This is a genomic window from Enterobacter sp. MGH85 (assembly GCF_001037655.1).
GTDB lineage: Bacteria > Pseudomonadota > Gammaproteobacteria > Enterobacterales > Enterobacteriaceae > Enterobacter > Enterobacter intestinihominis.
In genome coordinates this window covers 1-55255 of record NZ_KQ089926.1, presented here as the reverse complement: position 1 = coordinate 55255, position 55255 = coordinate 1, and the positions used below count along the sequence as shown (strand labels likewise).

61 protein-coding genes and 6 pseudogenes are annotated in these 55255 nt (G+C 54.4%); 39 read left to right on the top strand and 28 right to left on the bottom strand.

Annotated elements, in window-relative coordinates:
• The first annotated feature begins 606 nt into the window (after nucleotides 1-606).
• Together sopA and SK51_RS22895 are read left to right on the top strand one after the other, a co-directional pair.
• Nucleotides 607-1773 (top strand): plasmid-partitioning protein SopA, encoded by a 1167-nt coding sequence (sopA, locus tag SK51_RS22900; RefSeq protein WP_023327689.1) that lies wholly within the window; start codon nucleotides 607-609, stop codon nucleotides 1771-1773.
• Nucleotides 1773-2738 (top strand): ParB/RepB/Spo0J family plasmid partition protein, encoded by a 966-nt coding sequence (locus SK51_RS22895; RefSeq protein WP_013087134.1) that lies wholly within the window; start codon nucleotides 1773-1775, stop codon nucleotides 2736-2738. The genes sopA and SK51_RS22895 overlap by 1 nt, the downstream gene beginning before the upstream one ends.
• A 649-nt stretch (nucleotides 2739-3387) precedes the next feature.
• Here the strand turns inward: SK51_RS22895 and SK51_RS22890 are convergent.
• Both SK51_RS22890 and umuD read right to left on the bottom strand, forming a co-directional pair.
• Nucleotides 3388-4659, bottom strand: coding sequence for a Y-family DNA polymerase (locus SK51_RS22890; RefSeq protein ID WP_015572056.1), 1272 nt, complete (start codon nucleotides 4657-4659; stop codon nucleotides 3388-3390).
• Nucleotides 4659-5090, bottom strand: a complete 432-nt coding sequence (gene umuD, locus SK51_RS22885; RefSeq protein ID WP_013087136.1) for a translesion error-prone DNA polymerase V autoproteolytic subunit — start codon at nucleotides 5088-5090, stop codon at nucleotides 4659-4661. The genes SK51_RS22890 and umuD overlap by 1 nt, the downstream gene beginning before the upstream one ends.
• A 231-nt stretch (nucleotides 5091-5321) precedes the next feature.
• On the opposite strand from umuD, the gene parM reads away from it, so the two are divergent.
• The 13 genes from parM to SK51_RS25095 all read left to right on the top strand — a co-directional run bounded on the left by parM (nucleotide 5322) and on the right by SK51_RS25095 (nucleotide 14992).
• Nucleotides 5322-6293 (top strand): plasmid segregation protein ParM domain-containing protein, encoded by a 972-nt coding sequence (gene parM / locus SK51_RS22880; protein ID WP_082193735.1) that lies wholly within the window; start codon nucleotides 5322-5324, stop codon nucleotides 6291-6293.
• A 2-nt stretch (nucleotides 6294-6295) separates the two neighbouring features.
• Nucleotides 6296-6958, top strand: a complete 663-nt coding sequence (locus SK51_RS22875) for a plasmid partitioning/stability family protein (RefSeq protein ID WP_032664819.1) — start codon at nucleotides 6296-6298, stop codon at nucleotides 6956-6958.
• Between the two features lie 3 nt (nucleotides 6959-6961).
• The gene (locus tag SK51_RS22870; protein WP_015572058.1) at nucleotides 6962-7225 is read left to right on the top strand and encodes a hypothetical protein; all 264 of its coding nucleotides are present in this window, start codon (nucleotides 6962-6964) and stop codon (nucleotides 7223-7225) included.
• Nucleotides 7226-7253: 28 nt separating this feature from the next.
• Nucleotides 7254-7457, top strand: coding sequence for a hypothetical protein (locus tag SK51_RS22865; RefSeq protein WP_015572059.1), 204 nt, complete (start codon nucleotides 7254-7256; stop codon nucleotides 7455-7457).
• 374 nt (nucleotides 7458-7831) lie between these two features.
• Entirely contained in the window at nucleotides 7832-8299 is a 468-nt protein-coding gene (locus SK51_RS24740) for a hypothetical protein (protein ID WP_048207278.1), read from the top strand.
• A 686-nt stretch (nucleotides 8300-8985) separates the two neighbouring features.
• Nucleotides 8986-9258: a hypothetical protein gene (locus SK51_RS22845; RefSeq protein ID WP_023337954.1), complete on the top strand. Its 273-nt coding sequence runs from the start codon at nucleotides 8986-8988 to the stop codon at nucleotides 9256-9258.
• Nucleotides 9259-9301: 43 nt separating this feature from the next.
• Entirely contained in the window at nucleotides 9302-9667 is a 366-nt protein-coding gene (locus tag SK51_RS22840; protein ID WP_015572064.1) for a hypothetical protein, read from the top strand.
• A 67-nt stretch (nucleotides 9668-9734) separates the two neighbouring features.
• Nucleotides 9735-11753: a ParB/RepB/Spo0J family partition protein gene (locus tag SK51_RS22835; protein ID WP_015572065.1), complete on the top strand. Its 2019-nt coding sequence runs from the start codon at nucleotides 9735-9737 to the stop codon at nucleotides 11751-11753.
• A gap of 37 nt (nucleotides 11754-11790) precedes the next feature.
• A complete protein-coding gene (psiB, locus tag SK51_RS22830; RefSeq protein WP_015572066.1) occupies nucleotides 11791-12225 on the top strand; it encodes a conjugation system SOS inhibitor PsiB in 435 nt (144 codons plus the stop codon).
• A complete protein-coding gene (locus SK51_RS22825) occupies nucleotides 12222-12953 on the top strand; it encodes a plasmid SOS inhibition protein A (RefSeq protein ID WP_015572067.1) in 732 nt (243 codons plus the stop codon). Before psiB ends, SK51_RS22825 begins: the two co-directional genes overlap by 4 nt.
• Entirely contained in the window at nucleotides 12950-13180 is a 231-nt protein-coding gene (locus tag SK51_RS22820) for a hypothetical protein (RefSeq protein WP_015572068.1), read from the top strand. The genes SK51_RS22825 and SK51_RS22820 overlap by 4 nt, the downstream gene beginning before the upstream one ends.
• The gene (locus SK51_RS22815; RefSeq protein ID WP_004146150.1) at nucleotides 13177-13401 is read left to right on the top strand and encodes a hypothetical protein; all 225 of its coding nucleotides are present in this window, start codon (nucleotides 13177-13179) and stop codon (nucleotides 13399-13401) included. The genes SK51_RS22820 and SK51_RS22815 overlap by 4 nt, the downstream gene beginning before the upstream one ends.
• A 221-nt stretch (nucleotides 13402-13622) precedes the next feature.
• Nucleotides 13623-14992, top strand: a protein-coding gene (locus SK51_RS25095; protein ID WP_100247355.1) for an IS3 family transposase whose coding sequence is annotated in 2 segments (ribosomal slippage) — nucleotides 13623-14106 and nucleotides 14106-14992 — 1371 coding nt in all. Because the reading frame shifts where the segments join, the coding sequence is not laid out codon by codon here.
• Between the two features lie 572 nt (nucleotides 14993-15564).
• On the opposite strand, the gene SK51_RS22795 is transcribed toward SK51_RS25095, so the two are convergent.
• Complete coding sequence (locus SK51_RS22795; protein WP_032664851.1) at nucleotides 15565-16080, bottom strand: hypothetical protein; 516 nt, start codon at nucleotides 16078-16080, stop codon at nucleotides 15565-15567.
• A 157-nt stretch (nucleotides 16081-16237) separates the two neighbouring features.
• A complete protein-coding gene (gene arsH, locus SK51_RS22790) occupies nucleotides 16238-16936 on the bottom strand; it encodes an arsenical resistance protein ArsH (RefSeq protein ID WP_015572073.1) in 699 nt (232 codons plus the stop codon).
• 85 nt (nucleotides 16937-17021) lie between these two features.
• Here arsH and SK51_RS22785 point away from each other — a divergent pair, with 85 nt between their 5' ends.
• From SK51_RS22785 to SK51_RS25400, 5 genes are all read left to right on the top strand, one after another.
• Complete coding sequence (locus SK51_RS22785) at nucleotides 17022-17342, top strand: transcriptional regulator (RefSeq protein ID WP_032664848.1); 321 nt, start codon at nucleotides 17022-17024, stop codon at nucleotides 17340-17342.
• A gap of 44 nt (nucleotides 17343-17386) precedes the next feature.
• Complete coding sequence (locus SK51_RS22780) at nucleotides 17387-18676, top strand: arsenic transporter (protein ID WP_032664847.1); 1290 nt, start codon at nucleotides 17387-17389, stop codon at nucleotides 18674-18676.
• A gap of 12 nt (nucleotides 18677-18688) precedes the next feature.
• Nucleotides 18689-19114, top strand: a complete 426-nt coding sequence (gene arsC, locus SK51_RS22775; protein ID WP_015572074.1) for a glutaredoxin-dependent arsenate reductase — start codon at nucleotides 18689-18691, stop codon at nucleotides 19112-19114.
• A gap of 286 nt (nucleotides 19115-19400) precedes the next feature.
• Complete coding sequence (locus tag SK51_RS22770) at nucleotides 19401-20741, top strand: ISNCY family transposase (RefSeq protein WP_015572075.1); 1341 nt, start codon at nucleotides 19401-19403, stop codon at nucleotides 20739-20741.
• Between the two features lie 219 nt (nucleotides 20742-20960).
• Entirely contained in the window at nucleotides 20961-21137 is a 177-nt protein-coding gene (locus tag SK51_RS25400) for a hypothetical protein (RefSeq protein ID WP_154597702.1), read from the top strand.
• 270 nt (nucleotides 21138-21407) lie between these two features.
• Here the strand turns inward: SK51_RS25400 and SK51_RS22765 are convergent, their stop codons facing one another.
• The gene (locus tag SK51_RS22765) at nucleotides 21408-21941 is read right to left on the bottom strand and encodes a carboxymuconolactone decarboxylase family protein (RefSeq protein ID WP_004118098.1); all 534 of its coding nucleotides are present in this window, start codon (nucleotides 21939-21941) and stop codon (nucleotides 21408-21410) included.
• A 120-nt stretch (nucleotides 21942-22061) separates the two neighbouring features.
• Between SK51_RS22765 and SK51_RS22760 the strand changes: the two genes are divergently transcribed.
• Nucleotides 22062-22970 (top strand): AraC family transcriptional regulator, encoded by a 909-nt coding sequence (locus SK51_RS22760; RefSeq protein ID WP_004118099.1) that lies wholly within the window; start codon nucleotides 22062-22064, stop codon nucleotides 22968-22970.
• Nucleotides 22971-22988: 18 nt separating this feature from the next.
• Here the strand turns inward: SK51_RS22760 and SK51_RS22755 are convergent, their stop codons facing one another.
• From SK51_RS22755 to SK51_RS22740, 4 genes are read right to left on the bottom strand one after another with little or no spacing between them, the layout of a single operon-like run.
• Entirely contained in the window at nucleotides 22989-23924 is a 936-nt protein-coding gene (locus SK51_RS22755) for a GlxA family transcriptional regulator (protein ID WP_004118100.1), read from the bottom strand.
• Nucleotides 23925-23934: 10 nt separating this feature from the next.
• A complete protein-coding gene (locus SK51_RS22750; protein WP_048207274.1) occupies nucleotides 23935-25113 on the bottom strand; it encodes an MFS transporter in 1179 nt (392 codons plus the stop codon).
• A gap of 42 nt (nucleotides 25114-25155) precedes the next feature.
• A complete protein-coding gene (locus tag SK51_RS22745) occupies nucleotides 25156-25917 on the bottom strand; it encodes an SDR family oxidoreductase (protein WP_004118132.1) in 762 nt (253 codons plus the stop codon).
• Between the two features lie 29 nt (nucleotides 25918-25946).
• A complete protein-coding gene (locus tag SK51_RS22740) occupies nucleotides 25947-26762 on the bottom strand; it encodes an SDR family NAD(P)-dependent oxidoreductase (RefSeq protein ID WP_032670836.1) in 816 nt (271 codons plus the stop codon).
• Nucleotides 26763-27225: 463 nt separating this feature from the next.
• Between SK51_RS22740 and SK51_RS22735 the strand changes: the two genes are divergently transcribed.
• Nucleotides 27226-27546, top strand: coding sequence for a hypothetical protein (locus tag SK51_RS22735; protein WP_004197483.1), 321 nt, complete (start codon nucleotides 27226-27228; stop codon nucleotides 27544-27546).
• Between the two features lie 203 nt (nucleotides 27547-27749).
• Here SK51_RS22735 and SK51_RS25715 read toward each other — a convergent pair.
• Nucleotides 27750-27870: pseudogene (locus tag SK51_RS25715) on the bottom strand (hypothetical protein); the annotation flags it as partial.
• Between the two features lie 24 nt (nucleotides 27871-27894).
• On the opposite strand from SK51_RS25715, the gene relB reads away from it, so the two are divergent.
• The 6 genes and pseudogenes from relB to repA all read left to right on the top strand — a co-directional run.
• Complete coding sequence (gene relB, locus SK51_RS22730) at nucleotides 27895-28134, top strand: type II toxin-antitoxin system antitoxin RelB (protein WP_000534858.1); 240 nt, start codon at nucleotides 27895-27897, stop codon at nucleotides 28132-28134.
• Complete coding sequence (locus SK51_RS22725; RefSeq protein WP_015572079.1) at nucleotides 28134-28421, top strand: type II toxin-antitoxin system RelE family toxin; 288 nt, start codon at nucleotides 28134-28136, stop codon at nucleotides 28419-28421. Before relB ends, SK51_RS22725 begins: the two co-directional genes overlap by 1 nt.
• A gap of 71 nt (nucleotides 28422-28492) precedes the next feature.
• Nucleotides 28493-28651 carry a type I toxin-antitoxin system Hok/Gef family toxin gene (locus SK51_RS22720; protein WP_013087178.1) on the top strand — a complete coding sequence of 53 codons (159 nt, stop codon included), beginning with the start codon at nucleotides 28493-28495 and terminating at the stop codon, nucleotides 28649-28651.
• 815 nt (nucleotides 28652-29466) lie between these two features.
• Nucleotides 29467-31065, top strand: a pseudogene (locus SK51_RS22715) (conjugative transfer relaxase/helicase TraI domain-containing protein); the annotation flags it as partial.
• 28 nt (nucleotides 31066-31093) lie between these two features.
• A complete protein-coding gene (locus tag SK51_RS22710) occupies nucleotides 31094-31882 on the top strand; it encodes a DsbA family protein (protein WP_015572118.1) in 789 nt (262 codons plus the stop codon).
• A 580-nt stretch (nucleotides 31883-32462) separates the two neighbouring features.
• Nucleotides 32463-33083, top strand: a pseudogene (gene repA / locus SK51_RS22705) (plasmid replication initiator RepA); the annotation flags it as partial.
• A 276-nt stretch (nucleotides 33084-33359) separates the two neighbouring features.
• Here the strand turns inward: repA and SK51_RS22695 are convergent.
• Both SK51_RS22695 and SK51_RS24700 read right to left on the bottom strand, forming a co-directional pair.
• Nucleotides 33360-34364, bottom strand: coding sequence for an IS110-like element IS4321 family transposase (locus SK51_RS22695; protein WP_000427623.1), 1005 nt, complete (start codon nucleotides 34362-34364; stop codon nucleotides 33360-33362).
• Between the two features lie 78 nt (nucleotides 34365-34442).
• A pseudogene (locus tag SK51_RS24700) lies at nucleotides 34443-34807 on the bottom strand (Tn3 family transposase); the annotation flags it as partial.
• Nucleotides 34808-34899: 92 nt separating this feature from the next.
• Between SK51_RS24700 and SK51_RS25755 the strand changes: the two are divergent.
• Nucleotides 34900-35175, top strand: a complete 276-nt coding sequence (locus SK51_RS25755; protein ID WP_000179213.1) for an IS1-like element transposase — start codon at nucleotides 34900-34902, stop codon at nucleotides 35173-35175.
• Nucleotides 35094-35595, top strand: a pseudogene (locus SK51_RS25750) (IS1 family transposase). Before SK51_RS25755 ends, SK51_RS25750 begins: the two are co-directional and overlap by 82 nt.
• Nucleotides 35596-35609: 14 nt before the next feature.
• Here SK51_RS25750 and SK51_RS22685 read toward each other — a convergent pair.
• The 3 genes and pseudogenes from SK51_RS22685 to SK51_RS22675 form a co-directional block, all read right to left on the bottom strand.
• Nucleotides 35610-35750 (bottom strand): annotated as a pseudogene (locus tag SK51_RS22685) (maltose acetyltransferase domain-containing protein); the annotation flags it as partial.
• Nucleotides 35751-35999: 249 nt separating this feature from the next.
• The gene (gene nhaA, locus SK51_RS22680; RefSeq protein ID WP_004194048.1) at nucleotides 36000-37181 is read right to left on the bottom strand and encodes a Na+/H+ antiporter NhaA; all 1182 of its coding nucleotides are present in this window, start codon (nucleotides 37179-37181) and stop codon (nucleotides 36000-36002) included.
• A 659-nt stretch (nucleotides 37182-37840) separates the two neighbouring features.
• Entirely contained in the window at nucleotides 37841-38446 is a 606-nt protein-coding gene (locus tag SK51_RS22675) for a recombinase family protein (protein WP_000509966.1), read from the bottom strand.
• Nucleotides 38447-38540: 94 nt separating this feature from the next.
• Between SK51_RS22675 and SK51_RS22670 the strand changes: the two genes are divergently transcribed.
• On the top strand, nucleotides 38541-41438 hold the full coding sequence (locus SK51_RS22670; protein ID WP_001553819.1) for a Tn3-like element Tn5403 family transposase: 2898 nt from the start codon (nucleotides 38541-38543) through the stop codon (nucleotides 41436-41438).
• A gap of 4 nt (nucleotides 41439-41442) precedes the next feature.
• On the opposite strand, the gene SK51_RS22665 is transcribed toward SK51_RS22670, so the two are convergent.
• Nucleotides 41443-41826, bottom strand: a complete 384-nt coding sequence (locus SK51_RS22665) for a molybdopterin-dependent oxidoreductase (protein WP_224750805.1) — start codon at nucleotides 41824-41826, stop codon at nucleotides 41443-41445.
• Between the two features lie 605 nt (nucleotides 41827-42431).
• Here SK51_RS22665 and SK51_RS22660 point away from each other — a divergent pair.
• The 6 genes from SK51_RS22660 to SK51_RS22635 all read left to right on the top strand — a co-directional run bounded on the left by SK51_RS22660 (nucleotide 42432) and on the right by SK51_RS22635 (nucleotide 46697).
• Nucleotides 42432-43442, top strand: a complete 1011-nt coding sequence (locus tag SK51_RS22660; RefSeq protein ID WP_011191343.1) for a zinc-binding alcohol dehydrogenase family protein — start codon at nucleotides 42432-42434, stop codon at nucleotides 43440-43442.
• Between the two features lie 73 nt (nucleotides 43443-43515).
• Nucleotides 43516-43947 (top strand): GlcG/HbpS family heme-binding protein, encoded by a 432-nt coding sequence (locus SK51_RS22655; RefSeq protein WP_004357630.1) that lies wholly within the window; start codon nucleotides 43516-43518, stop codon nucleotides 43945-43947.
• 47 nt (nucleotides 43948-43994) lie between these two features.
• The gene (locus tag SK51_RS22650) at nucleotides 43995-44300 is read left to right on the top strand and encodes a DUF1330 domain-containing protein (RefSeq protein ID WP_004357632.1); all 306 of its coding nucleotides are present in this window, start codon (nucleotides 43995-43997) and stop codon (nucleotides 44298-44300) included.
• A gap of 151 nt (nucleotides 44301-44451) precedes the next feature.
• A complete protein-coding gene (locus SK51_RS22645) occupies nucleotides 44452-44922 on the top strand; it encodes a TlpA family protein disulfide reductase (RefSeq protein WP_011191345.1) in 471 nt (156 codons plus the stop codon).
• A gap of 3 nt (nucleotides 44923-44925) precedes the next feature.
• Nucleotides 44926-45438: a DM13 domain-containing protein gene (locus SK51_RS22640; RefSeq protein WP_004357637.1), complete on the top strand. Its 513-nt coding sequence runs from the start codon at nucleotides 44926-44928 to the stop codon at nucleotides 45436-45438.
• Nucleotides 45426-46697, top strand: coding sequence for an MFS transporter (locus tag SK51_RS22635; RefSeq protein WP_004357638.1), 1272 nt, complete (start codon nucleotides 45426-45428; stop codon nucleotides 46695-46697). The genes SK51_RS22640 and SK51_RS22635 overlap by 13 nt, the downstream gene beginning before the upstream one ends.
• Before the next feature lie 30 nt (nucleotides 46698-46727).
• Here SK51_RS22635 and SK51_RS22630 read toward each other — a convergent pair whose 3' ends face one another.
• The 12 genes from SK51_RS22630 to intI1 form a co-directional block, all read right to left on the bottom strand.
• Nucleotides 46728-47129 carry a RidA family protein gene (locus SK51_RS22630; RefSeq protein WP_004099044.1) on the bottom strand — a complete coding sequence of 134 codons (402 nt, stop codon included), beginning with the start codon at nucleotides 47127-47129 and terminating at the stop codon, nucleotides 46728-46730.
• Nucleotides 47130-47235: 106 nt separating this feature from the next.
• Complete coding sequence (locus tag SK51_RS22625; protein WP_004099042.1) at nucleotides 47236-47685, bottom strand: hypothetical protein; 450 nt, start codon at nucleotides 47683-47685, stop codon at nucleotides 47236-47238.
• Between the two features lie 87 nt (nucleotides 47686-47772).
• A complete protein-coding gene (locus SK51_RS22620) occupies nucleotides 47773-48345 on the bottom strand; it encodes a hypothetical protein (RefSeq protein ID WP_004099040.1) in 573 nt (190 codons plus the stop codon).
• Between the two features lie 91 nt (nucleotides 48346-48436).
• A complete protein-coding gene (locus tag SK51_RS22615) occupies nucleotides 48437-49405 on the bottom strand; it encodes a magnesium and cobalt transport protein CorA (RefSeq protein WP_032640602.1) in 969 nt (322 codons plus the stop codon).
• 36 nt (nucleotides 49406-49441) lie between these two features.
• The gene (locus tag SK51_RS22610) at nucleotides 49442-49999 is read right to left on the bottom strand and encodes a recombinase family protein (protein WP_003100847.1); all 558 of its coding nucleotides are present in this window, start codon (nucleotides 49997-49999) and stop codon (nucleotides 49442-49444) included.
• On the bottom strand, nucleotides 49993-50364 hold the full coding sequence (locus SK51_RS22605; RefSeq protein WP_003100853.1) for a hypothetical protein: 372 nt from the start codon (nucleotides 50362-50364) through the stop codon (nucleotides 49993-49995). Before SK51_RS22605 ends, SK51_RS22610 begins: the two co-directional genes overlap by 7 nt.
• Nucleotides 50361-50861: a hypothetical protein gene (locus SK51_RS22600; RefSeq protein WP_003100856.1), complete on the bottom strand. Its 501-nt coding sequence runs from the start codon at nucleotides 50859-50861 to the stop codon at nucleotides 50361-50363. Before SK51_RS22600 ends, SK51_RS22605 begins: the two co-directional genes overlap by 4 nt.
• Nucleotides 50858-51184 carry a hypothetical protein gene (locus SK51_RS22595; RefSeq protein ID WP_003100858.1) on the bottom strand — a complete coding sequence of 109 codons (327 nt, stop codon included), beginning with the start codon at nucleotides 51182-51184 and terminating at the stop codon, nucleotides 50858-50860. Before SK51_RS22595 ends, SK51_RS22600 begins: the two co-directional genes overlap by 4 nt.
• Nucleotides 51185-51438: 254 nt before the next feature.
• Entirely contained in the window at nucleotides 51439-51795 is a 357-nt protein-coding gene (locus SK51_RS22590) for a cupin domain-containing protein (RefSeq protein WP_000215515.1), read from the bottom strand.
• Nucleotides 51785-52186: a HepT-like ribonuclease domain-containing protein gene (locus SK51_RS22585; RefSeq protein WP_001293886.1), complete on the bottom strand. Its 402-nt coding sequence runs from the start codon at nucleotides 52184-52186 to the stop codon at nucleotides 51785-51787. The genes SK51_RS22590 and SK51_RS22585 overlap by 11 nt, the downstream gene beginning before the upstream one ends.
• Entirely contained in the window at nucleotides 52183-52473 is a 291-nt protein-coding gene (locus SK51_RS22580; protein ID WP_001247892.1) for a nucleotidyltransferase family protein, read from the bottom strand. Before SK51_RS22580 ends, SK51_RS22585 begins: the two co-directional genes overlap by 4 nt.
• Nucleotides 52474-52779: 306 nt before the next feature.
• Nucleotides 52780-53793: a class 1 integron integrase IntI1 gene (gene intI1, locus SK51_RS22575; RefSeq protein ID WP_000845048.1), complete on the bottom strand. Its 1014-nt coding sequence runs from the start codon at nucleotides 53791-53793 to the stop codon at nucleotides 52780-52782.
• Nucleotides 53794-53938: 145 nt separating this feature from the next.
• On the opposite strand from intI1, the gene SK51_RS22570 reads away from it, so the two are divergent.
• Together SK51_RS22570 and SK51_RS22565 are read left to right on the top strand one after the other, a co-directional pair.
• Complete coding sequence (locus tag SK51_RS22570) at nucleotides 53939-54730, top strand: ANT(3'')-Ia family aminoglycoside nucleotidyltransferase AadA2 (protein ID WP_001261740.1); 792 nt, start codon at nucleotides 53939-53941, stop codon at nucleotides 54728-54730.
• Between the two features lie 163 nt (nucleotides 54731-54893).
• Nucleotides 54894-55241 carry a quaternary ammonium compound efflux SMR transporter QacE delta 1 gene (locus tag SK51_RS22565; RefSeq protein ID WP_000679427.1) on the top strand — a complete coding sequence of 116 codons (348 nt, stop codon included), beginning with the start codon at nucleotides 54894-54896 and terminating at the stop codon, nucleotides 55239-55241.
• Nucleotides 55242-55255: the final 14 nt, after the last annotated feature.

The window sequence follows — 55255 nt, the reverse complement described above, 5'->3', positions numbered from 1 at the left end:
CAGTTAATGAAGATAGTCTCCAGGCTCAGGCGTAGCGGGGCGCTAAACGATCCGGGGATCTCTTTTTGATCTCAACATGATCTCCTTAAGGATCAATTACTGGATCGAAATATGGAATAACAGCCAGCATCCAATACATATGGACCACTGACATGACACAATGTGAATCTTGGTACAACAACCCAGTAATACAACACCAGGAAAGGCAATAGTCTTGACTGTGATATGCAGAAAAATGCATGTCATTACTCTTCCCTATTCCTATTCAGCTTCATACCGCAGTCAATAATCTGCATACTATAGTCAATTCCTTACCATTCAGTTCCTTCCAGTGGAGCTTCGTTAGCTTCAGAGCGTCAGCCACACCTTGTTAGTACGGAGTAATTCCGCTTCCTCGACGCATGCGCCTACGCGCGCATACTTTCTGCGGCGAGCGGATGATATTGACTGAAGCATGCGGCAGCCTTTCAGGCGGATGCTGAACTGAACAAGACTATATTTTGATCGGCTTTGCAATATTTAAGACGGTTTGCAACTTTAATGTTGCTTTGCGCCTTTTACCAAGATTTAATAGATTAATGCAAAGATAATAATAAGGAACAAAGAATGGGACTGATGGAAACGCTTGACCAGTGCATTACGGCCGGTCATGAAATGACGAAAGCTATCGCGATTGCACAGTTTAACGATGATAGCCCGGAAGCCAGGAAAATTACCCGTCGCTGGCGTGTGGGTGAGGCCGCCGATCTGATTGGCGTTTCTTCTCAGGCAATCCGTGATGCAGAAAAAGCAGGACGCCTTCCCCATCCTGATATGGAAATGCGTGGACGTGTAGAGCAGCGGGTGGGCTACACCATTGAACAAATCAACCATATGCGGGATGTATTTGGCACCCGTCTGCGCCGTCCTGATGACAGCGTTCCGCCCGTCATCGCGGTGGCAGCACATAAAGGGGGTGTCTATAAGACATCTGTATCTGTACATTTGGCACAGGACCTGGCGCTGAAAGGGCTGCGAGTACTGCTTGTCGAAGGGAACGATCCTCAAGGCACAGCCTCCATGTACCACGGCTGGGTCCCTGATTTGCATATCCATGCCGAAGACACACTGCTGCCTTTTTATCTTGGTGAGCGCGATGATGCAGCCTATGCCGTCAAAGCCACCTGCTGGCCGGGTCTCGACATCATACCTTCATGCCTGGCTCTGCACCGCATTGAGACAGAACTAATGGGAAGGTTTGACAACGGGAAACTGCCGACAGAACCTCATATGATGCTTCGCCTGGCCATCGAAACAGTGGCCCATGATTATGATGTCATTGTTATCGACAGTGCACCGAACCTCGGTATTGGTACCATCAATGTCGTCTGTGCTGCAGATGTACTCATCGTGCCAACGCCAGCAGAGTTATTTGATTACACCTCTGCCCTTCAGTTTTTTGACATGCTGCGCGACCTGTTAAAAAACGTGGACCTGCAGGGTTTTGAACCTGACGTTAGAATTCTTCTGACCAAGTACAGCAATAACAATGGCTCACAGTCACCCTGGATGGAAGAACAGATCCGCGATGCCTGGGGAAGCATGGTACTGAAAAACGTTGTTCGCGAGACCGACGAAGTCGGTAAAGGTCAGATCCGTATGAGAACGGTGTTTGAGCAGGCTATCGATCAGCGCTCATCTACAGGAGCCTGGCGAAATGCGCTGTCTATCTGGGAGCCTGTCTGTAATGAAATTTTTGATCGCCTGATTAAACCTCGCTGGGAGATCAGATAATGAAACGTGCACCAGTTATTCCAAAACATACCGTAAAAGATATCCGCCCCGAAACTGAACCTTCAGCGGCACCCGCTGCACCGATGGTTGATTCATTAATTGCACGGGTTGGAGCCATGGCCCGCGGGAATACCATTCTGCTTCCGGTTTGTGGCCGGGAAGTGAAATTTATTCTGGAAGCGATCCCGGGCGAGAGTGTTGAGACGGCATCAAGAGTCTGGTCAGGTAATGAACGTGACCAGGAACTACTGACCGAAGACGCGCTTGATGATCTGATTCCATCTTTTATGCTGAGTGGTCAACAGACGCCTGCGTTCGGACGAAGGGTAGAAGGTGTCATTGAAATTGCTGATGGTAGTCGCCGTCGTAAAGCCGCCATACTGACATCATCAGATTATCGTGTTCTCGTCGGGGATCTCGATGACGAACAGATGATGGCTTTATCACGGCTGGGTAATGATTATCGTCCTGTCAGCGCTTATGAACGGGGCAACCGTTATGCACAGCGGTTGGAAAATGATTTTAACGGCAATATCTCTGCTCTGGCTGAAGCTGAGAATATTTCCCGTAAAATCATCACGCGTTGCATCAACACGGCCCATTTGCCAAAATCAGTGGTTGCCCTGTTTACTCATCCTGGTGAACTTTCCGCCCGCTCTGGGGAGACGCTGTACAAAGCATTTTCGGGAAAAGAAGCTTTATTGTTGCAACGGACACAACAGCTTCATGAGCAAAAGAAAGCGGGAGTTATCTTTGAATCCGAGGAAGTTATTGGTTTACTGACGGATGTTCTGAAAGAGCCATCAGGTAAAAAAGTAAACCTTAATACCCGTCATCAATTTGTACCTGGTGCGACAGCCCTATACAAAGGCGATAAGGTGATTTTTAATCTCGATAAATCTCGTTTGCCTGCCGAGTGTATCGAGAAGATAGAAAGCATACTGCGCGACTTACAAAAAGTTTAGCCTGTTTAATGATACACGCGAGAGTCTTCATTAATTTCCAATATCCTTAATGCGTTACATGCTGCTTCGGAATATATACATCCGAAGCAGTTATTTTCTGCACTATAGCCCAGTGTTGTTAAAAAGATCTGTTTACTTCTCCCAACCTGATTGTTACCACAATCTAAAGATCCAGTTTTTTCTAGTTTTCCTTAACTAGTTCCGCAGTTCACCCCTCAACCTGCATATCAGAACTCAGACGGTAACCCATCCCGGAATACTGATTTCATACACCAGATTAACTGGGACCACGGTCCCACTTCCTACTTGCGTGTCAGAACTCACCCGTCAAGCCCGCTTGGAATATCGATTCCACACGCCGGATTTAACTGGGACCACGGTCCCACCTCCTACTTGCGTGTCAGAACTCATCCTTCAACCCCGCCTGGAATATCGATTCCACACGCCGGATTTAACTGGGACCATGGTCCCACTCTATTCAGCTGTTTCTATCACAATACAGATTTTGAGATTGTTACTGTGATTCCTGTATTAGGTGCGTAAGAAGATTATGTTCGTTTTGTTCCCTGGTGCTTCCTCGCTCACTCGCGGGCTTCGCCCTGTCGTTCGGCTGCGGCGAGCACTACTGGCTCTCTCAGAAAAGCAGAATTTATCTGATCCTCGCAACGGGAATATCTTTCCAGCGGGTGGTGTACGCAGGGGAGAGCATATCGCGTTTCATTTGCCATGATGGCGCTATCCCTCGCCCGGCAAACCAGATCTGTCCCAGACCGGAATGATTAATGCCATCGAGAACCTTCATCAGCTCAGAGCTGTGAGGACGTGGCGGACGTTCGTCGAACAGCTGCAGCTGCGAAACGCCGGAGCCGGTGAAGTCATTCAGCATCACACCGGCTTTGGCATACAGGTGCCCATCCTTCCAGATACGCTCCAGAGCCGTTGTGGCGGCCGCAATAATGTCCCGGGTGTCCTGAGTGGGTGTAAGCAGTTTCTCCGTGGCCACGTTGCCGTAGTAAGGCTCTTTAACGGCGAACGGAGACGTTTTGATGAAAACGGAAATATGCCGGCAGTACTGGCGCTCTTTCCGCAGCTTTTCAGAAGCCCGCTCTGCGTACTGACAGACAGCCTGGCGGAGCGAATCGTACTCCGTGATTTTCTCTCCAAAGCTGCGGCTGCAGACGATCTGCTGTTTCGTCGGTGGTGCTTCCTCAAGCGACATGCAGCTTTCCCCGTTCAGTTCGCGTACTGTTCGCTCGAGAACGACGGAGAAATTTTTGCGTATAAAGGCCGGGTTCGTCAGGGCCAGATCGAGCGCGGTCCTGATACCCAGTACATTAAGTTTGCGTGCAATACGGTTTCCCACGCCCCAGATCTCTTCGACCGGCTGCAGTGAAAGCAGTTTCCGCGTTCGCTGAGGATTCCCCCTGGTCAGGGCGAGCACACCACGAAACTGTTTCCACTCCTTTGAGGCCCACTGGGCTGATTTTGCCAGGGTTTTCGTCGGCCCGGCACCCACGCCGATGGTCAGACGGGTACAGTCATACACGTGCTGGCGCAGCTGCCGGCCGAAGTCCTCCAGGTCCATGCAGTGCTCAACGCCGGTCAGGTCGAGGAACATCTCGTCAATCGAATACTGTTCCACCCTTGGGGCCAGCTCCTCCAGGCAGCTCATCACGCGCGCTGACATCGAGGCATAAAGTTCATAGTTGCTTGAGAACGCGTATATTTTTTCCGGATACGTTTCGTTTTTCATCTGAAACCACGGCGTGCCCATTTTGATCCAGGGCTTTGCCTCGGCACTTCTTGCGATAACGCAGCCATCGTTATTACTGAGCACCACAACCGGCTTTCCTTTCAAATCCGGGCGGAAAACACGTTCGCAGCTGGCATAAAAGCTGTTCACATCGGCCAGGGCAAACATCAGTACATCTCCCTCGGGCGGTGGATGATGTGCGTGACGACGCCAAAGATATCCAGATCGTCCGGGTCGGGATAAATCGGCGGCCAGGCGGCGTTCATTGGCTGCAGCGTCAGTCGTGGCGTCAGCAGAAGCCGTTTAACCGTAAACTCCCCCTGCACACTGGCCACAACAATATCGCCGTGCCGGGGCTTCTCTGCACTGTCCACAACCAGCAGATCGCCATTGTAAAGGCTGCCGTCGGACATACTGTCACCGCTGGCACGGAGATAGTAAGTCGCGCTCGGGTGCCGTATGCAGTAATCATGGAGATCCAGGTCGGACTCGACATAGTCAGCGGCAGGGCTCGGAAAACCGCAGCTGGCCAGGTCTGCAAACAACGGATGGGCCTGTGGCGGGAGTGCTTTCCCGGTGCTGAAAAGCTGCAGTTTCATCTTTCCTCCTGACGTCTAAATATACTGGATATGCATACAGTATATTTAACAGCGTGAGGATAATCCAGATCACCTGCTTCATGAACAGGGTGAGTAACCTAAGTTACTCAAAATGCTATTTAATATCATTATGGGACATTTAAATTACTCATAATGAGAATCATGGCTTTTATTTTGCCATTTTGCTCTTATAATATGTATCAAATTGAGTTTAATTGACGGAGCATAATGATGAATATTTACTGCGATGATGGTTCAACTAATGTTAAGCTGGCATGGTTTGAAGGAAACGAGCTGCAGACCCGGGTTTCAGCTAACTCCTTCCGGCATGGCTGGAAAGTGGCGGAATTCAGTGCCGCAACGTTCAACTATCAGGTGGGCACGCTGAAATACACCTGGGACAGCGTCAGCCGGGATGCCATCCCGACAACAAACGTGGAATACCAGTACGGTGATCTCAACCTGCTGGCCGTGCATCATGCCCTGCTGAACAGCGGACTTGAGCCGCAGCCGGTGAGCCTGACCGTGACGCTGCCCCTGAGCGAGTATTATGACGGGGACTGCCAGCGGAACGAGGAGAACATCCGACGCAAACGAGAAAACCTGATGCGTGAGCTGGTTCTGAATAAGGGCAGGGCATTTACCGTAACGGACGTGAAGGTGATGCCTGAATCACTGCCGGCGGCGTTCTCCCGTCTCGCGGAGCTGAAGCCCGGACCCGCTGAGACCACCCTGATTATCGATCTCGGCGGAACCACGCTCGATGCCGGCGTGATTGTCGGACAGTTTGATGATATCAGTGCGGTACACGGCAATCCGTCTGTCGGCGTGTCACAGGTCACCCGCGCAGCTGCAGGCGCGCTGCGGGCTGCAGACAGCGAAACCAGCGCGCTTATTGCTGACACGGTCATCCGCAACCGCAATGATCGTCAGTATCTGCAGCGAGTGATCAACGATGCCGGAAAAATTGACGATGTTCTGAACAAAATTACAGAGGCAATCACTTCCCTGGGCGCGCGTGTCACCAGTGAGCTGACGGTCTTCAGGAGCGTTAACCGGGTATTCCTGGTCGGGGGAGGGGCATCCCTCATTGAAGAGGCTATCCGTCAGGCCTGGACTCTGGCTCCTGACCGTATCGAGGTTATCGGCGATCCGCAGCTGGCGCTGGCCAGAGAGATTGCCCTTTACAATAAAGAGGACTAAACGTGCCGGACGGCCAGTATTCTTTCTATCTGCACAGCGACGATCGCACCGACATCACGGCGATGGCGACCATCAGCACCATCTCACAGCCCCTGCGCGGTGACTTCATCCGGACCGCCGCCACCGCCGGGGCGGTGATGTACCAGACGGATGCCCGTTTACCGGCGCTGATCCCGGTGTTCTTTGACGGACATCTGAGTGCCATCCGGCTTTGTGCCGTGATGGCCCTGGTATCCGGCACCTGGTCTTCACTCTCAGGACTTCCTGATGAGCCTGATGGTGGCGTGGCTGCTCTGGCCATGTCACCGGAGACGGAATACCAGCGCCGGCGTTACACCCTGACGCTTCAGGATGACCGGAGCAGTGAACGGGTTGAGCGTGTGCTGACGGGCGTGTCATCCCGCCTGCGCGGAGAGCTGCTGAGAAACCTGATTATCACCGGTCTGGCCCTGCATACGACCGCACCGGAGCTGCCGCGTCTGCTGGCCAGTATGCCGGTACCGCCCGGCACGGTCAGCGAGCTGCAGGTTCTGGTTCAGCAGATGGCTGGTACGGCTGACGTGAGTATGGCTGCAGTGCCGGAGAAACCAGCGGAGCCTGCCGCACCGGTATCCGCTGAAGCGACCAGCATAAAGAAAAATATGCGCCGGGCATTCGGAGACTAGAGCATGTCAGTGATTAAACAAAAAGCAGTGCAGTGCATTCATAACTTTCTGCGCGCCCGGAACGTGCCTGAATCTCAGTGGCCGGAACGGGTCAAAAAGACCGGCAGGGGAATGATACTGGCAGGCGTGGCCGTCGTGGTTCCTGGCGTTCTGGTTGATAACATCTCACTGCCGGTGACAATCGCGATGCAGGTCTGCTATGCCTCACTGATCGGCCTCGGGGTTCTCTTGGCGTTTGACAAGAAAAAACCAGAGGGGCGGGGATGAATATGAACATTAACCTGAAGGAAACAGTATGCTGCTTGAAGAACTGACAGGAGACGAACGTACGCTGGTCGTTGTGGCACTGCAGGCGTTGTTCCGCGAGAGATTATCCGCATCAAATGCCGTCTTTACGGTATGTAGCCTGTCCGGAAAAGAGCAGCCGCCGGAAGATATTTTTGGGCTGCGTGAAGTAGAGGATGCGCTGAGACGTATTGGTGCAGCTCCTGCGCGTTAAATCCGGTCCCGTACACTTCAGAAAAAAACGGCAGGGTGACATCTCATCCCTGCCGTCAAAACTAAACGCTTAATTTTTCGGCGATTATAATGTATTGTTTTGTGATGTAAATCACATTTTAATTTAATGTGAAATTTTTCCTCCGCTTTACATCTCCCGTAAAAAATTACCCGCCGTGCCTTCACGCTAACCCGGCCGCTGCGGTCGCAAGGGTTCACGTTGTCTCCGTCCTCACCCGTTCGCGCCCTGCACGGTGCATTCAGCCCGTGAAGGGCTTGCGCTGCGGCTTCGGCGTCGCCCTGGCGTCCTCCGCTTTACGCCGTGTTTTTGTGGCGGCACGGCGCAAGAGGGTGCCGGATGCTGAGGACACAACCATGTTCAGACTGACCTGTATTGAACTCGATAACGGCGAGTTTGCCGTCTATATCAATCACCATTACCTGGGGAGTGAAGATGCCAGCGGAGAGCGACTTTCTCTGGGGGAGGTTCTGGAGCAGCTCTCCCTGCTGCCGGGCGTGGAATTACAGACCCTGCTGGAACCCGTACCGGAGTGCGATGACTGGTGCTGGAACGACATCGCTGATCGCGCCCTGCCGTCGCGTCCTGCATGTCGTGATGATGTGACGGTGGCAGGGCTCATCGCCAGGCTGAAGCAGTACCCACCGGATGCACTGTGTATGGGGACGTTCTGGCTGGAAGATGATTTTCTGTCCCTCGATGGCAGTCTGTCGGAGGAGGAAATTGCAGAAGCCATGCGTATCTGCGACCACAGCCACGATGCAGGCATCGGTTTTAACTGGGACACGCTGCAGTTCGCTATCGACCACGTGAAGGGGCGCTAAAAAAAAAGGACACCTTCCGGGGAGGGGTGTCCTGAAATGTGTCATATTCGTTGTAAGTGAAAACCCATCAGATGTTTTCGGCACAGATAATTGCACAATCGCTGCCTTTTTTCACCTGCCATATATCCGACTCAAAAAAAAGACGTCTCCGGTTGGGGACGTCCTGAACCCGATCAGCAAATTCTCTGAAAACACCTGAATCCCACTTCTGGCCCCCTTCGGCTCCCGGCCAGCGCTGCTGTCCGGTCGTCGAGCCCCACTCCGCCAGGGCGGCCGCTGCGCACCCGCCGGGCTCCGCCGAACCCCTCCGGGTTTCGGGCTGACGCTAGGGTCTGATGGCGAAGGTCAAGGGCTGCGGCTTCTCCGGCCGTGCCGTCCGGAACGCCTTCACCGCGCCGGCTGATGCCGTCGCTTTAATGGCGCCACGCCGTTCCGACGTGTCGGGTGTGTGCATCCTGTTCCCCCGGTGAAGCCATCCCCCGTGCGTCCTCACGCGGAGGGCTGCTTGTAGCACCGTCGGGTCGTCATCCAAGGGGTGAAATGCACTCCGCCAAAACTTTTTGCGGGGCGCAAAAACTTTCGTCTCCGCCCCTTTCCTTCCTCCCTTCGCCGTTGCTCCTTTTGCCCTTTGCCGCGAGAGAACTCACCAGGGAGATGGACAACCATCACCACAGGAGAGAACCAGGATGCACACACGAAACGTCAACGTCAAAACCGCCGCTCAAGAATCTTCCAGGAAGATGGGGGAAGAACAAAACCCTGTTTCTGTCGCACGGGAGTGGGTGGCTCAGGCCACTTCGCTGAAGGCGGGGGTCACCGTCACCCTGTCCGATGTGTCCCGATACGGCGACGTGCAGGTGGAGATCCGCACCAACGGAACGCTTAACTGGCGCGCCTGGTCGTTTGAACCGGATTTTCTTTTTGAACTGAAACGCAATCTGCAATACGTGCAGCTTTAACCGGAGGCCGGATGTCCGGCTCTAACCCAGAGAAGGAGGAAACATGCAGAACCTTAACACCCGTCCGGCGACCCGTAAGGTCGGGCAGAGCACCGAAATCGTGAAGCTGCTGCGCATTCAGGCCAGCGACACCCACGTGGTCGAGTTTGACAACGTGGACACCCGATTTAATGACTGCAACAACTGGCAGGTGATGGCAGGAGGCAAACGAGTCCTGTTCAGCAACCGCATGTATGAGCGTTTTTCAGATGTGAAATCGGGGATCGTGGCAACGATCAACGTTTGTGAAAACAGCGGCAGCGTAACGGATAAAGCGATGCTGGAAGGGGCAAAAGTCATGATGCAGCTTCTTGATGGCTATCCGTCCTTTGGAGCACTGGCAGCACACCCGAAACGCATTACCGGTTAACCGAGTGCCGTGACCGGATCGCACTCCGGCCACGGCTAACCACAACTATTACTGAGAGGTAAAAATCATGGTCGCCACCAATACTACGGCAAAAAAACCAGCTAAGACCACCCGTCAGACAAAATCTGCGGAAAAAATCGCGCAGTCTACCGAACAGAAGCTCGTCCAGCTGCTCGCTGATACGCCCGTGCAAATCTTCCCGTACTCCCGCCTGTCACACACGGGCTTAAACACGCGCATCATTCCGCATACCGATCGGGAAGTGGAAGAGATGGCAGACAGCATTCAGGCAATGGGCATCCTGCAAAACCTGATCGGTGCAGAACTGCCGGACGGTACGATCGGCATTGTCGGCGGGGAAGGTCGCCGCAGAGGCACAGGCATTCTGGTGATGCGCGGTGTTCTCGATGCAGACACGCCGTTTGTTCCGGTGAAAGTCCTGCCCGTGGAGATGGCTGTGGCGGCCTCGATGATCGAGAACGGTCGACGTAAAAACATGCATCCCGCCGAGCAGATTATCGGTTTTCGTACCCTTCAGCAGGAAGGTAAAACGGCTTCTCAGATCGGCGCACTGATGGGTTATCACCCGCGCCACGTTCAGCGCTGCCTGAAGCTGGCTAATCTTGCCCCCTCCCTGCTGGATGCGCTGGCGCGGGATGAAATCACCCTTGAGCATTGTGAAGTGATGACCCTTGCCGACACTCATGAACGGCAGCTACAGGTCTGGGAAGAAGCGAAGGCACAGTGGAACGGCAGTATGCCAATGCCCCATACACTTCGCAAAATGGTGACTGACGACAAGATGGCCATCAGCCACCCGATGTTTGAGTATGTGGGCGAGGAAGCCTATACCGCCGCTGGCGGTACGCTGACCGCCGATCTGTTCAGCGACAGGGACAGTACCTTTGCCGATGCGGCGCTGGTGAGATCCCTGCTGGCTGGCAAGCTTACCGTGCTCGCCGCTCGCGTTAAGCAGGAGCAGGGCTGGGGCTGGGCTGAGTTCCGCATGACGGAACTGCGCGCCAGCGGTGAGGACGGTGAACTGTACCGTTTTGCCATGCCGAAAGCTGTCCTGACGGAAGAAGAACAGAAGCGCGTCAGTGAGCTGGAAGAACAAATGGAAGCTACTGAAAACTACGATGACGAATACGAGCTTCAGCAGCAGATCGATGACATTTACTGCGAGGCGGAGTATCGCGAAGCCACGCCGGAATTTCGCGCCGCGCACGGTATCTGGGTGTCATGGGATGGTGACAATTTCCAGGTTCAGCCTGGTATCCGCAGGCTGACCGACGAAGACCGGGCAGAAGAAGAACAGGCGCGTCAGGAACGTGAAAACAACGTGATCAGACACACCACGCCTGAAATACCCGCTGACGCCTATCCGGCAACGCTGGTTAAGGCCATGTCTGCGGAGCGCACTCTCGCCGTTCAGGCAGAACTGGCGGGTCGCCCTGATGTATCGGTGGCACTCCTGACGTGGACGCTATGTCTTACGCTCTTTGACCGCACCCACGGCAAGCGCAATGAACCGCTGAAAGCCTCCGTGTCCTCGAATCAGTATCACCTTGCATCACTGGCTCCATCCGGTGAGGAAGGGAAGGCGCTGACGGCGCTCAAAGCACAGAAAGAGGCGCTTCAGGCAACGCTTCCCGAAAACTGGCATCTCGATTTCACCTGGCTGCTGTCATGGTCAGCAGAGCAGGTGAACACCCTGCTGGGATTCTGTGCAGCGCACGGTATCAACGGTATTCAGGAACGTATGTATAACCATACGCAGAAAAGCGAACTGGACGGGCTGGAAGCGGCGCTGGACTTTGACCTGCGCAAATGGTGGCAGCCGGATGCTGAGAGCTACTTCGGTAAGCTCACGATTTCCCAGATTGGCAAAGCCTATGAAGAAGCCGGACTCAGCGCCCGTGCGGGTGAAGTTGTGAAACTCAAGCGCCGCGATGCGGCGAAGGCAGCCGAGCAGGATCTGAATGCTCAGGGCTGGCTGCCTGACTGGATGGTGCGCCCAGCGCCAGCCGCTGAGGCTGAAGAAGCCACCGAAACCGACGCTGACACCACTGACCACGCTGCTTAATACCGGAGGCCGCCGCCTTCGGGCGGCGGGAACAGACATGACCATGCAATATGACCTGAACCGAATTAACACCCTGACCGCATCCGACCTGGAGTTTATCCGCCAGCAGGGCGAAGACGCGCGCCGCGCACTCAGCGACGCCGTGACCGGCCTCCTGTCCACACCTGAAGGATGGTGCGTCTGCGCCGAGTTCCGCAGCGAGTTCGGCGGCTTCTTCCCTGTCCAGTGCCGCTTCAGCGCGGACGGCAGTGATGACTGGCATCTGTGCGTGTGCAGCCCCGGCGAAGTCTCGCCGTACTGGATTCTGGTGCTGCTCTCCTCCGGCGGTGAAGTGGTGCGTACCCTTTACCAGAGCGACACGCTCCAGCCTGACCGGATAAATCAGCTGATCGCGCAGCTGGCAGGTATGCGCCGCTTTAACTGCACTGCCCGCACCGTGGTGAAGCTGATGAATGTGGAGGTGACAGCATGATCCCGTCCTCACACGCGCTCGTTTCCCTGAAGCCCGCCCGTCAGGCAGCAATACAGGCTATCAGCCATGTTGAGTCTGCCCGCGAACGCGGCGCACGACTGCCCGCCATGCCGTATGTGCGTACCTTTCTGCGCCTTCTTACGGGCAGCGGTCGCCTCAACGCCACGGTGGCCAATAAAATACCTGGCCTGCACTGGGTACCAAACAACCGCCATTCGAACCTGAAACAGGTCGAGGAGGCACTCAACACCATGATCGCCACCGGAGGGGAAGCCTGCCCGCTGCCGCTCACGATTGACGTTCAGGCCGAGCTATTCCCTGAAGTCATGCACACCCGCACGGGTCGACGGCTGCACAGATCCGGCAATAAGACCACGCGTCAGCTTCGCCGCCAGTCCCGTGAGTACGAACAGCGCTGGAAACTGCGCCAGAACCTGCTGGAACAGGCAAAAGTCGATCTGAATTTTCAGTCACCGGAAACCGTCTGCACCTGGTATACCCGGTGGAGCGACGAGTTTGACGCGGCAGAGCTGGCCACACCGTTCTGGAACTGGCAGACGCGGTTCGCGTCGCTGAAGGAACTTGACTGGCTTCGCATGAGCGGCGACCCGCTGTATTCAGTCATGTACCAAATCCCGTTTATTGTCCGGGAAACACCTGAGCACATCCGGGTCGCTGAACGCTGGCAGATACCGAACAAGCTGCGTTATCAGCAGGGGGCAGAATGAGAAATAACCCCCGTAAAACGGAGCTGAAGGTCGCCCGCAGCCAGCGAAATAAGCTCCGTACCATGTCCGCAAAGCTGAAAGAAATGTGTTGCGAGTGGGACGGACTGAGTGGCTGGCTGGAAACCGAAAGCGAGCAGCTGGCTGAGAGTATAGACAGGCACCTTGAGGCGCTCGAAGACCAGATCCGTGAATGGTCAGAAGGTACGGATAACCGGGAGGGATATTGAACATCATCAGTCGCAGGTTCGACAAAAAAGAACCCGGAACCGTGTTCCGCCATGCTGAAAGCGGGAAGATCATGTATCGTCTCGATGCCCGGCTGGAGCGGGATGACTGGGAGATAGTGCAGGCGATAATCAGCCTTGTCTATAACGCCGGCGTGGCCGCCGGAAGCAAACAGCGAGCCGCTGAAATTCGTGAGGCTCTGGGGATTTCAGGAACTGAATGACGCGGAAAAACGATGAGGATTTATACAGTTTTCAGACTGTTATTCCTGGGCAGATGATCGACGACGGGATATAATGGCGATGGCGCTTGAGGCTTTTTGCCTCATGACGTGAAGGTGGTTTGTTACCGTGTTGTGTGGCAGAAAGCAGAAAGCCCCGTAGTTAATTTTCATTAACCCATGCACGGCGCCCATTTAGTTGGACTCTCAAATTGGAGAGTCCCATGTCAAGACGTAAGTACACCTTTGAACAGCGCCTCGAAGTGGTTATGCACTATTTAGCTACTGATGAAGGCTATCGCTTAACATCAGCTCGCTTTAACGTTCCCAGAACCCAGGTAAGAATATGGGTTGCAGCCTATGATGTTTATGGAGAAGAAGGTCTGAAGCCCAGAGATAAGGGCGTATCAATCGATCCCGAAATCAGAATTGAAGCTGTGAAAGCGGTGCTATCCGGTCAGATATCTCAGACACAGGCCGCGACTAAATTCAATGTTGCAGGTGCGTCATCTGTCGCCAAATGGCTAAAAGTGTACAAAGAGCAGGGTGAAGAAGGGCTTCGCTCACTCAAGGTAGGCACAAAAAGGGTATCTTACATGGCTGAACACCCTGAACTTATTGAAGCCGCAGAGGAACGATCAAAAGAGCAACGAATTCTTGAACTGGAAAGGAAGGTCAAACGTCTTGAATTACGGATACTTTATCTTCAAAAGCTGAAAGCCTTAGTTCGGTAAGAGATAAGGTTCGTGTTGTTGACGAACTAAGGCAGCATTACCCACTTGATCAGTTGCTGAGTACCGCCCGTATACCCAGGAGCACGTTTTACTATCATCTTAAAGCACTACGCTCTCCGGGAAAATATGATGAAATAAATCGTCGAATCAGCGAGATATATGATGAAAATCAGGGCCGCTATGGCTATCGACGGGTAACGCTGGCGCTCAGAAGAGAAGGGGGACTGATCAACCACAAAGTGGTTCAACGCCTGATGAATGCTCTTGATCTTAAAGCCGCTATCAAAGTAAAGCGCTATACCTCCTGGCGTGGCGAACGTGGGTGTGCTGCTGACAACCTCCTGCAACGTAACTTCAAAGCCAGCCGGCCCAACGAAAAATGGGTCACAGATGTCACCGAGTTCGCCGTCAACGGCCGCAAACTCTATCTTTCTCCGATCATCGATCTCTTTAATAACGAAGTCATTTCCTACAGTATCTCAGAACGCCCCACAATGCCGATGATTGACGACATGTTGATTAAGGCATTTGCCAGAATGGACGCCAACAGCAGACCAGTACTTCATTCAGATCAGGGTTGGCAGTACCGGCATCGGTGGTATCAGTATCAGTTGCGGGAGTTTGGGGTTCTGCAAAGCATGTCCCGCAAAGGAAACTGTCTGGACAATGCCTGCGCTGAGTGCTTTTTCGGGACGTTAAAATCAGAATGCTTCTACACCCGTAAATTCAACGATGTTGATGAGCTGAAGGTTGTTCTTGAGGATTACATTCGTTACTACAACACGCGGCGAATCAGTCTTAAATTTAACGGCCTCAGCCCGGTTGAATACCGCCTGAAGACCTACCCGCTGCGGCTTTAGCCACGTTATCCTGATTTCACCTGGGCGGTCTGATGTTAACAAGGGTGTTACGCGGCCGGACGGCCCTCAGCAGTATTGATACCAGCCCTGTTGTTGCGGGGCGTTTCTGATGTTCCGGACACGGCCAGGCTGAAATGAACAGCATTCAAAATGAGCAAAAAGTGCTTCTCGTAAAAAATTTACAAATCTTTTTTGCAGGAAAACATGCCTCTAATTCGCAACAGGAAGCCCGGAGAGCGATTCTTCGTTATGCATAAGGCCAATTGTGTTTCAACAGTAAAAACTGTTTCTGAGGCTTTTGGTTGCGAATAGTGGGCTATTAACGCGTATTCCCGTAACGCTGAAAAGTAATGAATAGCTATGAATAGCAGTGACCTTGCAGGTAAACGTCAGGTTTATTACTATTCAGGCATCGATACTGACCGGAACCACTCAACACTGGTATGTTGATGGGGTATTGATGTCGGAGAGTAATCTCCCCCAGCCTAAGAGCGGGATATCCAAAGACACAGACCGGAACCCAACAAGAGTGGATAACATCGATGATCTACTCTGGTGAAAAGGCGCTGATATCAGCGCCTTTTTGCTTTTCTGGACGTGTAAACCGTCTGTCCATTCAGTCGCAGATGTGCGACATATGCAAATTTCATGGGCCTACTCTTTGGTATGGAGTGTCGTCCCCACTGATTGACTTCATAAGCTGATACAACATAAAGCTTTAAGCCGTTCGGGTGACCGTTGTCCTTACGCAAGTCAAAGAAGATCGCATAGTCATTTACCTCCATATAATGATACATCTCATTGTTTCCCTTATTGATATGGGGAACAACGTAGGAGGTCAGAAGATTTGTTGAAAGCATCTGCGGCAGGTTAAGACTGGCAGCATATCTGTCAGCACAGAAAAATCGATCCGGTGGAATTTCCGGTCCGTTTCCTTTCTGGTCAGAAAAGACATGATTGCTGTAGTTGATTGTTATCTGTACGGGGTCAGGGATATTGGCGATTTCTGCCATAAACGTCAAAGGCGCGAGGTGCTTCATACAGTAGCTTTTTCCATTAAAGGAAAGATTTTTATGTGCGCCTTTCACTGTTATCCCTTACGAATCCAATGGAGCGGGAATTGTATCACAACCCCATGCGGGGCAGATGCGCCCGAGATGTAAAAGATGTGCATAGAGTACGCGCATGGCCGGCCTCACTGGCTGTTATCCTGAAGAGGCCAACCATGGTTACTATGTCTCCCTGTCAGATTTTGGCCTGATTTACCCGTGCGGACAGTGCCTGATGACTTTCCTTACGTTCGCTGTATCGGTCAGCCAGATAATCAGTCTGCCCTTTCAGGAGCAGGGTGATCTTAAATAATTCCTCGGTGACGTCGACGATACGGTCATACCAGGAAGAGGGTTTCATACGTCCGTTCTCATCGAATTCCTGCCATGCTTTGGCTACTGATGATTGGTTGGGGATAGTGAACATCCTCATCCAGCGTCCAAGAATACGCATCTGGTTCACGGCATTAAAAGACTGCGAGCCGCCACAAACCTGCATTACCGCAAGGGTTTTTCCCTGCGAAGGGCGAACCGCGCCTTCACTTAACGGGATCCAGTCGATTTGTGCCTTCATAACCGCGCTCATTGCCCCATGCCGCTCCGGCGAGCTCCACACCATCCCGTCACACCATCTGACCAGGCCGCGTAATTCGGTGACCTTAGGGTGCGTGTCCGGCGCATCATCCGGGAGGGGTAAACCGGAGGGGTTAAAGAGTTTCACCTCCGCGCCCATCGCCGTCAGCAGGCGACCGGCTTCCTCCGCGGCAAAGCGGCTGTAGGAGCGTTCCCTTACTGAGCCATACAGGATCAGAATCCGTGGCGGCTCCTGCAGGTGCAGGCGTTCGGCAATGTGTTGATCAAAGCATTCAGTATTCAGGGCAGGAAATTGTTCCATTTGTCTCCTCCGGAGAGAACAGATGATTTCAAAATTAATACATATGATTTAACATATGTGTATTCTAAAGGGAACGGAGTGAAAAATGCTACAACCTGTTCAGCTTTTCAAAATCCTGTCGGATGAAACCCGGCTCGCCATCGTCATGCTTCTCCGGGAGTCCGGAGAACTGTGCGTCTGCGATATCTGTGCGGCCACCTCCGAATCGCAGCCCAAAATATCGCGACATATGGCTATCCTGCGCGAGGCCGGGCTGGTACTTGACCGTCGGGAAGGCAAATGGATCCACTATCGTCTGTCACCCCACATACCGGCATGGGCAGCAGAGACAATCATGACGTCCTGGCAGTGTATGCGGGAGGATGTGCGTGAATGGCTGGATAAATCAGCCTGCACCTCCTGCTGAGAAAGAAAAACACATTTACATAATCATATATAACGGAGTCTAAGATGCTTTTGGCAGGGAGTATATTTTTGCTGACGCTGGTATTGGTGATCTGGCAACCCAGAGGCCTGAGTATTGGCTGGAGCGCGAGTATCGGGGCTGTGCTGGCGCTGGGAACCGGTGTCATCCATATCGCTGATATTCCCGTTGTCTGGAATATCGTCTGGAACGCGACAGCGGCATTTATTGCGGTCATCATCATCAGCCTGCTGCTCGATGAGTCCGGCTTCTTTGAATGGGCCGCACTGCACGTCTCCCGCTGGGGTAACGGACGTGGCCGCTTGCTGTTCACCTGGATAGTCTTGCTCGGTGCCGCTGTCGCTGCGTTGTTTGCCAATGATGGCGCCGCGCTGATCCTGACGCCGATTGTGATTGCGATGCTGCTCGCACTGGGGTTCAGCCAGGGCACGACACTGGCCTTTGTCATGGCTGCAGGATTTATTGCAGATACGGCCAGCCTGCCACTCATTGTTTCTAACCTGGTTAATATCGTCTCGGCGGACTTCTTCGGTCTGGGCTTTACGCAGTACGCCTCCGTTATGATCCCCGTGGATGCGGCAGCGATTGCGGCCACGCTGATCATGCTGCATCTCTTCTTCCGCAGGGATATTCCGGCAACGTATGACGTTTCGCTGCTGAAGACGCCTGCCAGTGCGATCAAGGATCCGGCAACCTTCAGGGCGGGCTGGATTGTCCTGTTATTGCTGCTTGTCGGTTTCTTTGTTCTGGAACCGCTGGGGATCCCGGTCAGTGCGATAGCGGCGGCTGGCGCAGCAGTGCTGTTTGTGGTGGCGAAAAGAGGCCATGCCATCAACACCGGGAAAGTCCTGCGCGGTGCGCCATGGCAGATCGTTATTTTCTCGCTGGGCATGTACCTCGTGGTCTATGGCCTGCGCAATGCAGGGCTCACGGAGTACCTGTCTGGCGTGCTGAATCTGCTGGAAGACAAGGGGTTATGGGCAGCGACGTTCGGCACCGGCTTCCTGACGGCATTTCTCTCATCAGTGATGAACAATATGCCGACGGTACTGATTGGCGCGCTGTCGATTGACGGGAGTACGGCGACCGGCGTCGTCAAAGAGGCAATGATTTATGCCAATGTGATTGGCTGCGATTTAGGCCCGAAAATCACCCCGATTGGCAGTCTGGCAACCCTGCTGTGGCTGCATGTGCTTGCCCAGAAAAATATAAAGATTACCTGGGGATATTACTTCCGTACCGGCATTGTTATGACTGTGCCGGTGCTGTTTGTCACTCTGGCCGCGCTGGCGTGGCGGCTCTCTGTCACTTTGTAATGAGATACTGATATGAGCAACATTACCATCTATCACAACCCGGCCTGTGGCACCTCACGCAACACGCTGGAGATGATCCGTAACAGCGGCAACGAACCAACGATAATTTATTATCTCGATACGCCCCCGACCCACGATGAGCTTATTAAACTTATTTCAGATATAGGAATTACGGTACGTGCATTGCTGCGTAAGAATGTTGAGCCTTATGAGCAACTGGGACTTGCAGATGACAGGTTTACCGATGAGCAACTGATAGAATTAATGCTGCAGCATCCAATTCTTATCAACCGGCCAATTGTTGTCACACCTGTAGGAACCCGCCTGTGCAGACCTTCAGAGGTGGTACTGGAAATTATTCCGGAACCTCAGCAGGGTGCATTCACGAAAGAAGATGGCGAAAAGGTTATTGATGAGGCAGGGAAGCGGGTGAAGTAATAAGCAACGAAATGGATAATTCGATTGCGGAACACGTTATTTAGCTTTAACAGCAAACAAAAAAGAGCCCATGTATTCCATGGACTCTTTCTGAGATGCCTCGATTATTCTGTCCAACTTTTGGGGGTCAGTACACCCACGAGGCCACCTGTATGCCTAGACAACATCAGGATAGCCTCTTAGATGCCGCGAGGCAAGGAGAAGAAGGCCTGTGTTAACACCAAGCTGTAATGTCCCCTTTGAACCATTCTAAAATGTCCCCAGACAATTCTCTGGGGGATTTTTCATGATCAAAGAGACTGTTACGATGAGTCATAAGGAACTCGACCGACTTCACATTATTCAGGAGTCACTTAATCGCCATATTACTCAGGAACAAGCTGCGGCACGCATTGGCATTTCTATTCGGCAGGTTAAACGTCTGGTGCAACGGTATAGAAATGAAGGGCCTTCTGGTCTAGTTTCCCGCCGACGTGGAAAGCGTCCCAATAATTCCTTTTCTACCGAATTCAGAGCAACAGTAATTTCACTCCTCAAAGGCCGCTACGCTGATTTTGGACCTACGCTTGCGTGCGAAAAATTGCGCGAGATACACGGCTTGTGTTTATCCATTGAAACTCTCAGGAAGTGGATGGTAGAGGAGGGCATATGGCGCGAACGTCGTCGTAAGTTTGCCCGAATTTATCAGCGCCGGATGCGGCGCCCATCCTACGGTGAACTCATCCAGATTGATGGCTCGCCTCATGACTGGTTTGAAGGTCGGGGCCCCAAATGCACACTGATAGTCTTTATCGATGATGCTACCAGCGCTCTGATGGCGCTACGATTCGCTCCTGCAGAAACAACCCGGGCTTACATGGAAACCCTCCGGGGTTACCTTAATGATCATGGCGTACCACTGGCTCTCTATTCTGACAGACACAGTATATTCAGAGTAAATAACCCGGAGCGGGAAGGAGAGTTGACTCAGTTCACACGTGCGATAAAGACACTGGGCATCGAGCCAATCCATGCCAACAGCCCGCAGGCAAAAGGGCGGGTAGAGCGTGCCAATCAGACACTGCAGGACAGGCTGGTCAAAGAAATGCGGCTTCAGGGTATCAGTGATATTGAAACAGCAAACGCATGGTTGCCGACCTTTATTGAAGCCTATAACAACCGGTTTGCTACGCCGCCTCGTATTGCTGATAACGCCCATCTTGATGTACACCATTCTGAAGAGGAACTGGGTTATATCTTCAGCCTCCAGGCGAAGCGCGTTCTCTCCAAAAATCTCACTTTCCAGTACAAAAGCAGTGCGTTTCAGATTCGCAGTGAAGGCCGGGGATATCGACTTCGGCATTCGGTTGTCACGGTATGCGAAAGCTTTAACGGTGAAATTAAGGTTCTGTATGATGGGAAAGCGTTGGGATGGGAAAAATATGTTGATGGCCCGGAGCCTATACCACTGGATGATGAAAAAAGTGTCCATGAACGTGTGGATAATGCCCGTTTTGATTTACGCTCAAAATTCTACGTAAAACCTAAAGCTGACCATCCTTGGCTCACGCGCCGCACGCAAAGTAATCAGCAAGTGAAGCCCCCTAAATTACCCAGAAAGAAGACTGATCCCGATAAAATGGACTGAAACCAGGCGTTATTCAGTTGAGTGCATATCCAGTCATAGGATAGATTCTTACGTAGCGTTTCTGGCGTGCATTTTCGGGTGGTTTGTTACTGTTTTTAACGGGGACACGTCAGAAACGCGCTCAGGCCGTCTGAGCGGTACGCGTAAATGAGACGTTATGGTAAATAGTCATCTTGTCAGTGCTATGCTTGGCATAAACACAATTCTGGATGGTGAAGCATGATTAGTTTTGATCTTGGAAGCGATGGATTCAAAGCGGAGTGTAGTGATAACGATACGGCAGAAATAATTGTCGCTAGCGCTGTTGGTGTTGCCGTAGTCGCCCTAGCCTCTGCGGGCGCTTATGCCATTGTGAACAAAGTGTCTGAGTCGGTAATTCAGTTGATTGAAGAGTGATTATTTAGTTCGATATCTTTACAAGCTTAAGCCAAAAGCTCGCCATGCGAGCTTTTTCATGCTCTTCGTATTATGCGACGTTATGGTAAATAGTCTGAACTAATGTCAGCGAAGAGCGGACGTTGGTAGATTACAATTAACAGCTGTCGGGTCACGAGATGTTTTTTTTGATTGTTACTCAAATACAATTCTCTCCGAAGACTGAGGATACATCGACCATTTATCATAATTGCTGTGGCAGAAAGGAATGTTTTTCTGCCACATACGGGGTCAGTTTACTTTTGGAAAGTCCACCACGGTGTCATTCACACGGTTGACCATATTCGTAAACAGAATCGCACTGACTGCACTGATGACTTCTACTACCTGTCGATCGCTAAAGCCTGCTGCCAGAAAACGACTGACGGTTTCTTCTGGTAAGGTGTTGCGGGTCGTCACCAGAGTTTTTACAAATTTGACCAATGCATCAATATGCGGATCTTCCGGGAACTCTCCCCGGCGTAATGCCTTAATTTGCTCAACGCTGTAACCTGCCATTTTCCCGGTTAACGTATGCGCCGCCAGACAGTAATCACATCCTGACACTTCACTGACCACAAGGTTAACGGCTTCAATTTCCTGTTTATTCAGCTGGCTTTTCGCCAGCGTGGCGTTGTGTGACAATGCCTGACCCAGAATGTCGGGGGCGATCCCGATGGTCTGGTAGGCATTCGGGACTTTACCCATCGCTCGTTTAATGGCGCTGAAGAGATCTGCAGTCTTGCCAGTAGCATTTTCAGGTTGTACGGAAGTTAAACGGCTCATCATTTTTTCCTTTCAGTTTAGGGTTTCGCCGTATCGGCCATGAGCACATAATAGGGCTTACCAGGCAGGCAGGTAGGCCGTATCGTCTCGATTATTTGTCTTATCGTCTCAGGAGCCAGAGTGGACAACCTCAGTCGTTTGCTTTCCTTATTTACTCCAGCATGTAGCGTTAATCTTCACTGCCGTTTTGCCGGGCGCTGGGATGTCGACCACCCGCAACAAGCCGCCGGTATTGTGCCCTGGCATGTCATTCTTCGTGGCGAAACGCGGCTCATTGTTGAAGGAAAGACGTTCGATGTGCGCGCCGGTGATATCATTCTGTTCCCGCACGGATCCCCGCATTTATTGCAAAGCCTGGTGGACTGGGGGCAGGTTGTTCCTGCTCAGGTCAACAATAATGGCATTGTCACTGATGTGTGGACGGAAGGACCGGGGCCTGCGGTTGAGGTATTGTGTGGAGAGTTTCATTTCGGGCCGGGTTATCGCTGGATGTTCGCCGATGAAACGGTACTGATCCATCTCCGTGCCGATGAGCAACACGATTGCCCTGAGCTGGAAACGCTGCTGGTAATGCTGGTACGCGAAAGTCTGGGTGGTTTACCGGGCGGTGCGAGTATCGTTAAGGGGCTGGCAGATACGTTGCTCGCGCTAATCCTGCGTATTTTGCTGTCGCTGCACGAGCCTCCTGCGGGTGTTTTACGGCTACTGAGCGACAAACGTCTTGCTCCTGCCGTTCTGGCCGTTATCGCTGATCCTGCATTGCCATGGACGATGGAGTCGATGGCGCAACGCTGTTTTCTCTCACGCGCCACCTTCGCCCGCCACTTTTCACACAGCTATCATCAGACGCCCCAAGTCTGGCTCAACCAGTTACGTATGGTGTTAGCGGCAAGACTGCTTTCAGAAGAGAAAAATCTGACAGCAGAGAGAGTGGCTGAACAGTGTGGTTTTTTGTCTCTGTCGTCTTTTTCTAAAGCGTTCAAAAAAACCTATGGCATAACGCCTGCTCTGCACCGTAAACGTGGGTAGAGTGAACCATGCCGTAAATTAACGCCCTGCGCGAAGCGACTGAGGTGGAATGCCATACCCGCGAATAAACACCTCCCGCATATGTCGTCTGTCGCGAAAACCGGACTCGCGGGCAATGGCATCCAGTGATAGGCGGCTTTGTTCAATCATTAATCTGGCAGCCTCAAGTCGGAGTCCTTCAATGGCTTTTGCCGGAGATTTACCCGTCTCCTGACGAAAAAGGCGGCTAAGTTGGCGGGCACTGATATGTACCGCATCTGCCAGCAGTTCCACCGTCAGTGTTTTGTGCAGATTATTACGGGCATATTCCAGCGCAGTTTGCAGACGGTCTGAGCGGGGTGCCAGGGCAAGAATTTCTGAATGCTGCGTCTGACCGCCGGAACGGCGCTGGTTCATTACCAGACGATGTGCCACAGTACGGGCAATGTCTGCGCCGAGATCTTTCTCCACCATGCCGAGTGCCATATCCAGCCCGGCTGTCATGCCAGCCGATGTCCAGATAGTGTCATCAATAATAAAAATACGATCATCTTCAAGCTGAATAGTGGGATGTCGCGAAGCCAGGCTGTGTGAGTGTGCCCAGTGCGTAGTGGCGCGTTTTTGCTCCAGCAGCCCGGCCTGTGCCAGTACAAATGCCCCGGTGCAGATCCCGGCAATCCGGCGCGTCTGGCGGGCGGTGGCTTGCAGAAAGTGAATGACACCCGGGCTAGCCGGTTCATCCACTGGCGATAATACGCCCGCCACCAGCCAGGTATCCACCTGCGTTTCCTCGCTCAATTTTGCCGAGTCTACACCAATACCCGAAGAAGAACGTACAGTCCCACCGTGTTCGGAGTAGACCTCGGGTTGATAAAACGGACTTTCAGTCACCAGATTGGCAAACTCAAATACCGTCAGCGTAGACAGCGCCAGCATCTGGAAATGGTCGGCAATGATGAGTCCTAAACGGTGCATCTCAACTCCTTTATGACAGGTGAACCGCCTGATATTTCGCAGAACGTGCTCGTAACCATTCAGACGTCCACAGACTGGCCAGTGCCAGCAGCAGGAACAGGACTGAGCTTATCATTACTCCGTAAAACCCCGACAGCGGATAAAGCCATGATGCCACCGCCGACCCAAAACCAATACCGCAGAACATAAAGGCGCTGGTTAACGCCAGCGAAATTCCACGCGTTTCCGCGGTCGAGATCTCCACAATACGTCGCTGTTGAGTGGGCCATAACAGGTCAGTGGAGAAGGCCCAGACCACCAGCAGGATATACAACAATGACAACTGAGCAGGTAGCAGAATAATAATCAGCATATCCGCAACCAGTAAGGTCAGACCGGCAACCAGTAATTGCTCTGCACTGTAGTGGCGTGCGGCGCGAGTAACAAAAAGATTCCCCACAATACCCGCAATGCCGATAACAGCCAGCGCTATCGATACGGAAGATATATCCCCCTGCCAGCGATCTCGGATAATCGGAGAGATAAAGGCATACATATCGTATACACCGGAGGTGATAAAAAAGACCACCAGAAAGGCTGTCAGCGTTTTCCCCTCTGTAAGTACCCGGGCGACCTGCCGCAAATGAATATCGGCACCTTTGACCTCGTTCGGAACCAGAATCCACACTCCCGCCGCCGTCACCAGGCTGACCAGTGTGACAAGCATGAACAGCAAGCGAGCCCCCCAGGCGCTGGCTACCCATGTCGCAAGCGGAATACCGACCATGCTGGCCATCGACACCCCGAGCAGAATAGTGGCAATGGCACTGCCACGCTCTTTCGGCGCGACCAGAACTGGGCCTATCAACGATGCCCCCAGCCCCATCACAATCCGCGAAGCCACCAGCAGCTTGTAGTCTGGAGCAATGGCAAATATAAAGGCCCCGAGCCCAAATACCAGCATGCCTGCCAGCACCTGTGTTCTGCGCATCAGCTTGCCGAACAGTACCTGCGCCAGCGGTGCGCCCAGCGCAAATGTCAGACCAAAAATAGAGAGCAGGCGGGCACTTTGTGCATCGCTTATCCCCCACTCCTGAGAAATCGAACCCAGGCTGCCCGCCACGGAAAGTGAACCCGTCGCCTGAATAAAATACGCCAGACTTAGCGCCCATAACGCGCGCCTTTGAGATGTTGTCAGATGATTTTGCATCATAAACTCCAGGGATGGGGCAGTTACCTGCCCCTGAGTCGGTCAGGCAACCGGAATGGGGTTATCTACCATTGACTGATTAAACGCGTTCACCATCTCGTGTTCGTTCACACCCGGATTCGCACGTGCAGGGAGCACACTATCTACAATCACTTCAATGGAATCTGTCGCCAGTTTGTCAAAAGTTTGCTGGATAAAATCAGCTACCGGCATCGCACGGGAATCACCGCTTTTGTAGATCAAATCGGTATCGACCCAAGGCGGTGAAATCTCGATCACATTCACACCGGCATCGCGCAGTAAAAAACGCTGCGACAGGGTATAAGAATGAATCGCTGCTTTGGTTGCTGAGTAGAGTGCATTCGTCACCAAGGGTAAAAAAGCCAGAATCGAACTGTTGTTGATCAATACCGCATCCGGTTGTTGTTTCAGGTGCTCAACAAAGGCTGAACTGACCCGAACAGTGCCCAACAGGTTCGTGTCCAGTAAGGTGGTGGCCATATCGTCATCCAGTTCGGCAGCTGGATTATCGAAGGGCATAATGCCAGCGTTATTGATCACCACATTCAGGGCCGGATAGCGGGAGAGCACCTCTTTCGCCGCCGATTTAATGCTGGATACATCGGTGACATCCAGTACCACGGAATCCATTCCCGGATTGGCGGACGTAACCGTGTCAAGAAGAGCTTTACGACGGCCTGAAATGATCACCTGATTACCCATTTGATGAAATTTTTCTGCCATCTCGCGGCCAATACCCGACGTGCCGCCAGTGATAAAAATAGTGTTGCTTGTCAGTTTCATACGGTTATTCCTGTTGGCTAAATACAAGGCTAGTGAGTAAGTCCGGCACGATAACGGCCGGCGGGTACATTGCTGGAGAGGTGCGGGATCATAGCCTGGCGACTACTTTCCATCGCCTGCCAGTAAGCTTCGTTATGCAGTGACGGGATGGTGACAAATTCCCCGTTAAGAAAACCCGTAAGCGCCGCGTCCACCAGATCGTAAGCGCTCATTACTATTGACTTATCGAGTTGGTCAAGGGGTAAACCACCGTTATCCCAGAACGGCGTTGCTGTCGCGCCCGGCAGCACGGCCTGAAAATGGATGCCCTTTTCAGAGAGTTCATGATGCAGTGACTGAGTGAATGCCAGAACAAAGGCTTTTGTGCCACCGTACACGCCGTTAAGCAGTTCCGGCGCAAGGCTGACAATCGATGAGATATTGATGATGGCACCCACACCTCGCGCGACAAATCCGGGAACCACGCTGTAAGTCAGACGGGTCAGAGCAACGACATTGAGATTAATCATCGCCTGCATTTGATCGACATCGCTCGACAACAACGGCGTATGAGTTCCGACACCGGCATTGTTCACCAGGAGAGTAATGCTGGCATCGGCACGCAGTTTTTTCTCCAGAGCAGCAAGCTGTTGGGCATCACCCAGATCGGTTGCCAGCACTTCCACATTGCGGGCGGTGTCAGCAGTGATGTGACTCGCCATCTGATTTAGGCGGTTATGATTACGGGCGATAATGGTAAGGTCGTATCCCATGCGCGCCAGTCGACTGGCGTAAACGGCACCGATGCCGGTGGATGCACCAGTGATTACGGCAGTGCCTTTACCCGGTTGTGTTGCGACACTCATTGCAGACTCCTTTCGATCACCATTGATTCGATGAGAGAATCATAAGTGAGAAAGAAATGTCGTAAATGACAATTATGGTAGTTATTTAGGACATTGCGTATTTCTGTTCAAGTAACGGGCAGGAGAGAAAGTAACTATCGGGCTGCGGTTTCATTTCAGACACATAAGACTACTTACGGTGTGTAGTAATGTCCGCTCCTGGCACGGAGCGGACCAGCTAACTGAGCTGAAGGTCCGCTGTGAGCGAGAAGCGGAAGTTAGGGATCCATGTTTACATCGATGTGTTCTGAATCATATGGAACAGATCACCTGACGTTCTTGTTTTTCGGTTAGTGTGATTTATTTCTCTAAATATTCAATACGATAGCTGTATGCAAATCTATAAATAGCAATTGGTTTAATTTATGTTGTATTTCAGTTTGTAGAATAGAGACTAACCAAATACATAAGGATTGTTCTTTACATGAAAACATTAGTAATTGCCACCACCATTTTAATTGGTACTTTTCTAAGCGGTTGCTCTGTGCAAAATGATAAAACACAGTTTCAAGGCCTGGGTCTGACATATCAGTCCGATGTCAAAAAACTGGATAATGGGAACTACCTCACTGAGGTAGAAGCTGCTCCTGCTGCAGGTCGTATACGAGGCGCTATTGGCACTGCAACAAAAAAGGCTTCAGATTTCTGTAGGGTACAAAATAAATCTATGAAAGAAGTCAGAACTGATATTGATACACACTTACTTGTTAATGGCGTTGCTCGCCTGACGTTTAAATGCGTTTAAATATTCCTACGGTTTATGATTTTTCATAAAACTAAGGTGGCTGTTGTGAAATATGTTCTCTCTGCGCATATTCTTACGGCCACTAGGTGATAATATAGTTATCCCCTAAAAACGTCCCTTTCCCTGTTGGAGATATTCCGATATTCACCTATTTATACCAATACCTCCATTCTTCATTAAGGGCTAAGGAGCGGTTTGCTTGAGCTAGTAGTAACGTCCGTTCCTGGCACTAAGCGGACTGTGATCACACTTCTGACGTCTCGTTTTCTGACTTCCTTCGTGGCTTGCCCTAAGCATGTTGTAGTGCGATACTTGTAATGACATTTGTATTTACAAGAGGTGTGAGACATGGGTAGCATCAACCTGCGTATTGACGATGAACTTAAAGCGCGTTCTTACGCTGCGCTTGAAAAAATGGGTGTAACTCCCTCTGAGGCACTTCGCCTCATGCTTGAATATATTGCTGACAATGAACGTTTGCCGTTCAAACAGACACTCCTGAGTGATGAGGATGCTGAGCTCGTGGAGATCGTGAAAGAACGACTTCGCAATCCTAAGCCAGTACGTGTGACGCTGGATGAGCTCTGATGGCATATTTTCTGGATTTTGACGAGCGTGCACTAAAGGAATGGCGAAAGCTGGGCTCGACGGTACGTGAACAGCTAAAAAATAAGTTGGCTGAAGTGCTTGAGTCACCCCGAATTGATGCGAACAAGCTTCGGGGTATGCATGACTGTTACAAAATTAAGCTCCGGTCTTCAGGCTATCGTCTTGTATATCAGGTCATAGACGAGAAGGTTGTCGTCTTTGTGATTTCTGTCGGGAAAAGAGAGCGCTCGGAAGTTTATAGCGAGGCGGTCAAACGCATTCTCTGAAATAAAGCAGGACATCTCTGTTTCGCAGTAAAGGTGCCATTTCTGCTTTGCGTTGACAGGAGAAGAAGGCCATGAAACTGCCGCGAAACACCCTGCTCTGGTGCGTATTAATAGTGTGTCTCACACTGCTGATATTCACTTACCTGACACGGAAATCGCTCTGCGAAATCCGGTACAGGGACACGGACAGGGAGGTGGCAGCTTTTATGGCTTACGAATCCGCTAAGTAGCTAACCCCGGCGGGGGGAAACCCCCGCCATTCAGGGGCTGAGACTGTGTGGACATGCCTGAAGCGCCTTTATGAAGGGGTTGCCGGTTCGCCGGTAGCCCCTTTTTCCTTCCCGATGCGACCGCACGCCTGAACTTCCGGGAAGGGCTGTTCCCCTGCGGGGAACGGGGGAAGGGGGACGCGCCTTCGGCACCGTCCCTCTGCTCCCTCCGCCTTGCCCTCTCTCCTGCCTGATTTTGCTTAAGTCAGAGCACCACGAGTTACCTGCCTGTATCTGGCTTCAGCCTGGTTTTCCCTGTGTTCTTCATCCCGGGCATCATATCCGTCGTCCTGCTGGTTAACTTCCTCAGCTGCAGCTCCGTGGCCATAACCCGAAAACAGGGCAGGGCGATGGCCCCCTTCGGCTCCCGGCCAGCGCTGCTGTCCGGTCGTCGAGCCCCACTCCGCCAGGGCGGCTGCTGACGCACCCGCCGGGCTCCGCCGAATCCCTGCGGGTTTCGGGCTGACGCTAGGGTCTGATGGCGAAGGTCAAAAGCTGCGGCTTCTCCGGCCGTGCCGTCCGGAACGCCTTCACCGCGCCGGCTGATGCCGTCGCTTTAATGGCGCCACGCCGTTCCGACGTGTCGGGTGGCCTCGTCAGTCCGTTCTGTGGCTGCATACATTAATAAACAGGACTGGGAGGACGGATGTCAGCAGGCCAGGTATGAACTGAGTCAGATGTAATAACCTGACGATTAACCCCCACGCGGTACCACATTTTTTCATCACCCTTTTCAACGTTTCTTCTCTGATAACACACATCACCGAGCAGGTGATGCGATAACGGCCGGACAACACGCTATGAGCTTCGCAGGAAAAAACCTCACCCAGGGCGGGCAGATGCCGGTGCTCGATAAAATCACCCACACCCGTCATGAGTTCAATAAAACCGATGCCTGGGAAGCCGGGATGGTGGTTAAACGCGGCGATCGTTACCAGGACGTGCTGGCCGTTGACCGCAACGGCAGTACGGTCACGGTACGCGATGAGGAGGGGAAGATTGGACTGTATTCCCTGAAGGAACTCATCACCGGCGACGTGCAGCTGTTTCGCCGCAGCGAGAGGGAAGTCCGTGCCGGCGATCTGCTGAAGTTCACGGCGACAGACAAGGAGCAGGGACAGATGGCCAGCCAGCGCTATACGGTCGAGTCGGTCAGCGAAACGGGCAATATTCGTCTGAAGGGGGAAAACGGCCGCATTACCATCAATCCTCAGGCGGTCAGGGCGCAGCAGCATATTGACTACGGCTGGGCCGTCACCGGGTACGGTGCTCAGGGGGCCAGTAGCGACTATGTCATTGCGCTTGAGGGCACGGAAGGCGGGCGTAAGGCACTTGCCTCCCGTTGCGCCTTCTACATCTCGGCCTCGCGCGTGAAAGAGCACGTCCAGATTTATACCGACGGGAAGGCGGACTGGGTTAAGGCGGTAAAAACGCCGGAGCGGGATATCAAAACGGCGCACGATGCGCTGGCGCCAGAAACGCAGCGTAAACAGGCGAAAGCCATCTGGGCAATGGGACAGCCGGTGAATAAAACGGCCATGGGCCGCGCCTGGGTGCGCCATCAGGGCATGCAGGACGCGTCACTGACGGCAAAAATCATCCCGGCCACCCGGCGCTTTCCCGAACCGGCGCTGGCGCTGCCGGTGTATGACAACAACGGCCGGAGTGCGGGCCTGGCTCTGGTTTCCCTGGTTGCCAGCCCGGAAGGGCGGATGACACAGGGGGAGACCCGGATGGTCATGACAGAACGTGCCCGTGGTGCGGTACTGCAGCGAAGCCAGTCAGGCAACACGATTGTGGCCAGTGACCTGGCGGCCGCGCTTGATGCAGTACGACATCACCCGAAGGATGGTGTGGTCTGGCAGACCGGCGATGAGCCACCATCAGCACATCTGCTGAAAGTCAGCGGAGGTATCGTTACGGAGGCCGCATCAGAACACAAACTGATCCGTGACCAGGAGGAAACCACACGACAGACGGAAAAAGACATGCTTAACAAAGCCGTTAAAGCGGAAAAAGAAAAGAGTGAGACTCAGGAGCGTATTGTTGTGCCGGTGGAGGACGCGGTGCGTATTACGCCCGGGATGCTTGAGGTTGACGACCGGAATGAGCCAACGATTCCTGCCGGAAAAGTGCTCATTCAGGTTGCCAGCTCGGACAGCGTTAGCCACGATGAGATTGGCCGTCATATCAGGGCAGAAAAGGAACCATTGGCCAGCAAAGTTGCTTCGGAACGTGCGGGAGTCAGCCGCATTGTGAATGAGCTGGCCAATACCGAGCGGGATATTATCCGGCAACCCGAAAATAGCGAGCGCGGCCGCATGCCGGAGCGAGAAGAACAGACCCTCACCCGTACCATTCAGAAAGAACGTTAATCTCCCTTTTAACCATGAGACTCAGACGATGAAAGTACACAAATTAGCTGCATTAATAGTTACAACATACATAGGCTTTATTGCAACGGCACACGCTTCGGCCCCGCAGCTAGTCTTCAGCCCGGAGCAGGAGGCCCGTATCGGGGAAATCGCAGCAGACTACCTGGTGTCCCACCCGGAGATACTGGTAACGGTCAGTCATAAGCTGCAGGAACAGCAGGAGGCACGTAAGCAGAAGATGTTTGCACTCAGCGTGATGGAGAATCAGGCGAACCTTCTGCATGATCCGGACACACCGGTTTACGGTCCTGATAATGCAAAGGTCGCGGTGATTGAATTCTTTGATTACCAGTGCGTGTTCTGCAGCCGCTTCGCGCCGGAGCTGGAGAAGGTCATGAAAGCGCAGCCGGACGTCCGCTACCTCTTTAAGGAGTGGCCAATTTTTGGTGGTCGCTGGGAAGCCTCACTTCAGGCAGCGCAGCAGGGGCTGACGGTCTGGCAAAAGAAAGGGCCGCAGGCCTATGTCACCTATCACAATGCCATCTACGCCACCGGCCATAATGAAGGCAAGCTGACGGCGGAGGATATTCACGGGGCAGCGTCAAAGGCGGGGCTGACCACTCCAGCTCCTGGCGACCATACCGCGTCCCTTGAGAAAAATAGTAACCTGGCAGAGGCGCTGGGACTCACCGGAACGCCGGGGATCATCGTCATGCCCGTTAGCGGAGCCACTCCTGACACCATCACGGTCTTCCCGGAAGCCGTTACCGCTGAAAAACTCCAGGCTGCAATCCGGAAAGCCACCAGGGTGAAATGATCCTCAGTCCGAAGAACGTCTCCCGCCAGAGACTGTTTTTCATGTTCCGCGCGTAAATGCCATCTTCCTGTTCCGTTCTCCTGCGCTTCCTCGATCAGACCTGCCGGCCTGATACTGCGGCGAGCGCTGCCGGTTAAACGTCCCTTCAGGACAATTAGCACGCAAACAATGAACGCTAATCTGGCCTGACATCTGGAAATATTGCCAGCGAGAAGGTAGTATTCGGATCGTCAGCGATCGTCTTGTGGTGGGACAGATTGTTGATTCAGATTACTTTTGTGACCTAACTCAAACTGACGGTTTGACTGCTTTGTGGTGAGGCAGGCGGGTGGCAGAAGATGGTTTTACGGAAGAAATGCGGACTTCCGGAAACAGACAGGGACAGGACGTGTCCAGTAAAACGTTCAGGAGCAGGTGACGGGATTTCCCGGAGCCTGAATGCACAAACCCCCCGATATCTGCTACGAACTTGGCGGAACGTCAGATATCAGGGGGTCCAAAAGCAGGCGCGTTGCCTGTGAAGGATTATAACGCATGCACCATAGAAAACAACACCCGGCCGCCATAAGAACAGGCCGCCGTGAATGACAAGCAGATTTCTGTTCACTGGTCTGAGCTTCCGGCCGAAGAGTTAATCCGTTTCTGGCAGGACGTCGATGCCGGCACACAGGATAATTTTCTTACTGAGCCGGTCAAAAAGCGGACCCGCCGTAAGCGCGGTGAACACTCCACAAAAGCCAAATGTGAAAACCCGTCCTGGTTCCGTCCTGAGCATTATAAAAAGCTCTCCGGACAGCTCGGTCATGCCTACAATCGCCTGGTGAAAAAAGACAAAGAAACGGGGCAGGTCAGCCTGCGCATGCATGTTTCCCGTCACCCTCTCTATGTTGCCGGCCGCCGTAAAGCGGGACGTAAATATGGCTTCCGTCCGGAACGTCAGCGCCTGCTCGATGCGCTCTGGCCAGTGCTCATCAGCTTCTGTGATGCCGGCAAGCATACCGTTGGCATGTGTATCACCCGTCTTGCAAAAGAACTCAGTGCAAAGGACGCAAAAGGCAATGTCATTCCTGAAACGGAGGTGACGGTGTCACGCCTTTCACGGCTTATTGAGGAACAGGTACGGTTTGGCGTTCTGGGCCTTGCGGAAGAACGCACCTGGGATCGTGAATCCCGCTCCTGGCTGCCAACGTATGTTTATATGGGGTCCGCTTGGAAAACGGAATCTATGGTCACTCCCGTTTTTGCAACACCGATTTTGACGACAAGTTGGCTTGCTTGAATCTATCCGGCGTCTGAATGGGATTTTATTCCCGCGCCTTGATGAGTTCCGCGCCTGATGAACCTCCAGAAAATATACGGCTTCAATGAGCCTTTCCGTTTTACAGGTTCCTCAACAGGCCGGTGGGCCGTTAGTATCATCAATATCAGTATTCGCAAAACCAGATCAGTAATTCTTTAAACCGGTGTATTTCTGCCGTTATGCTACATAAGTTTGCTGTCGTGCCGTTAGGGCCCAGGCTATTCTGGCCAGCTTGTTTGCCAGAGCACAAGTGACGACAAAGTTGCTTTTCCGGCACAGTAAATCCCTGACCCAATCGGCCAATTTGCCAGACTGGTGTTCCAGTTTTTGTATGAATACCCTGGCACATTGAACCAACAAAGTTCGGATCTTTTTATTACCTCGCTTACTAATTCCCAGCAATGTCGTCCTACCTCCCGTGCTGTACTGCCGAGGTACAAGCCCTGTTGCCGCCGCAAAGTCACGGCTGCTGGCGTACTGCTTCCCGTCGCCAATCTCAGTTGAAATAGTACTCGCTGTCAGTGTTCCGACGCAGGGAATGCTCAGCAAGCGCTGTCCAACCTCATCTTCGTCCAACTTTCGTTTCAACTGGGATTCCAAATCTTTAATCTGCTCAACAAGATAGTGATAATGCTGTTGTAATTTCAGCAATAACTGGCTGAGGTAAAGAGGCAAACTATTATCCTCAAGAATGGTACTCAGTCGGCTAATAACGGCAGCTCCTCGGGGAACGCTAATGCCAAATTCCAGCAGAAAAGCATGCATTTGATTGGTTGTTTTTACCTTATCCTGAACCAGGGATTCACGGACACGATGCAGAGCCCGCATTGCCTGCTGAGATTCCGTTCTGGGCTGCACAAAACGCATAGACGGACGCGATGCAGCTTCACAAATAGCTTCGGCGTCGACAAAGTCGTTTTTATTGCTTTTAACGAACGGGCGGACAAATTGTGGTGATATCAGCTTTGGGGAATGCCCCAACTCTTCCAACTTGCGTGCCATAAAGTGAGAACCGCCACAGGCTTCCATTGCGATGGTTGTAGCGGGGCATGTCGCCAAAAATTCGATCAACTTTGGCCGGGTAAATTTTTTACGGTAAACAGCCTTCCCGCGACGATCCTGGCAATGAATATGGAAAGAGTTTTTACCCAGATCGATACCAATGAGCGCAATGTTTTCCATGATAGTTCTCCGAATGAAAGCCTGTCCTCAGCATAGTACCGGGAAGGAGGGAGTGACCATCTCATTAATTATCCTACGCTAAGCCTGTTTTTTGTACATATTACTATTCACTGAGCGTAATGCGCGGTATTTACCCTGTCCCAGTTTGAGGTTCGTTCTCCAGACGTAATCCCCGCTCAGGTTGATATGTTCCCATCCCAGTGGTGACAGATGGTAATCAGTTGCTCATTAATCGGGATCCCTTTTCGTCTCAAAGAATCTATCGCTCTTTCTATATATACCGTATTCCACAGTGAGATCGCCGCAGTCAGCAACGTCAGACCGCTGGCTCGATAGCTCTGATTCTCCAGCCCCCGATCTCTGATTTCACCCAGCCGATGCATAAAGACCGCTCGCGCAAGGGCATTGCGAGCCTCACCTTTATTCAGCCCCGCCTGTATTTTAACGAGGAATATACATGCGACGTAATGCAAAAAAATGGGTGATGCTGCCAACTTACTGATTTAGTGTATGATGGTGTTTTTGAGGTGCTCCAGTGGCTTCTGTTTCTATCAGCTGTCCCTCCTGTTCAGCTACTGACGGGGTGGTGCGTAACGGCAAAAGCACTGCCGGACATCAGCGCTATCTCTGCTCTCACTGCCGTAAAACATGGCAACTGCAGTTCACTTACACCGCTTCTCAACCCGGTACGCACCAGAAAATCATTGATATGGCCATGAATGGTGTTGGATGCCGGGCAACCGCCCGCATTATGGGCGTTGGCCTCAACACGATTTTACGTCACTTAAAAAACTCAGGCCGCAGTCGGTAACCTCGCGCATACAGCCGGGCAGTGACGTCATCGTCTGCGCGGAAATGGACGAACAGTGGGGCTATGTCGGGGCTAAATCGCGCCAGCGCTGGCTGTTTTACGCGTATGACAGGCTCCGGAAGACGGTTTGCGCACGTATTCGGTGAACGCACTATGGCGACGCTGGGGCGTCTTATGAGCCTGCTGTCACCCTTTGACGTGGTGATATGGATGACGGATGGCTGGCCGCTGTATGAATCCCGCCTGAAGGGAAAGCTGCACGTAATCAGCAAGCGATATACGCAGCGAATTGAGCGGCATAACCTGAATCTGAGGCAGCACCTGGCACGGCTGGGACGGAAGTCGCTGTAGCTCTCAAAATCGGTGGAGCTGCATGACAAAGTCATCGGGCATTATCTGAACATAAAACACTATCAATAAGTTGGAGTCATTACCCTTTTTTCAACTTCTGATGGATGCGAGTGATTGAACTCATACATTAATGTTTTCCCACGAAGTCTTTTTTCAGGTAAGCCTTCGCACATATCGGTAAATAGCTTGCCTGCTTTTATTTTTTCTGTCATCGACATGTTCATTTTGGGGTTAGAGGGCCAGTCGTGTAAAAAACCACGTTAGCCGACTATTTATTTGAATAACATAATATTTTAACTGATATGCCAGCGTTCATCCTGACTTATCTGAACAGGGCTCCGCCTGTAAAATGTGAAAGATAGAAAGGTAATTATTTATAATAAAATTAAATAATTTCAATTTTCTCTTCAGAATATACACTGACAGTGTGAAAAAACCCCCGTTATCACGGGGATTTTCCTGTAGATAATACGTTACCTGACTTGCTTAGAAGGCGCAAAGCGCAGTATCAAAATACCGGCCAGAGCGGCCAGTATGGACCCTGCCAGAACCCCCACCTTGACCTCATCAACGAGCAGAGGGCTGCCTGTAAAGGCCAGATTGCCGATAAACAGGCTCATGGTAAAACCAATCCCACACAGTACCGAGACACCATAAACCTGTAACCAGGTACTTTTCTCTGGTCGTTTCGCCAGGCCCAGGCTGACGGCCAGTAGCGACAGGCCAAAGATACCTGCCTGTTTACCCAAAAACAGGCCCAGCGCCACGCCTACCGGAACCGGCGACAACAGGTCATTCATCGTCATGCCCGACAACGCGACGCCCGCATTGGCGAAGCCAAACAGCGGCAGTATCATAAACGTGACCCAGGGGTTGATGGCATGCTCAAGCCTGTCCAGAGGCACTTCATCAGCCGCATTCCTGGTTCGCAGCGGGATAAAGAACGCCAGCAGGATACCCGCGACGGTGGCATGCACGCCTGACTGAAGCATGAAAAACCACAGTACTCCCCCCGTCAGCAGATAGGGCAGCAGGCGCGTCACGCCGGCACGGTTCAGGCTAAACAGCAGAGCAACCATTGCCGCTGCACCACCCAGCATCAGAAGCGAAATGTTGCTGGTATAGAAGAGCGCGATGATAGCCACCGCCCCCATGTCATCCAGAATAGCCAGCGCCGACAGGAAAATTTTTAGCGAGACTGGCACACGACTGCCCAGTAAGGCGAGTACACCGAGCGCAAAAGCAATATCCGTGGCCGCCGGGATGGCCCAGCCGGAAAGGGTTTCGTCATGACCGGCATTAAACCCCACGTAAATCAGGGCAGGTACGGCCAGACCACCCAGTGCGGCAAAGCCCGGCAACGCACGCTGGCTCCAGGTGGCTAACTGGCCGGTGACAAGCTCACGCTTGATTTCCAGCCCGACCATCATAAAGAATACGGCCATCAGGGCATCGTTTATCCAGTGCTCAACGGACAGGCCTGCTGTTTTGTATTTCAGGAGTGTTTCATAACCTTCCCTGAGGGGCGAATTGGCCACGATGATAGCGGCTGCCGAAGCAATAATAAGCACAATACCGCCCGCTACAGGTGAACTGAAAAAATTAGAAACGGGCTTGATAACTTTTCTGGTTAATCCGATTGGGTTTTCTGTCACTTAATCTCCCCCTGAGATGTTGACTTACGAATTGTGAATCAGGCAACCCAGAGACTGTGCACTCCAAAAATGCAATGCACAGCCTGATTGACTGATGTAAGAAATTTAGATAATTAAATTAATAAGTTAAATTCGGTCGGTCTGTGGTTACATTTTATCATGCACCGTCAGGTAAATGGCCGCCTTCAGGTAAATTATCGTAAAGCGAAGCCTTGGCGGGGCTAGGGTGCGTTTCCATTCTGAGAAATTTGCTCAGTCTGTTTCCAGAACATGGCTGAAATTTACTATCCGCCGCGTGTCAGTAAATAGTATCTGTCAGTAAGAGCTGGCAACGTAAACTGACACGGGTAGTGATGGAAAATGATTACACAGGACACCGTTTGCAGACAGATGCTGCTCTGAGCCGCATTATCCTGAAAAGCCTGAACAGCAGCTGATGGATAATTATCCGTCCATGCCGGTGACGAATGGCTGTCAGAAAAGACATACCACAGGTCAAAATGGCGCATTTCGTTAACACTGAGGCCAGAAGTTTTGGGCTGGATATATTTATTGCTTGCCGGATGCTGTGAGATCTTTTACGCGGCGGCCATTCCGCGGACCGACGGGTTCACCCGGTTATGGCCGGGGTCGGTTCCGGCTGAGGGCGAAATGACACCCTAAGCGTTAGCTCTGTGTCGTTGCACGATGTCAGCGACGGTATTCTTGCTGATACCGAGCTCGCGTGCGATCCAGCGATAGCTGCGTCCCTCGGCCCTCATCGCAACCACCTTAGGCAAAAGTCGGTCTGATTTTGGTCGCACTCCGGCCTGACGACCAAGCCTCTTACCACGTGCCTTCGCAACAGCAAGGCCTGACTTGACCCGCTCGCTGATGAGATCCCGCTCAAACTCCGCAATGCCGGAAAGAAACGTCGCCAGCATTCGTCCATACGGCGACGAAAGATCGAACGCCATTCCATTCATGGCTATCACGGAAACCTTCCAGTTCTCCAGTTCACGTAGCGTATTGAGCAGATCGAGCGTCGAGCGCCCCCACCGGGAAAGCTCAGTGACCAGGATTGCATCAATTTGTCTGGACTGGGCAAGCGCCAGGACTTTCTTTCGCTCGGCCCGGTCGAGTTTAGTTCCTGAACCTGTTTCCTTAAATATTCCCACCACGTCGTAGCCGGCACGGCCGGCGAAGGCTCGCAGATCAAATTCCTGGCGTTCACAAGACTGATCCGCTGTTGAAACCCGGCAGTAAATGGCGGCACGATGTCCCAATTGAACCCTCCTGGATTTTTGTATCGGAACGCCCTGATTTATATGGGCTGGCTGTTGTCCAAAACAGACTATACTTCAAAAGGGACGAATTTGTATGTCACGACGCCATATTTTCACCGAACGGCAGCGAGCAGCGCTGTTCGATCTGCCCACGGACGAACTGTCGCTACTGAAGTTCTACACGCTGGGCGATGATGACCTGGAAAACATTAGGCAGCGCCGCAGACCGGAAAACAGGATTGGCTTTGCCCTGCAACTTTGTGCCTTACGATATCCGGGCCGTGCACTGGCTCCTGGTGAGATGATCCCGCGTGAAGTCCTTTCCTTCGTCGGTGCTCAGCTTGGAGTTCCGGCTGATGCGCTTCTCACTTATGCCACACGGCGCCAAACCCGTCAGCAGCACATGGACACGCTGCGCGAAATTTACGGCTACAAGACCTTCACGGGCCGTGGTGCCCGTGATCTGCGGGAGTGGACTTTCGGCCAGGCCGAAGATGCCAGATCAAACGAGGATCTTGCTCATCGTTTTATTGTGCGGTGTCGGGAAACTTCCACCATTCTGCCCGCAGTATCGACAATCGAGCGCTTGTGCGCGGATGCTCTGGTCGCCGCTGAGCGGCGGATTGAAACGCGGATTGCGGAAAATTTAACAGCGGATGTTCGCGATCACCTGGACAAACTTCTGAGTGAAATGCTCGCCGGCAATATCAGTCGTTTCATCTGGCTTCGCAACTTCGAGGTTGGTAACAACTCGGCTGCTGCTAACCGTTTGCTCGACAGGCTCGAATTTCTGCGTACCCTGAATATCAATCATAGTGCTTTGGCCAGCATACCTGCCCATCGCATTGCCCGGCTGCGTCGGCAGGGTGAACGCTACTTCACCGACGGTTTGCGTGACATCACTTCGGACCGCCGCTGGGCGATCCTTGCCGTCTGTGTTGTGGAGTGGGAAGCGGCGATTGCTGATGCCATAGTCGAAACCCATGACAGGATCGTAGGAAAAACCTGGCGGGAAGCGAAGCGCCAGCATGACGAAACAATTTCCGGCTCTAAAGCCACACTCACGGATACGATCCGTACCTTCACCGCGCTGGGAGCTTCGTTGCTTGAGGCCCGCAGTGACGGAACCCCGCTGGAGATGGCTGTCGCCAGTTCGGTTGCATGGGACCGGCTCGCTCAACTGGTAGCGACAGGGACTCAACTCAGCAACACGCTAGCCGATGAGCCTCTTGCATATGTCGGGCAGGGATACCATCGCTTTCGTCGTTATGCGCCCCGCATGTTGCGCTGTCTGAAGCTCGAAGCCGCGCCGGTCGCCGGACCATTGGTAGCAGCAGCTTTGTCGATCGGAGAGATGAAAGGTGTTGCATCGCCAGAAAGGCGTTTCCTGCGGCCCAGCTCCAAATGGAACCGTCATTTACGAGCTCAGGAAAAAGGAGATACCCGTCTTTGGGAAGTGGCGGTACTCTTTCACCTCCGGGATGCTTTTCGTTCCGGAGATGTCTGGCTCGCTCATTCGCGCCGCTATGGTGACCTCAAGCAGGTACTGGTGCCGATGATCGCGGCGCAGGAAAATGCAAAACTGGCCGTGCCTTCCAACCCACAGGATTGGCTGGCAGACAGAAAGGCGCGACTCACGATCGCTCTTAAGCGGCTGGCCCGGGCTGCCCGTAACGGCACTATTCCGCACGGTAGCATAGAAGATGGAACGTTGCGGATCGACAGGTTGACAGCAGACGTGCCGGATGGTGCCGAGGCACTCATACTGGATCTGTATCGCCGAATGCCGTCCGTTCGGATTACCGACATGCTGCTTGAAGTTGATGCAGCCCTTGGTTTCACAGATGCGTTTACCCATCTGAGAACCGGGGCTCCATGTCGCGACCGGATCGGTCTGCTCAACGTCCTGCTCGCTGAAGGGCTCAATCTGGGCCTGCGTAAGATGGCGGAAGCTACAAACACGCATGATTACTGGCAGCTCTCACGCCTTGCCCGCTGGCATGTTGAAAGCGAAGCCATGAACCAGGCATTGGCAATTGTGGTGGCCGCGCAGGGTAAACTGCCGATGTCACGCGTCTGGGGGATGGGCACGTCAGCATCGAGCGATGGTCAGTTTTTCCCGACAGCGCGGCATGGCGAAGCCATGAACATGGTCAATGCCAAATATGGTTCTGTTCCCGGCCTCAAAGCGTATACTCACGTAAGCGACCAGTTCGCGCCATTCGCTTGTCAGTCGATCCCGGCGACCGTGAGCGAGGCACCGTATATTCTCGATGGACTACTGATGAACGAGGTCGGTCGCCATGTTCGCGAACAGTATGCCGATACAGCAGGATTCACCGACCATTTGTTCGGAGCCAGTAGCCTGCTCGGCTACAATCTCGTTCTGCGAATCAGGGATCTGCCATCGAAGCGGTTGTACGTATTTAATCCCGATACGACCCCCAGGGAGTTACGCAAGTTGGTAGGTGGAAAAGCCCGGGAGGATCTTATCGTTGCGAACTGGCCTGATATTTTCCGTTGTGCCGCGACGATGACCGCTGGCAAAATCAGGCCCAGCCAACTCCTGCGCAAGCTCGCTTCTTACCCACGACAAAACAACCTTGCAGTTGCGCTTCGTGAAGTTGGTCGTATTGAACGGACCCTTTTCATTATTGAGTGGATCCTGGATACGGACATGCAGCGGCGTGCTCAGATCGGTCTTAACAAGGGAGAGGCCCACCATGCGCTCAAAAATGCGCTCCGTATCGGGAGGCAGGGGGAAATTCGCGATCGCACGACAGAGGGGCAGCACTACCGAATCGCTGGGCTCAATTTATTGACTGCGGTGATCATTTACTGGAATACCGTCCATCTTGGTCATGCCGTCACGGAGCGGCGGAACGAAGGGTTGGATGTTCCCCCTGAATTTCTTCCCCACATATCCCCATTGGGCTGGGCGCACATTCTACTGACTGGCGAATATCTTTGGCCCAAGGAACCGAAAGCTTAGGGTGTCATTTCGCCCTCAGCCGGAACCGACCCCAGTAATTATCGTAGCAGTGCGCCAAGACGAAATCGGTGGGCCGATCGAGCCCTGCATCTGCAAGGATGTCTTCGATGAGTACGCCCTCCCAGGCGGTATCCAGCTTGGACCAGGACGTGACGCAGTGAATGTCTCGGGTCATCTTGGTCTTCGGTAGGGCGTTGAACTCGCTCCAGTTCCACACTTTGACGGGCTTCGGACCGATCTTGACGGTGAATTTCCAATCGGAGGGCTCCACGCTCGGCGTTGGCCCGGCCGTCAGAACAGGGAAATTCTCCACGAGATGCTGACCCGGCGGTATCCGATCGGACTGGTCGCCGCCTGGACCGCGGCCTGTGAAACCTCTGGTGACCATAGCGAAACCCCCTTGCTTGTCACGACAGACCAGAACCTGATTCAGTTCAGAATTCTGTAAAAGATCTTTGCGCGCACAACCGCCGAACGAGCCAATTCACTGAAAATCAGAATACCGGATTCTCTATTAGCGTAGAGAAAAGTGTTGGACCATTTTGAGTCGTGGTTATGCGTGAAGACTATAGCGTCAGTCCAGTATGATTTCCCAATACCCTGTAGCTATAGTTTCGATAGCTTCGAATCGGCATTGCAGGCGTATCCCCGTCAGCGGATTTCGAGCGGACGCCGTCGCTTGCCAACGTTGGTGTGAGACCGGCGGGCGAGATCGCCCCTGCCAACGCGACCGCTGAGAGGTCGACTCCTCAACCGCTTGGGCGCTTATCGCCTCCATCCGGATGCTCACCCGCCGAACAGCAATAAACCGCTATTTTCGATAAACTTCTGAATCCGGCTCCGAGGTATGGAAACTATGTCGTACCGCTATTGGATATGTTGCGCGCATACCTTCATAGTCTGACACGCGAAATCTTTAAATCCTGAGTATATTTCGGAAGAAATTTCGATCTGATCGATAAGACTTCAGGATACAGCAAGCTGGAGACACCGATGAAAGCCGTTGGTTACAAGGTTCCGGGACCCATCGCCGAGGACGCCTCTCTGGTCGACATTGATCTGCCTCGGCCTGTCGCTGAAGGAGGCGATATCCTGGTTGAGGTGAAGGCTGTCTCGGTCAACCCGGTCGACTACAAAATCCGCAGCAGCACGCCGCCCGCTGATGGCGATTGGAAAGTGCTGGGATGGGATGCGGCCGGGATCGTGCAAGAGGTCGGCCCCGACGTGACGCAGTTCGCGGTAGGCGACGAGGTCTATTATGCCGGATCGCTCATAAGGCCTGGCACCAATGCGGAGTTCCATCTCGTCGACGCCCGGATCGTCGGTCGTAAACCCGCGTCGCTCGACTGGGCGGAAGCGGCGGCGCTGCCACTCACGACGTTGACGGCCTGGGAAGCCATGTTCGATCGCCTGGACGTGACGAAGCCCGTTCCCGGGGCGGCGGCGATCCTCATCATCGGTGGTGCGGGTGGGGTCGGGTCGATCGCCATCCAGATCGCTCGACAGCGCACGGATCTCATCGTCATCTCCACCGCCTCTCGGCCGGAAACCCAGGAGTGGGTTAAAGGGCTTGGGGCTCATCATGTCATCGACCACTCTCGGCCGCTCGCGCCACAGATTGCCGAGCTCAACATCGGCGCTCCCGCTTTCGTGTTCTCGACCACGCATACCGAGCAGCATGCATCCGACATCGCCGAACTGATCGCCCCGCAAGGACGGTTCGGATTCATCGACGATCCCAAGGCGCTCGACGTCATGCTGTTCAAGCGCAAGGCAGTGTCGATCCACCACGAGCTGATGTTCACACGGTCGCTCTACGGCACGCCCGACATGGATGAGCAGGGCAAGATCCTCAATTCGCTGGCGGTGCTGGTGGACGACGGCAAAATTCGCACGACGCTAACCGAAAAATTGTCGCCAATTAATGCCGCCAATCTGAAGACGGTGCACGCACTGATCGAAAGTGGCGCGGCAAGAGGCAAGATTGTCCTCGAAGGCTTCTGATGACTGCCACCGCCGAACGTCTTTTCTAACCTCAAGAACGCCGGACGGATTACGCCACGGCGAAGGAAATTTCATGACGAAATCCATTGCCACCGCCTCGATCAACCGCGAAACCGCCGTCGCCCTCATCGACGCGGCGATCGCCGCGGCACGTACAATCGGCATCCCGGCTGCGGTCGCCGTCGTCGACGCCACCGGTAACCTGCGCGCGTTCGAGCGCACTGATGACGCGCCGTTTCTCACCGTCGATGTTGCCATCGACAAGGCTTGGAGTTCCGCCTCGTTTGGGTACCCCACCCATGTCTGGAACGACTATGTTTCGAACGATCCAAAAGTGGCGCCGCTGGCCTATCGCCCCCGGATGGTCGCTGTCGGCGGAGGCTATCCGATCCTGGAAGACGGGAAGTTGATCGGCGGGATCGGCATCTCCGGAGGCAACTATCAGCAGGATCAGGATGCGTGCGTCGAGGCACTCACGAAAATCGGGTTCGAGCTGCCAGCCTGACGACTTTAAGGCCATCGCCAGCGGCGGTGGCCTGCAGATGCGACCTTATGAAAGACTTTAAGATGGAAGCGTTCGTCGTCTTCACCCGCGAAGAAACCACCGATCCGGAAGAACTCGCAACCTATTCTGCAGGCGTCGGCCCATCGTTCGATGGCCACGACGTAACCTTTCTCGCCGCTTATGGCGCGATGGAGCATTTGGAGGGGCCGCCCGTCGAAGGGGCCGTAATTTTGCGGTTCCCGACGATGCAGGCCGCCCGTGATTGGTATCATAGCCCCGCCTACCAAACCATCGCTGCGCACCGTTTTGCCGGTTCCCGCTATCGCGCCTTTGTCATTGAGGGGCGGCGGTGACACACCGACGGAAGAACGGCGGGGCTGGCCACGAGGTATCGGTCGGCGAACTCGCATCCTACAACCTGTAGGGGATCAAGGCGGTGAGGTTCGCGTGCCATCGCCACACGCGACCACTCATCGGACTTCTGCATCGGAATTGGAGGATCAGATGAGCGTCGACGAACGACAAGCCCCCGAGCTGCGGGTGCAGAGATGGATTGGCGCGGATGGAGAAAGCATCGCGCCGCTCAAGCTGTCGGATCTCGGCACCGGCCCGAAAGTCCTCTTCGCCTTCCAGCACTGGTGCCGTGGCTGCCATTTGCATGGATTTCCGACGCTACAAAGGTTGCATGGTGCATTGAGCGCCAAGGGCGTGGGCTTCGCGGTGATCCAGACCGTCTTCGAAGGAGCGGATGAGAACACCTTCGAGAAGCTGCGCGTGAACCAGCTCAAGTATGCGCTTCCTGTCGCGTTCGGTCAGGACGAGCCACCTGCCGGCGCGACGCTTCCCACCTTCATGGAGGACTACCGCACGCGGGGAACGCCCTGGTTCTCCGTGATGGACGCTGGCGGCCGCATCGTATTCTCGGACTTCCATCTCGACGCCGATCAGCTCGTGAAGGGACTGGAGCTGGTGTAACCGATGCGGCGCTGGGTCATCCTGATTGCCACCCATCTCGCGATGCTCGCCATGGGCTTCGCGGGCGGTGTCTACACGCTGCCGATCCTGACCGCCCCCCAGGCCCCGGACGCGGCGGCCTTGCGGACCATCTCAGCCGAGACGCTCTACGCAGGGCGTCTGGCCCGCGATCTCAAAGGCAGCGACCTGCTTCACTGGGGGGAAGGCGAGATCCGGGTCTCGCGCGACCGTATCGCCCATATCGGGCGCCTCGCCCCTGGTCCCGACTACAAGCTCTACCTCGCACCACGTTTCGTCGACACGAAGGAGGCCTTTCTCCTAATCAAGGACAGATCAGTCCGCGTGGGCGATGTGAAGACGTTCAACGGCTTCATCGTCGAGGTGCCTGCCGGCATCGATGTCCGTGACTACAACACGGTCGTCATCTGGTGCGAAGCATTCGACCAGTTCATCAGTGCGGCAGAGTATCAACCCTCAAGTCAGGCCCGAGAACGAGCCCGGCGATGGATACCATGAGGTCGGCGGGCAAGCGCGGCCTCGTTCTCGCGCCGGTGGCGGCGCTGCTGCTGAGCGTCGCCGCTCTGCTGCTGGGCAATGGCCTGCTGAGCACGCTCCTGATCGTGAGAGCCGGCCATAAGGGGTTCTCGACCGGCGCGATCAGCGCGATGATGTCCTTCTATTTCGCGGGTTTCACGATCGGCGCGCTCGTGTTGCCACCGATCATCGTCTCCGTGGGACATGTCAGAACCTTCGCCGGCTTCGCGGCCATTGCCTCGATGACCGCCCTTCTCCATGTGGCGTTCGTGGAGCCGATCGCCTGGATGCCGCTTCGCCTGATTACCGGCTTCGCCTACGCGGGCATGATCCTCGCAACGGAGAGTTGGCTCAACGCCCACGCATTGCCATCCACACGCGGGCAGCTCCTGTCGATATTCGGAGTTGTCTCTATGGGCTCATGGGCAATCGGGCAGGCGTTACTCAACATCGCACCGCCCGCCGACGTGACATTGTTCCTCATCGTGTCGCTGCTGATATCAGCGGCGGTGGTTCCGATCACCTTGCTGCCCAGTCATCCGCCGGCCCAGGTGGAACAGGAATGGGTCGCGTTCAGGGACCTCGTCCTCGTATCACCTCTCGCTGCGGCTGGCGCTTTCCTGGCCGGCCTGGCTATCGGTGGTTTCTGGGGCATGGGCGCGAACTTCGCCCAGAGCATCGGCCTCGATGTGGGCGGTATCTCCGCCTTCATGGCTGCGGTTCTTGGTGGAACGCTCGCCTTCCATTGGCCACTCGGTTGGCTTTCGGATCGAGTGCCCCGGAATCTTGTCATCGCCGGTGCGGCGCTGGCGTCCGCAGCGTCTGCCATCGGCGTAGCGTTGGCGGTGGAAGCGCCTCTGCCGCTGCTCCTTGCGGCAGGTGCGCTGTTCGGCGGCTTTGGCATCCCGATTTATTCGTTGTGTCTCGCCGTCGCAAACGACGATCTTCCGGCCGGTCGGCTACTCGGCACCGCGCGCGGGCTTCTGTTGCTCAACGGGATCGGGACAGCCGCTGGCCCCCTAATAGGAGCAGCTGCAATGAATATCGTCGGCCCTGGCGGCCTGTTCCTTTATGCGGCGGCGTTGCTCACGCTCCTGGCAGTGCTGGCCATCGCCCGCAGGCAGCCGAGGCGCGCCAACCAGGCCAAGGCGGCCCCCCGTTCTCCGAGCACGCCGATGATAACCGGATCTCTCGATACGATGATATGCATGGAGAAGCGGGCGCAGGGCGTGCGGGATTAGCGCGGCACGGCGCCTGCACGAACCGCGGGGTCAGGCGATGATAGCTGTTACGCGAATTTCGATACGCATGGTTGGAAGCCCCAGCGCTTCGATTCCCAACTGCGTCCAGATTGGAGCGCGGTCGGGCATGTAGTGGCGATACAGCTTGGCCATTGTTTCGTTGATCACGGGAGGGAATCCACCGACGTGATAGGAATTGACGTGGACCACATGCGGCCAGCGTGCTCCGGCGGTCGCGAGCGTCCGTTCCACGTTCTTGAACGCCTGCTCGATCTCTTCCTCAATCGACTCCGGAATGACGAGATCGTCGTTCCATCCGCCCTGTCCGGAGATCTCCACGCGGTCACCAATGCGCATTGCCTGAGAATAATGAAGCGCGTCATGCAGGCGCGTCCCGTATCCGGGGGTGATGAAGAATGAAGGTGTTGTCATGAGTTTGCCTTTGATGAGCCAGGTCAACGCGGCTGCAAGTGACCGTATGCATGCAGAAAGAGATGCAGGGCGTTCGGCACTAGCGCGCCGGCTGCGGTGGAGGGCTTTATTCCACGTCTTCTACGGTGAGGTCCCGGCCGTTGAACTGCACGGTCTCCCCGGCTCGGGCACCCTCGATCGCTTCGAAGATCGGCGCCATCGTGGAAATGCCCATGAGCTCACGCCCCTGACAGGTAAACTTGCTCGTTGACACCGCGATCACAAAGTGGCGGCCGGACAGCTTGACGACAGCGCCTTCGTTGACGGCCAACTTGGGGCCGAAATCGATCGTCCTGAGCTTTTCGAGTTTATTGGCGTAGTCATGGAGCGTGTCATCGAGCGCTTCAGCGAAGTCGCTCGCGACCTCGGCCTGAGCTAGTTCGTCGTTTTCGATCGGTTCGCTCCGATCGAGCCGGGCGGTAGAGACATAGTCCAGGTAGTTTTCGCGAGCGCTGTGCAACGCTGCTGTCTCCAGCAAGAGCATAGTTTCTCGTATGTGGTCCTTGTTCCAGTCCATAATCACCTCCTAATTTTCGATGTTCTTAAAGTTCAGCCTGCAGATGTGTGGGCCAGGAAGGCCAGCCTTTCCGGCTAAGCGACACCGCTATTCGTCGCTGATGACGTCTTCGCCCTGGTATGGAACCCTGATCAGCCGAGGATCTCGAATGATGCTCGTGACGAGCCAGACATATTCCTGCTCGGCGGTATCGAAGCCGAGGATGCTGAAGGATTGGCCGAAAGGGCATGGCGGGAAGTCTGGAAAGCCCTCGCGCAGAACGTAACGCTCGGGATCGCTGTGAAACTCGCTCTTGTAGACTTTCCGTAGTCCGTGCTTGCTCGGCGCGTCCTGGTCACCTGCCGGTGCTGTTTCCCGATGCGCCACAAGGCGCTCGGACAAGTCGCGGGGGCAGATTTCGTGGAACACGTCGAAGGCGTCGATCAACAGGCCTTTATGCTCTGTCGCCGGATCGGTGATCGCGTAGATGTTGGAGGCATCTTCGCCGTCGTCCCCGCTCTCGAGGCGCAACGCCGCATCGACGCGAATGCTGCATGCATCGAGGGTTGACCCTAGTTCGAGATCGACGAGATTGCCGTCCTTGACGCGGTATTCGCGGTCATAGCCTTTGGCGATGAATGACTGGACTGCTTCTAGAACGTCGGTCACCTGGGAGGTCATGGAAGCACCTTCATCTTGAACTGGATTGGACACGCTCGCGCACAAAGCGCGCTGTGACTCGGCGGACGGAGAAGCTCGCGAAGTGCGTTACTCATAGCCACTTGGCCTTCTTGAAGCGCATGAATAGGAGAAGGCAGAACACCGCTATCACTCCGAGCACGACGAAGTAGCCATATGGCGTGTCCAGTTCCGGCATGTGCTTGAAGTTCATGCCATATATTCCGGCGATCGCCGTCGGGACCGCCAAGATCGCCGCCCAGGCCGCGAGCTGGCGAGTGACCACACCGATCCTTTGCGCTTCCAGAAGGCTGCTGGCCTCGAAGACCGTGGACAGGACAAGCAGGAGGCCGTCGACCATGGACTGCACGCGGTGGACATGGTCCGCGACGTCGTGGAAATATGGTGTCATTTCGGCGCTGATGCAGGGAAAGTGGCCGCGAACGAGCTTTCGCACCAGCTCGGCCATAGCCCCGAGCGTGCGCTGGAACCGCGTGAGTTCGGACCTTAGTTCGAAGATTCGCGCCACCTCTTCTGGCTCGAGGAAATCGTGCAGCGACCGTCGCTCCATCGCCAGGACGTCGTCCTCGATCATTTCGAAGATGGGCAGATACTGGTCGACCACTCGGTGCAAGATCGCGTGCAGCACATAGTCGACACCCTTGCCGAACTGCGTCGGCGATGCCTCGAGTTGCTCCCGAAGTTTGCCCAGCGCTCCGGCATTGCCGTGCCGCACGGTGATAAGGTGATTGTGACCGGTGAAGATCGCCATCTTGCCGTAGCTGATCCGGTCGCCGACCAGCTCGGCGGTCTGGGCGACGACGTACAACTCATCGTTGTAGACCTCGAGCTTGGGCGGGCACAGCGGGTGCATGGCGTTGTCGATCGCCAAAGGATGGAGGTTATACGTCGTCTGGATCGCGCTGAGTTCGTCTGCGGTGGGCTCGCTAAGCGCGATCCAGCAGAAGCCCGAGCGATTCTCGTTTAGTTCGACGTGCTCATCGAGCCTGATTTCACGGACTCGCTTACCTTCGTTGTAATAATATGCGGCGATAATGGTCATGCAGGGGTCGTCTCAGAAAACGGAAAATAAAGCACGCTAAGCGTGCGTGGAGGCTGGCACCCAGCGGTACAGCGTCGGAATGGACACGCCGAGGTTCTTGGCCACGTCCTTGGGCGGCACCCCGCTGGCCAGCAGCTTCTTGGCCGACTCGATCTTGCTGTCGGTCATCTTCGGCTTGCGGCCGCCTTTGCGGCCGAGCTGCTTGGCGACTTCCAGCCCGGCGCGGGTGCGCTCGACGGTCAGCTCGCGCTCCATTTCGGCAAGGCTCGCCATGACGTGGAAGAAGAACCGCCCGGATGGTGTGCCGGTGTCGATGGAGTCGGTGAGGCTCCTGAACTGGACACCGTGCTTGTGCAGATCGCCGACCAGATCGACCAGTTGCTTGACCGACCGGCCCAGCCGGTCGAGCTTCCAGACGACCAAAGTATCGCCTTCGCGCAGCATTTCGAGCGTCTTGGCCAAGCCAGGCCGGTCTGCCCGCGTGCCACTCACCTTGTCCTCGAAGACCTTTTTACATCCGGCCTTGCTCAAGGCTTCGCGTTGCAGCTCCAGGTTCTGATCCTGCGTCGAGACGCGCGCATAGCCAATCAACATGGCTTGTCTCGCGCCCGGTCGATGCGTTCCTGCATCGCCTGCATCACTTCTTCGTGGGTGTACGATCTGGCGTTGGCGTCGGTGGCTTGCCGCAGGGCTTCCTCAACCTCGCGCGTCATCCGCTCGTAATCCTCCGGCCACAGCGCTTGCTCCATGCGCAGCGACGCCTGACCCAGCAGGTGCAGCAGGCTGAACAGCCGCATGTCGTTGGTGGCGACGATGCGCTCCCGAATCTGCTCCTGAATAGCTTCGCTAGCCCGATGCGCTTGTGGTGTGGCAGTCCCCTCGTAGTCAGCGGGGAATTCCGCTTCCTCGGCAATCCTTGCCCAGGCGCTGGCCAGCGCCTCGATGGTTGACGTGCTCATTTCCGCCGCTCCTGTGCTCTTTGGCGAATCAACCGGCCAAGGGGCCTCGACGCGAAAACCAGCAGCATCACGCCTATCGGATACCAGGTCGAGAAGACCACCAAGGCATCGAAGGCTGGCCGTCCGGTGTTGGTAGGCAGTACGGCGGTCACAGCCATCAACCCGCCGACCGTCCAGATGATGCGCCACACGTAGGGCATCACGCGGGGCACGTAGCCGTCATCGAAAGCGGTCTGGTAGTAGCGGCGCAGGCCGCGCTCGGCAAGCGCTTGGCGCTGCCGCTCCGACAGCGCATCCGTCCGGCCATACCAGCGCCGGAATGGTGGACAGCGCAGCAGCAAAGGGGTGAAGAGGATCATCACCGCCACGATCGCGACACCCCACGCCATGACGGCGCCGGCATCGGGCCGCTTGGCGTTCTCGATCACGGGCGCGAAGACGCCCGGAGCACCGATCATCCAGAACAGCGCAATGTGCTGATGGAAGGAGAGCTTCATTTGCTCATCCACTTGCGCAGCAGGCGCTTTTTCAGGGAGGCGCGTTCTTGCGGGTTGCGTCCCTTGTGATTGGCGATGCGATCCGCCGTGGCGGCCTGGCGCTTGACGGGCCAGTAGGAGCGGCCATCCTTGCCCATCGACCAGACGCTGCTGGCCTGGTTTTCCAGCAGGGGCAGATGGGCGCTCAGGGCTTCGGGCGACGCGCTGGTCAGCGCCGTGCGCTCACGGGTGCGCCAGCGCTGATGCCAGAGCTTCTTGTCCTCGCGCTCGCTGCCGCAGGTCGTGTGCCCGACGATGGGTGTTTTGCGGCGGCTGCGGCTCATAACGTAGTGGTCTCCAAGAACATTCAGGACTGATCCCAGGCGTCGATGGTCAAGACCTGATCGGCAGGACAGGCGGCTACGCGGTCGGGAACTGGATGGTGTTCAGTCTCATGCCGACCCCATTCGATTGATCGCGTCGCTTGCGGCACGCTGCGACGCAAGGAGGTTTGCGACCTGGTTTAGCAGCCGTGTCCGCTGCATGTCTGTTACCTATCTCCCCGACCGCTCATTGGACCAACTCCAGAGATTGGGCTCTATCGCTCAGCCAATACGAAACCGGCATTGGCTGATGCCACAACCGAGACTAACACAAATGGCTCGGTACCTGTATTTCGCGCCCCGTGCACTTGGCCCGGTCTTGCCACGGCTATCTCACCTTCCCTGAGGGCACGAACAATCCCATTGCCCTGAAAGTAATCAGCCATTCCCGACAAAACAGTCCACGTGTCTTGGCCGTGAGGATGAATGTGAGCCGCAATTTCCTGCCCGGGATGGACATGCCAAACCACGATAATTGAGTCTCGGGTTTCAAGCACAACGGAACGAATAGGCTCGCCTTCGGACGGCTGAACATACTCGGCTACAGAAAATATTCTCGATTCAACAGTCATCGGAGATCCCTCTTTCACAGTTGTCGTTACGGTCTTCATCGTCGGCATCCTGACGCACGGCGGGCAATTGCTGGAGCAACGCCGGCAGCCATTCCTGTACCGTCTCCCACACCACATCGAGGTTGATGTCGAAATAGCCGTGAGCCATGCGATTACGCATATTGCGCATGCTGCGCCACGGCACGTCGGCATGCGCCTGGGTGAACTCGACGTAGCCATCCATCACCTTTGTGGCCGCCTCGCCGATGACGATCAGGCTCATGATGACGGCCTGCTGGGTGCGCTTGTCGGCCAAGAAGTCGTCCTTGGCCATCCCTTCCACGAAGCTGCGCGCATCGGTTGCGGCCTGCTGAATGTGGTCGAGGTAATCGGGCAGGCGGTTCTCGCTCATATCGGTTGCGCCTCCGCGAGCACCTTGGCCCGGAACTTCGGCGGCAGGTCGCCGGGAGTCAGCAGATCGACGTCAACGCCGAGCAGCGATTTCAGTTCTTCTTCCAAATCGCCCAAGTCCAACAACGTGGCACCGGGCAGCGCATCGACCAACAGGTCGAGGTCGCTGCCATCCCGGTCGGTGCCATGCAGCACCGAGCCGAAGACGCGCGGGTTCGCGGCGCGAAAGCGGCCTACCGCTTCACGCACTGCGCTTCGCTTCATGTCAAGCACAACAGACGGTCGCATGCGCATCCTTTCTTATCGAAACTCGTTGAGATGATATGCAATCAAGAATAGAATTTCAAGAACTATTTTCGAGAATCGCAATGCCTTGATTCCCGTGCCGCGCCTGTCGTTTTCAGAAGACGGCTGCACTGAACGTCAGAAGCCGACTGCACTATAGCAGCGGAGGGGTTGGATCCATCAGGCAACGACGGGCTGCTGCCGGCCATCAGCGGACGCAGGGAGGACTTTCCGCAACCGGCCGTTCGATGCGGCACCGATGGCCTTCGCGCAGGGGTAGTGAATCCGCCAGGATTGACTTGCGCTGCCCTACCTCTCACTAGTGAGGGGCGGCAGCGCATCAAGCGGTGAGCGCACTCCGGCACCGCCAACTTTCAGCACATGCGTGTAAATCATCGTCGTAGAGACGTCGGAATGGCCGAGCAGATCCTGCACGGTTCGAATGTCGTAACCGCTGCGGAGCAAGGCCGTCGCGAACGAGTGGCGGAGGGTGTGCGGTGTGGCGGGCTTCGTGATGCCTGCTTGTTCTACGGCACGTTTGAAGGCGCGCTGAAAGGTCTGGTCATACATGTGATGGCGACGCACGACACCGCTCCGTGGATCGGTCGAATGCGTGTGCTGCGCAAAAACCCAGAACCACGGCCAGGAATGCCCGGCGCGCGGATACTTCCGCTCAAGGGCGTCGGGAAGCGCAACGCCGCTGCGGCCCTCGGCCTGGTCCTTCAGCCACCATGCCCGTGCACGCGACAGCTGCTCGCGCAGGCTGGGTGCCAAGCTCTCGGGTAACATCAAGGCCCGATCCTTGGAGCCCTTGCCCTCCCGCACGATGATCGTGCCGTGATCGAAATCCAGATCCTTGACCCGCAGTTGCAAACCCTCACTGATCCGCATGCCCGTTCCATACAGAAGCTGGGCGAACAAACGATGCTCGCCTTCCAGAAAACCGAGGATGCGAACCACTTCATCCGGGGTCAGCACCACCGGCAAGCGCCGCGACGGCCGAGGTCTTCCGATCTCCTGAAGCCAGGGCAGATCCGTGCACAGCACCTTGCCGTAGAAGAACAGCAAGGCCGCCAATGCCTGACGATGCGTGGAGACCGAAACCTTGCGCTCGTTCGCCAGCCAGGACAGAAATGCCTCGACTTCGCTGCTGCCCAAGGTTGCCGGGTGACGCACACCGTGGAAACGGATGAAGGCACGAACCCAGTGGACATAAGCCTGTTCGGTTCGTAAACTGTAATGCAAGTAGCGTATGCGCTCACGCAACTGGTCCAGAACCTTGACCGAACGCAGCGGTGGTAACGGCGCAGTGGCGGTTTTCATGGCTTGTTATGACTGTTTTTTTGTACAGTCTATGCCTCGGGCATCCAAGCAGCAAGCGCGTTACGCCGTGGGTCGATGTTTGATGTTATGGAGCAGCAACGATGTTACGCAGCAGGGCAGTCGCCCTAAAACAAAGTTAGACATCATGAGGGTAGCGGTGACCATCGAAATTTCGAACCAACTATCAGAGGTGCTAAGCGTCATTGAGCGCCATCTGGAATCAACGTTGCTGGCCGTGCATTTGTACGGCTCCGCAGTGGATGGCGGCCTGAAGCCATACAGCGATATTGATTTGTTGGTTACTGTGGCCGTAAAGCTTGATGAAACGACGCGGCGAGCATTGCTCAATGACCTTATGGAGGCTTCGGCTTTCCCTGGCGAGAGCGAGACGCTCCGCGCTATAGAAGTCACCCTTGTCGTGCATGACGACATCATCCCGTGGCGTTATCCGGCTAAGCGCGAGCTGCAATTTGGAGAATGGCAGCGCAATGACATTCTTGCGGGTATCTTCGAGCCAGCCATGATCGACATTGATCTAGCTATCCTGCTTACAAAAGCAAGAGAACATAGCGTTGCCTTGGTAGGTCCGGCAGCGGAGGAATTCTTTGACCCGGTTCCTGAACAGGATCTATTCGAGGCGCTGAGGGAAACCTTGAAGCTATGGAACTCGCAGCCCGACTGGGCCGGCGATGAGCGAAATGTAGTGCTTACGTTGTCCCGCATTTGGTACAGCGCAATAACCGGCAAAATCGCGCCGAAGGATGTCGCTGCCGACTGGGCAATAAAACGCCTACCTGCCCAGTATCAGCCCGTCTTACTTGAAGCTAAGCAAGCTTATCTGGGACAAAAAGAAGATCACTTGGCCTCACGCGCAGATCACTTGGAAGAATTTATTCGCTTTGTGAAAGGCGAGATCATCAAGTCAGTTGGTAAATGATGTCTAACAATTCGTTCAAGCCGACCGCGCTACGCGCGGCGGCTTAACTCCGGCGTTAGATGCACTAAGCACATAATTGCTCACAGCCAAACTATCAGGTCAAGTCTGCTTTTATTATTTTTAAGCGTGCATAATAAGCCCTACACAAATTGGGAGATATATCATGAAAGGCTGGCTTTTTCTTGTTATCGCAATAGTTGGCGAAGTAATCGCAACATCCGCATTAAAATCTAGCGAGGGCTTTACTAAGCTTGCCCCTTCCGCCGTTGTCATAATCGGTTATGGCATCGCATTTTATTTTCTTTCTCTGGTTCTGAAATCCATCCCTGTCGGTGTTGCTTATGCAGTCTGGTCGGGACTCGGCGTCGTCATAATTACAGCCATTGCCTGGTTGCTTCATGGGCAAAAGCTTGATGCGTGGGGCTTTGTAGGTATGGGGCTCATAATTGCTGCCTTTTTGCTCGCCCGATCCCCATCGTGGAAGTCGCTGCGGAGGCCGACGCCATGGTGACGGTGTTCGGCATT

Excerpts from the sequence above, each read along its gene's own strand:
- SK51_RS22740 (WP_032670836.1), bottom strand. The coding sequence starts at position 26,762 with ATGAGTGTCGCAACACAACCGGGTAAAGGCACTGCCGTAATCACTGGT.
- SK51_RS22630 (WP_004099044.1), bottom strand. The coding sequence starts at position 47,129 with ATGACAACACCTTCATTCTTCATCACCCCCGGATACGGGACGCGCCTG.
- SK51_RS22610 (WP_003100847.1), bottom strand. The coding sequence starts at position 49,999 with ATGTTGATTGGCTATGCGCGCGTCTCGACGCAGGATCAGAACCTGGAG.
- SK51_RS22660 (WP_011191343.1), top strand. The coding sequence starts at position 42,432 with ATGAAAGCCGTTGGTTACAAGGTTCCGGGACCCATCGCCGAGGACGCC.
- umuD (WP_013087136.1), bottom strand. The coding sequence starts at position 5,090 with ATGAAACTGCAGCTTTTCAGCACCGGGAAAGCACTCCCGCCACAGGCC.
- SK51_RS22615 (WP_032640602.1), bottom strand. The coding sequence starts at position 49,405 with ATGACCATTATCGCCGCATATTATTACAACGAAGGTAAGCGAGTCCGT.
- SK51_RS22635 (WP_004357638.1), top strand. The coding sequence starts at position 45,426 with ATGGATACCATGAGGTCGGCGGGCAAGCGCGGCCTCGTTCTCGCGCCG.
- SK51_RS22820 (WP_015572068.1), top strand. The coding sequence starts at position 12,950 with ATGAGAAATAACCCCCGTAAAACGGAGCTGAAGGTCGCCCGCAGCCAG.
- SK51_RS22640 (WP_004357637.1), top strand. The coding sequence starts at position 44,926 with ATGCGGCGCTGGGTCATCCTGATTGCCACCCATCTCGCGATGCTCGCC.
- SK51_RS22865 (WP_015572059.1), top strand. The coding sequence starts at position 7,254 with ATGCTGCTTGAAGAACTGACAGGAGACGAACGTACGCTGGTCGTTGTG.
- SK51_RS22570 (WP_001261740.1), top strand. The coding sequence starts at position 53,939 with ATGAGGGTAGCGGTGACCATCGAAATTTCGAACCAACTATCAGAGGTG.
- SK51_RS22695 (WP_000427623.1), bottom strand. The coding sequence starts at position 34,364 with ATGGAAAACATTGCGCTCATTGGTATCGATCTGGGTAAAAACTCTTTC.
- SK51_RS22825 (WP_015572067.1), top strand. The coding sequence starts at position 12,222 with ATGATCCCGTCCTCACACGCGCTCGTTTCCCTGAAGCCCGCCCGTCAG.
- SK51_RS22590 (WP_000215515.1), bottom strand. The coding sequence starts at position 51,795 with ATGACTGTTGAATCGAGAATATTTTCTGTAGCCGAGTATGTTCAGCCG.
- SK51_RS22645 (WP_011191345.1), top strand. The coding sequence starts at position 44,452 with ATGAGCGTCGACGAACGACAAGCCCCCGAGCTGCGGGTGCAGAGATGG.
- SK51_RS22835 (WP_015572065.1), top strand. The coding sequence starts at position 9,735 with ATGGTCGCCACCAATACTACGGCAAAAAAACCAGCTAAGACCACCCGT.
- relB (WP_000534858.1), top strand. The coding sequence starts at position 27,895 with ATGGGTAGCATCAACCTGCGTATTGACGATGAACTTAAAGCGCGTTCT.
- SK51_RS22770 (WP_015572075.1), top strand. The coding sequence starts at position 19,401 with ATGATCAAAGAGACTGTTACGATGAGTCATAAGGAACTCGACCGACTT.
- SK51_RS22720 (WP_013087178.1), top strand. The coding sequence starts at position 28,493 with ATGAAACTGCCGCGAAACACCCTGCTCTGGTGCGTATTAATAGTGTGT.
- SK51_RS22890 (WP_015572056.1), bottom strand. The coding sequence starts at position 4,659 with ATGTTTGCCCTGGCCGATGTGAACAGCTTTTATGCCAGCTGCGAACGT.
- SK51_RS22750 (WP_048207274.1), bottom strand. The coding sequence starts at position 25,113 with ATGCAAAATCATCTGACAACATCTCAAAGGCGCGCGTTATGGGCGCTA.
- SK51_RS22580 (WP_001247892.1), bottom strand. The coding sequence starts at position 52,473 with ATGCGACCGTCTGTTGTGCTTGACATGAAGCGAAGCGCAGTGCGTGAA.
- SK51_RS22655 (WP_004357630.1), top strand. The coding sequence starts at position 43,516 with ATGACGAAATCCATTGCCACCGCCTCGATCAACCGCGAAACCGCCGTC.
- SK51_RS22745 (WP_004118132.1), bottom strand. The coding sequence starts at position 25,917 with ATGAAACTGACAAGCAACACTATTTTTATCACTGGCGGCACGTCGGGT.
- SK51_RS22620 (WP_004099040.1), bottom strand. The coding sequence starts at position 48,345 with ATGACCTCCCAGGTGACCGACGTTCTAGAAGCAGTCCAGTCATTCATC.
- SK51_RS22780 (WP_032664847.1), top strand. The coding sequence starts at position 17,387 with ATGCTTTTGGCAGGGAGTATATTTTTGCTGACGCTGGTATTGGTGATC.
- SK51_RS22600 (WP_003100856.1), bottom strand. The coding sequence starts at position 50,861 with ATGAAGCTCTCCTTCCATCAGCACATTGCGCTGTTCTGGATGATCGGT.
- SK51_RS22725 (WP_015572079.1), top strand. The coding sequence starts at position 28,134 with ATGGCATATTTTCTGGATTTTGACGAGCGTGCACTAAAGGAATGGCGA.
- SK51_RS22755 (WP_004118100.1), bottom strand. The coding sequence starts at position 23,924 with ATGCACCGTTTAGGACTCATCATTGCCGACCATTTCCAGATGCTGGCG.
- SK51_RS22735 (WP_004197483.1), top strand. The coding sequence starts at position 27,226 with ATGAAAACATTAGTAATTGCCACCACCATTTTAATTGGTACTTTTCTA.
- psiB (WP_015572066.1), top strand. The coding sequence starts at position 11,791 with ATGACCATGCAATATGACCTGAACCGAATTAACACCCTGACCGCATCC.
- sopA (WP_023327689.1), top strand. The coding sequence starts at position 607 with ATGGGACTGATGGAAACGCTTGACCAGTGCATTACGGCCGGTCATGAA.
- SK51_RS22870 (WP_015572058.1), top strand. The coding sequence starts at position 6,962 with ATGTCAGTGATTAAACAAAAAGCAGTGCAGTGCATTCATAACTTTCTG.
- SK51_RS25400 (WP_154597702.1), top strand. The coding sequence starts at position 20,961 with ATGATTAGTTTTGATCTTGGAAGCGATGGATTCAAAGCGGAGTGTAGT.
- arsH (WP_015572073.1), bottom strand. The coding sequence starts at position 16,936 with ATGGAACAATTTCCTGCCCTGAATACTGAATGCTTTGATCAACACATT.
- SK51_RS22845 (WP_023337954.1), top strand. The coding sequence starts at position 8,986 with ATGCACACACGAAACGTCAACGTCAAAACCGCCGCTCAAGAATCTTCC.
- SK51_RS22585 (WP_001293886.1), bottom strand. The coding sequence starts at position 52,186 with ATGAGCGAGAACCGCCTGCCCGATTACCTCGACCACATTCAGCAGGCC.
- SK51_RS22665 (WP_224750805.1), bottom strand. The coding sequence starts at position 41,826 with ATGGTCACCAGAGGTTTCACAGGCCGCGGTCCAGGCGGCGACCAGTCC.
- SK51_RS22670 (WP_001553819.1), top strand. The coding sequence starts at position 38,541 with ATGTCACGACGCCATATTTTCACCGAACGGCAGCGAGCAGCGCTGTTC.
- arsC (WP_015572074.1), top strand. The coding sequence starts at position 18,689 with ATGAGCAACATTACCATCTATCACAACCCGGCCTGTGGCACCTCACGC.
- SK51_RS22785 (WP_032664848.1), top strand. The coding sequence starts at position 17,022 with ATGCTACAACCTGTTCAGCTTTTCAAAATCCTGTCGGATGAAACCCGG.
- SK51_RS22650 (WP_004357632.1), top strand. The coding sequence starts at position 43,995 with ATGAAAGACTTTAAGATGGAAGCGTTCGTCGTCTTCACCCGCGAAGAA.
- intI1 (WP_000845048.1), bottom strand. The coding sequence starts at position 53,793 with ATGAAAACCGCCACTGCGCCGTTACCACCGCTGCGTTCGGTCAAGGTT.
- SK51_RS22710 (WP_015572118.1), top strand. The coding sequence starts at position 31,094 with ATGAAAGTACACAAATTAGCTGCATTAATAGTTACAACATACATAGGC.
- SK51_RS22765 (WP_004118098.1), bottom strand. The coding sequence starts at position 21,941 with ATGAGCCGTTTAACTTCCGTACAACCTGAAAATGCTACTGGCAAGACT.
- SK51_RS24740 (WP_048207278.1), top strand. The coding sequence starts at position 7,832 with ATGTTCAGACTGACCTGTATTGAACTCGATAACGGCGAGTTTGCCGTC.
- SK51_RS22895 (WP_013087134.1), top strand. The coding sequence starts at position 1,773 with ATGAAACGTGCACCAGTTATTCCAAAACATACCGTAAAAGATATCCGC.
- SK51_RS22840 (WP_015572064.1), top strand. The coding sequence starts at position 9,302 with ATGCAGAACCTTAACACCCGTCCGGCGACCCGTAAGGTCGGGCAGAGC.
- SK51_RS22565 (WP_000679427.1), top strand. The coding sequence starts at position 54,894 with ATGAAAGGCTGGCTTTTTCTTGTTATCGCAATAGTTGGCGAAGTAATC.
- SK51_RS22595 (WP_003100858.1), bottom strand. The coding sequence starts at position 51,184 with ATGAGCCGCAGCCGCCGCAAAACACCCATCGTCGGGCACACGACCTGC.
- SK51_RS22605 (WP_003100853.1), bottom strand. The coding sequence starts at position 50,364 with ATGAGCACGTCAACCATCGAGGCGCTGGCCAGCGCCTGGGCAAGGATT.
- SK51_RS22625 (WP_004099042.1), bottom strand. The coding sequence starts at position 47,685 with ATGGACTGGAACAAGGACCACATACGAGAAACTATGCTCTTGCTGGAG.
- parM (WP_082193735.1), top strand. The coding sequence starts at position 5,322 with ATGAATATTTACTGCGATGATGGTTCAACTAATGTTAAGCTGGCATGG.